This window comes from Aequorivita todarodis, from assembly GCF_028561335.1.
GTDB lineage: Bacteria > Bacteroidota > Bacteroidia > Flavobacteriales > Flavobacteriaceae > Aequorivita > Aequorivita todarodis.
In genome coordinates this window covers 1-57,671 of record NZ_JAQQTG010000018.1, presented here as the reverse complement: position 1 = coordinate 57,671, position 57,671 = coordinate 1, and the positions used below count along the sequence as shown (strand labels likewise).

54 protein-coding genes and 1 tRNA gene are annotated in these 57,671 nt (G+C 41.6%); 27 read left to right on the top strand and 28 right to left on the bottom strand.

Annotated elements, in window-relative coordinates:
• Positions 1 to 93 precede the first annotated feature (93 nt).
• The 6 genes from POV26_RS07835 to POV26_RS07810 all read left to right on the top strand — a co-directional run bounded on the left by POV26_RS07835 (position 94) and on the right by POV26_RS07810 (position 5,282).
• Complete coding sequence (locus POV26_RS07835) at positions 94 to 1,389, top strand: Glu/Leu/Phe/Val family dehydrogenase (RefSeq protein WP_272855919.1); 1,296 nt, start codon at positions 94 to 96, stop codon at positions 1,387 to 1,389.
• A gap of 92 nt (positions 1,390 to 1,481) precedes the next feature.
• Positions 1,482 to 1,898, top strand: coding sequence for a GreA/GreB family elongation factor (locus POV26_RS07830; RefSeq protein ID WP_272855918.1), 417 nt, complete (start codon positions 1,482 to 1,484; stop codon positions 1,896 to 1,898).
• 26 nt (positions 1,899 to 1,924) lie between these two features.
• Positions 1,925 to 2,305 carry a hypothetical protein gene (locus tag POV26_RS07825; protein ID WP_272855917.1) on the top strand — a complete coding sequence of 127 codons (381 nt, stop codon included), beginning with the start codon at positions 1,925 to 1,927 and terminating at the stop codon, positions 2,303 to 2,305.
• Positions 2,306 to 2,336: 31 nt separating this feature from the next.
• Complete coding sequence (locus POV26_RS07820) at positions 2,337 to 3,470, top strand: NAD(P) transhydrogenase subunit alpha (protein ID WP_272855916.1); 1,134 nt, start codon at positions 2,337 to 2,339, stop codon at positions 3,468 to 3,470.
• 3 nt (positions 3,471 to 3,473) lie between these two features.
• On the top strand, positions 3,474 to 3,776 hold the full coding sequence (locus POV26_RS07815) for an NAD(P) transhydrogenase subunit alpha part 2 (RefSeq protein WP_272855915.1): 303 nt from the start codon (positions 3,474 to 3,476) through the stop codon (positions 3,774 to 3,776).
• A 117-nt stretch (positions 3,777 to 3,893) separates the two neighbouring features.
• A complete protein-coding gene (locus POV26_RS07810; protein WP_272855914.1) occupies positions 3,894 to 5,282 on the top strand; it encodes an NAD(P)(+) transhydrogenase (Re/Si-specific) subunit beta in 1,389 nt (462 codons plus the stop codon).
• Positions 5,283 to 5,310: 28 nt separating this feature from the next.
• Here the strand turns inward: POV26_RS07810 and POV26_RS07805 are convergent, their stop codons facing one another.
• Entirely contained in the window at positions 5,311 to 5,937 is a 627-nt protein-coding gene (locus POV26_RS07805; protein WP_272855913.1) for a hypothetical protein, read from the bottom strand.
• A 104-nt stretch (positions 5,938 to 6,041) separates the two neighbouring features.
• Here POV26_RS07805 and POV26_RS07800 point away from each other — a divergent pair, with 104 nt between their 5' ends.
• Complete coding sequence (locus tag POV26_RS07800) at positions 6,042 to 7,610, top strand: serine hydrolase (protein ID WP_272855912.1); 1,569 nt, start codon at positions 6,042 to 6,044, stop codon at positions 7,608 to 7,610.
• A 166-nt stretch (positions 7,611 to 7,776) separates the two neighbouring features.
• On the opposite strand, the gene POV26_RS07795 is transcribed toward POV26_RS07800, so the two are convergent.
• Together POV26_RS07795 and parS are read right to left on the bottom strand one after the other, a co-directional pair.
• On the bottom strand, positions 7,777 to 8,250 hold the full coding sequence (locus tag POV26_RS07795) for an RES family NAD+ phosphorylase (protein ID WP_272855911.1): 474 nt from the start codon (positions 8,248 to 8,250) through the stop codon (positions 7,777 to 7,779).
• Entirely contained in the window at positions 8,250 to 8,762 is a 513-nt protein-coding gene (parS, locus tag POV26_RS07790) for a type II RES/Xre toxin-antitoxin system antitoxin (RefSeq protein WP_272855910.1), read from the bottom strand. The genes POV26_RS07795 and parS overlap by 1 nt, the downstream gene beginning before the upstream one ends.
• Before the next feature lie 245 nt (positions 8,763 to 9,007).
• Between parS and POV26_RS07785 the strand changes: the two genes are divergently transcribed.
• On the top strand, positions 9,008 to 9,460 hold the full coding sequence (locus POV26_RS07785) for a Na(+)-translocating NADH-quinone reductase subunit F (protein WP_272855909.1): 453 nt from the start codon (positions 9,008 to 9,010) through the stop codon (positions 9,458 to 9,460).
• A 28-nt stretch (positions 9,461 to 9,488) separates the two neighbouring features.
• On the top strand, positions 9,489 to 10,067 hold the full coding sequence (locus tag POV26_RS07780) for a GNAT family N-acetyltransferase (RefSeq protein WP_272855908.1): 579 nt from the start codon (positions 9,489 to 9,491) through the stop codon (positions 10,065 to 10,067).
• A 10-nt stretch (positions 10,068 to 10,077) separates the two neighbouring features.
• Here the strand turns inward: POV26_RS07780 and POV26_RS07775 are convergent, their stop codons facing one another.
• The 4 genes from POV26_RS07775 to gdhA all read right to left on the bottom strand — a co-directional run bounded on the left by POV26_RS07775 (position 10,078) and on the right by gdhA (position 15,313).
• Entirely contained in the window at positions 10,078 to 10,629 is a 552-nt protein-coding gene (locus tag POV26_RS07775) for a ferritin (protein WP_272855907.1), read from the bottom strand.
• Between the two features lie 93 nt (positions 10,630 to 10,722).
• Positions 10,723 to 11,442 (bottom strand): DNA repair protein RecO, encoded by a 720-nt coding sequence (recO, locus tag POV26_RS07770; protein ID WP_272855906.1) that lies wholly within the window; start codon positions 11,440 to 11,442, stop codon positions 10,723 to 10,725.
• Entirely contained in the window at positions 11,442 to 13,754 is a 2,313-nt protein-coding gene (gene porZ / locus POV26_RS07765; RefSeq protein ID WP_272855905.1) for a type IX secretion system anionic LPS delivery protein PorZ, read from the bottom strand. Before porZ ends, recO begins: the two co-directional genes overlap by 1 nt.
• 215 nt (positions 13,755 to 13,969) lie before the next feature.
• Entirely contained in the window at positions 13,970 to 15,313 is a 1,344-nt protein-coding gene (gene gdhA / locus POV26_RS07760) for an NADP-specific glutamate dehydrogenase (RefSeq protein ID WP_272855904.1), read from the bottom strand.
• Between the two features lie 256 nt (positions 15,314 to 15,569).
• Between gdhA and POV26_RS07755 the strand changes: the two genes are divergently transcribed.
• Positions 15,570 to 16,370, top strand: coding sequence for a THC0290_0291 family protein (locus POV26_RS07755; RefSeq protein ID WP_272855903.1), 801 nt, complete (start codon positions 15,570 to 15,572; stop codon positions 16,368 to 16,370).
• 75 nt (positions 16,371 to 16,445) lie between these two features.
• On the opposite strand, the gene POV26_RS07750 is transcribed toward POV26_RS07755, so the two are convergent.
• The gene (locus POV26_RS07750) at positions 16,446 to 17,588 is read right to left on the bottom strand and encodes a cystathionine gamma-synthase (protein ID WP_272855902.1); all 1,143 of its coding nucleotides are present in this window, start codon (positions 17,586 to 17,588) and stop codon (positions 16,446 to 16,448) included.
• Between the two features lie 366 nt (positions 17,589 to 17,954).
• Here POV26_RS07750 and POV26_RS07745 point away from each other — a divergent pair, with 366 nt between their 5' ends.
• From POV26_RS07745 to POV26_RS07735, 3 genes are read left to right on the top strand one after another with little or no spacing between them, the layout of a single operon-like run.
• Positions 17,955 to 18,713, top strand: a complete 759-nt coding sequence (locus POV26_RS07745) for a DUF3298 and DUF4163 domain-containing protein (RefSeq protein ID WP_272855901.1) — start codon at positions 17,955 to 17,957, stop codon at positions 18,711 to 18,713.
• Between the two features lie 9 nt (positions 18,714 to 18,722).
• Complete coding sequence (locus POV26_RS07740; protein ID WP_272855900.1) at positions 18,723 to 19,079, top strand: arsenate reductase family protein; 357 nt, start codon at positions 18,723 to 18,725, stop codon at positions 19,077 to 19,079.
• Entirely contained in the window at positions 19,079 to 19,981 is a 903-nt protein-coding gene (locus POV26_RS07735; protein WP_272855899.1) for a DMT family transporter, read from the top strand. Before POV26_RS07740 ends, POV26_RS07735 begins: the two co-directional genes overlap by 1 nt.
• An 11-nt stretch (positions 19,982 to 19,992) precedes the next feature.
• Here the strand turns inward: POV26_RS07735 and POV26_RS07730 are convergent, their stop codons facing one another.
• A complete protein-coding gene (locus tag POV26_RS07730; RefSeq protein WP_272855898.1) occupies positions 19,993 to 20,466 on the bottom strand; it encodes an acyl-CoA thioesterase in 474 nt (157 codons plus the stop codon).
• 88 nt (positions 20,467 to 20,554) lie between these two features.
• Here POV26_RS07730 and POV26_RS07725 point away from each other — a divergent pair, with 88 nt between their 5' ends.
• The 5 genes from POV26_RS07725 to POV26_RS07705 all read left to right on the top strand — a co-directional run bounded on the left by POV26_RS07725 (position 20,555) and on the right by POV26_RS07705 (position 25,055).
• The gene (locus POV26_RS07725) at positions 20,555 to 21,511 is read left to right on the top strand and encodes a YheT family hydrolase (protein ID WP_272855897.1); all 957 of its coding nucleotides are present in this window, start codon (positions 20,555 to 20,557) and stop codon (positions 21,509 to 21,511) included.
• An 81-nt stretch (positions 21,512 to 21,592) separates the two neighbouring features.
• Entirely contained in the window at positions 21,593 to 22,450 is an 858-nt protein-coding gene (locus POV26_RS07720; RefSeq protein ID WP_272855896.1) for a YicC/YloC family endoribonuclease, read from the top strand.
• A 100-nt stretch (positions 22,451 to 22,550) separates the two neighbouring features.
• Complete coding sequence (gene gmk, locus POV26_RS07715; RefSeq protein ID WP_272855895.1) at positions 22,551 to 23,132, top strand: guanylate kinase; 582 nt, start codon at positions 22,551 to 22,553, stop codon at positions 23,130 to 23,132.
• Between the two features lie 46 nt (positions 23,133 to 23,178).
• Positions 23,179 to 23,793 (top strand): nicotinate (nicotinamide) nucleotide adenylyltransferase, encoded by a 615-nt coding sequence (gene nadD, locus POV26_RS07710; RefSeq protein ID WP_272855894.1) that lies wholly within the window; start codon positions 23,179 to 23,181, stop codon positions 23,791 to 23,793.
• A 257-nt stretch (positions 23,794 to 24,050) separates the two neighbouring features.
• Positions 24,051 to 25,055, top strand: a complete 1,005-nt coding sequence (locus POV26_RS07705) for an NAD(P)H-dependent glycerol-3-phosphate dehydrogenase (RefSeq protein WP_272855893.1) — start codon at positions 24,051 to 24,053, stop codon at positions 25,053 to 25,055.
• Between the two features lie 216 nt (positions 25,056 to 25,271).
• Here POV26_RS07705 and POV26_RS07700 read toward each other — a convergent pair whose 3' ends face one another.
• The 4 genes from POV26_RS07700 to mscL all read right to left on the bottom strand — a co-directional run bounded on the left by POV26_RS07700 (position 25,272) and on the right by mscL (position 29,635).
• The gene (locus POV26_RS07700) at positions 25,272 to 27,422 is read right to left on the bottom strand and encodes a prolyl oligopeptidase family serine peptidase (protein ID WP_272855892.1); all 2,151 of its coding nucleotides are present in this window, start codon (positions 27,420 to 27,422) and stop codon (positions 25,272 to 25,274) included.
• Between the two features lie 116 nt (positions 27,423 to 27,538).
• The gene (locus tag POV26_RS07695; RefSeq protein ID WP_272855891.1) at positions 27,539 to 27,919 is read right to left on the bottom strand and encodes a DoxX protein; all 381 of its coding nucleotides are present in this window, start codon (positions 27,917 to 27,919) and stop codon (positions 27,539 to 27,541) included.
• A 119-nt stretch (positions 27,920 to 28,038) separates the two neighbouring features.
• The gene (locus POV26_RS07690) at positions 28,039 to 29,028 is read right to left on the bottom strand and encodes an aspartate-semialdehyde dehydrogenase (RefSeq protein ID WP_272855890.1); all 990 of its coding nucleotides are present in this window, start codon (positions 29,026 to 29,028) and stop codon (positions 28,039 to 28,041) included.
• 196 nt (positions 29,029 to 29,224) lie between these two features.
• Positions 29,225 to 29,635, bottom strand: a complete 411-nt coding sequence (mscL, locus tag POV26_RS07685; RefSeq protein ID WP_272855889.1) for a large conductance mechanosensitive channel protein MscL — start codon at positions 29,633 to 29,635, stop codon at positions 29,225 to 29,227.
• Positions 29,636 to 29,781: 146 nt separating this feature from the next.
• Here mscL and POV26_RS07680 point away from each other — a divergent pair, with 146 nt between their 5' ends.
• Positions 29,782 to 30,363 (top strand): TetR/AcrR family transcriptional regulator, encoded by a 582-nt coding sequence (locus POV26_RS07680; protein WP_272855888.1) that lies wholly within the window; start codon positions 29,782 to 29,784, stop codon positions 30,361 to 30,363.
• A gap of 97 nt (positions 30,364 to 30,460) precedes the next feature.
• Here the strand turns inward: POV26_RS07680 and alr are convergent, their stop codons facing one another.
• Together alr and POV26_RS07670 are read right to left on the bottom strand one after the other, a co-directional pair.
• Positions 30,461 to 31,570, bottom strand: a complete 1,110-nt coding sequence (alr, locus tag POV26_RS07675) for an alanine racemase (RefSeq protein ID WP_272855978.1) — start codon at positions 31,568 to 31,570, stop codon at positions 30,461 to 30,463.
• A 1-nt stretch (position 31,571) separates the two neighbouring features.
• The gene (locus POV26_RS07670) at positions 31,572 to 32,231 is read right to left on the bottom strand and encodes a thymidine kinase (protein WP_272855887.1); all 660 of its coding nucleotides are present in this window, start codon (positions 32,229 to 32,231) and stop codon (positions 31,572 to 31,574) included.
• A gap of 185 nt (positions 32,232 to 32,416) precedes the next feature.
• On the opposite strand from POV26_RS07670, the gene POV26_RS07665 reads away from it, so the two are divergent.
• The 4 genes from POV26_RS07665 to POV26_RS07650 all read left to right on the top strand — a co-directional run bounded on the left by POV26_RS07665 (position 32,417) and on the right by POV26_RS07650 (position 35,545).
• Positions 32,417 to 33,208: a hypothetical protein gene (locus POV26_RS07665; RefSeq protein WP_272855886.1), complete on the top strand. Its 792-nt coding sequence runs from the start codon at positions 32,417 to 32,419 to the stop codon at positions 33,206 to 33,208.
• A gap of 11 nt (positions 33,209 to 33,219) precedes the next feature.
• Positions 33,220 to 33,576: a DoxX family protein gene (locus POV26_RS07660; RefSeq protein WP_272855885.1), complete on the top strand. Its 357-nt coding sequence runs from the start codon at positions 33,220 to 33,222 to the stop codon at positions 33,574 to 33,576.
• A gap of 3 nt (positions 33,577 to 33,579) precedes the next feature.
• Positions 33,580 to 34,254, top strand: coding sequence for a 16S rRNA (cytidine(1402)-2'-O)-methyltransferase (gene rsmI, locus POV26_RS07655; RefSeq protein ID WP_272855884.1), 675 nt, complete (start codon positions 33,580 to 33,582; stop codon positions 34,252 to 34,254).
• 94 nt (positions 34,255 to 34,348) lie between these two features.
• Positions 34,349 to 35,545: an ATP-binding protein gene (locus POV26_RS07650; RefSeq protein WP_272855883.1), complete on the top strand. Its 1,197-nt coding sequence runs from the start codon at positions 34,349 to 34,351 to the stop codon at positions 35,543 to 35,545.
• A gap of 213 nt (positions 35,546 to 35,758) precedes the next feature.
• On the opposite strand, the gene POV26_RS07645 is transcribed toward POV26_RS07650, so the two are convergent.
• The 3 genes from POV26_RS07645 to POV26_RS07635 form a co-directional block, all read right to left on the bottom strand.
• A complete protein-coding gene (locus tag POV26_RS07645; protein ID WP_272855882.1) occupies positions 35,759 to 36,349 on the bottom strand; it encodes a carboxymuconolactone decarboxylase family protein in 591 nt (196 codons plus the stop codon).
• Between the two features lie 94 nt (positions 36,350 to 36,443).
• Positions 36,444 to 37,937 (bottom strand): T9SS type A sorting domain-containing protein, encoded by a 1,494-nt coding sequence (locus tag POV26_RS07640; RefSeq protein WP_272855881.1) that lies wholly within the window; start codon positions 37,935 to 37,937, stop codon positions 36,444 to 36,446.
• 50 nt (positions 37,938 to 37,987) lie between these two features.
• Complete coding sequence (locus POV26_RS07635) at positions 37,988 to 39,436, bottom strand: T9SS type A sorting domain-containing protein (RefSeq protein ID WP_272855880.1); 1,449 nt, start codon at positions 39,434 to 39,436, stop codon at positions 37,988 to 37,990.
• A 197-nt stretch (positions 39,437 to 39,633) separates the two neighbouring features.
• On the opposite strand from POV26_RS07635, the gene recJ reads away from it, so the two are divergent.
• Positions 39,634 to 41,325 (top strand): single-stranded-DNA-specific exonuclease RecJ, encoded by a 1,692-nt coding sequence (gene recJ / locus POV26_RS07630; protein ID WP_272855977.1) that lies wholly within the window; start codon positions 39,634 to 39,636, stop codon positions 41,323 to 41,325.
• A 3-nt stretch (positions 41,326 to 41,328) separates the two neighbouring features.
• Here recJ and POV26_RS07625 read toward each other — a convergent pair whose 3' ends face one another.
• Positions 41,329 to 42,090, bottom strand: coding sequence for a UDP-2,3-diacylglucosamine diphosphatase (locus POV26_RS07625; protein ID WP_272855879.1), 762 nt, complete (start codon positions 42,088 to 42,090; stop codon positions 41,329 to 41,331).
• 161 nt (positions 42,091 to 42,251) lie between these two features.
• Positions 42,252 to 42,701, bottom strand: a complete 450-nt coding sequence (locus POV26_RS07620; protein WP_272855878.1) for a 6-pyruvoyl trahydropterin synthase family protein — start codon at positions 42,699 to 42,701, stop codon at positions 42,252 to 42,254.
• A 105-nt stretch (positions 42,702 to 42,806) separates the two neighbouring features.
• Between POV26_RS07620 and POV26_RS07615 the strand changes: the two genes are divergently transcribed.
• Positions 42,807 to 43,442: a 2OG-Fe(II) oxygenase gene (locus POV26_RS07615; protein WP_272855877.1), complete on the top strand. Its 636-nt coding sequence runs from the start codon at positions 42,807 to 42,809 to the stop codon at positions 43,440 to 43,442.
• A gap of 115 nt (positions 43,443 to 43,557) precedes the next feature.
• Here the strand turns inward: POV26_RS07615 and POV26_RS07610 are convergent, their stop codons facing one another.
• On the bottom strand, positions 43,558 to 43,869 hold the full coding sequence (locus POV26_RS07610; RefSeq protein WP_272855876.1) for a hypothetical protein: 312 nt from the start codon (positions 43,867 to 43,869) through the stop codon (positions 43,558 to 43,560).
• 257 nt (positions 43,870 to 44,126) lie between these two features.
• A complete protein-coding gene (locus POV26_RS07605; RefSeq protein WP_272855875.1) occupies positions 44,127 to 45,461 on the bottom strand; it encodes an MATE family efflux transporter in 1,335 nt (444 codons plus the stop codon).
• 132 nt (positions 45,462 to 45,593) lie between these two features.
• Between POV26_RS07605 and POV26_RS07600 the strand changes: the two genes are divergently transcribed.
• Positions 45,594 to 46,406, top strand: a complete 813-nt coding sequence (locus tag POV26_RS07600; RefSeq protein WP_272855874.1) for a universal stress protein — start codon at positions 45,594 to 45,596, stop codon at positions 46,404 to 46,406.
• A gap of 234 nt (positions 46,407 to 46,640) precedes the next feature.
• On the opposite strand, the gene POV26_RS07595 is transcribed toward POV26_RS07600, so the two are convergent.
• The 6 genes from POV26_RS07595 to POV26_RS07570 form a co-directional block, all read right to left on the bottom strand.
• Positions 46,641 to 46,714 (bottom strand) — tRNA-Ala (locus POV26_RS07595).
• A 47-nt stretch (positions 46,715 to 46,761) separates the two neighbouring features.
• Complete coding sequence (locus POV26_RS07590; RefSeq protein ID WP_272855976.1) at positions 46,762 to 47,601, bottom strand: alpha/beta hydrolase family protein; 840 nt, start codon at positions 47,599 to 47,601, stop codon at positions 46,762 to 46,764.
• Positions 47,601 to 50,330, bottom strand: coding sequence for a PD-(D/E)XK nuclease family protein (locus tag POV26_RS07585; RefSeq protein ID WP_272855873.1), 2,730 nt, complete (start codon positions 50,328 to 50,330; stop codon positions 47,601 to 47,603). Before POV26_RS07585 ends, POV26_RS07590 begins: the two co-directional genes overlap by 1 nt.
• 76 nt (positions 50,331 to 50,406) lie before the next feature.
• The gene (locus tag POV26_RS07580) at positions 50,407 to 51,798 is read right to left on the bottom strand and encodes an OmpA family protein (protein ID WP_272855872.1); all 1,392 of its coding nucleotides are present in this window, start codon (positions 51,796 to 51,798) and stop codon (positions 50,407 to 50,409) included.
• Positions 51,799 to 51,923: 125 nt separating this feature from the next.
• Positions 51,924 to 53,120 (bottom strand): glycine C-acetyltransferase, encoded by a 1,197-nt coding sequence (gene kbl / locus POV26_RS07575; RefSeq protein ID WP_272855871.1) that lies wholly within the window; start codon positions 53,118 to 53,120, stop codon positions 51,924 to 51,926.
• A 23-nt stretch (positions 53,121 to 53,143) separates the two neighbouring features.
• Positions 53,144 to 56,284: a UvrD-helicase domain-containing protein gene (locus tag POV26_RS07570; RefSeq protein ID WP_272855870.1), complete on the bottom strand. Its 3,141-nt coding sequence runs from the start codon at positions 56,282 to 56,284 to the stop codon at positions 53,144 to 53,146.
• Positions 56,285 to 56,443: 159 nt separating this feature from the next.
• Between POV26_RS07570 and POV26_RS07565 the strand changes: the two genes are divergently transcribed.
• On the top strand, positions 56,444 to 57,052 hold the full coding sequence (locus tag POV26_RS07565; RefSeq protein WP_272855869.1) for a superoxide dismutase: 609 nt from the start codon (positions 56,444 to 56,446) through the stop codon (positions 57,050 to 57,052).
• The last annotated feature ends 619 nt before the right edge of the window (positions 57,053 to 57,671 follow it).

Genomic DNA, 57,671 nt, shown 5'->3' with positions numbered 1-57,671 from the left:
GTTTGACGAACTGCAACACCGCGCCCCAGAGCCTTTACTGAAAATAACCCAAAGAAAGCCTGAAATGGCGACTATTTAAAAACAACTATTAAAATGATAAACACACAAACAGTGGAAAAACCGCAACCTGTAAAAAGAGGAATGTTGGACAACGTGTTGGAGCAATTCAACAGTGCTGCAGACAAAATTGATCTGAACCCAAACGTTCGCAAAATTCTTAGCATCACAAATACTGAAATCATTATTCACTTCCCGGTCCGTATGGACAATGGCGAGGTGGAAATATTCACCGGGTACCGTGTGCAGCACAACAACGCACTCGGCCCTTACAAAGGTGGTCTTCGCTATCACCCAACGGTAGATATTGACGCTGCCCGTGCTTTAGCCATGTGGATGACCTGGAAAACATCGCTGGCAGGTTTGCCCTACGGAGGTGCAAAAGGAGGAATCCAGATTGACCCTTCAAAATATTCAAAAGGAGAATTGGAGCGCATTACCCGAAGATTTACCTATGCGTTGGGTGAAAATATTGGTCCAGAGCACGACATTCCCGCGCCAGACGTAAACACCAACGACCAGACCATGGCGTGGATTGCAGATACGTATATGAGTACCAAGAGTACCAGCGAGCGTTCCAAAAACCAACACGTAGTTACAGGAAAGCCTGTGGGCAGTGGCGGTTTGGAAGGTCGTGACCGGGCAACGGGCTACGGGGTATTCTTGACCATTAAATTTTGGGCTGAAAAGAACAACGAGAGCCTAAAAGGCAAAACATTTATCGTACAAGGTTTCGGAAACGTAGGCTATTGGGCTGCGCATTTCTTGGAAAACGAAGGTGCAAAAATGGTAGGTGTGCAAGATGCTTTTGGAAGTCTTCAAAACAAAGAAGGCATTACGGTTGAGGATCTTTTCAACTACGGCAAGGCCAACAATGGCAGCATCGTAGGTTTCCCCGAAGCTGACGCGATGGACGGGAAGGAATTCTTCGGCTTGGATTGCGACATCTGTATTCCAGCAGCTTTGGGCAACCAGATTACCAAAGAAAACGCACACACAATAAAAGCTACTCTAATTGCTGAAGGTGCCAACGGCCCGACCGATGTGGAAGGCGAAAAAATATTGTTGGAGCGTGGTATCACCATCATTCCAGATATTATGTGCAACTCCGGTGGCGTAATCGGAAGTTATTTTGAATGGCTTCAAAACCGTAACGGAGAGCTTTGGCAGATGGACGAGATTTTGGAAAAACTGGAGAAAAAACTTCGTTCCACTTTCAAAAAAGTTACGGCCTATTCCGAAGAAAAAGGAATTGATATGCGCACCGCTGCATTCAGCATCGCTATTGAAAGAATTGAAAAAGCCTATGTGCTTAGAGGGATTTTCCCATAATTAATTTGAATCCATAAAGATGGAGCGTCCCTCCTCAAATTGTCTCGATTGACAATTGATGCTCCATCTTTTATAATACAGAGAAAGAAACCATGAAATATGGAAATTTGATATTAGAGAAGAAAGAATACGTTTTTTTAAAGCGTTTACTCAACGTTACCGGTTATTACAAAGATGAGAACACCAAGGTTTCCCTTAAAAAATTAAGCGGAGAAATGACCAGTGCCATCATTTATGACCACGAAGAAATGCCGGCTGACGTAATTCGCTTTAACAGCGTAGTTACAGTAGAATCCGGAACCTGGAAAACGGAATTTCAATTGGTAATTCCTACTGAACGCGATATTGCGGCAAACAAGATTTCCATTCTGGCGCCCATGGGCTCTGCCGTAATGGGCTATGCCGAGGGCGATTCCGTAATCTGGAATTTTCCCAATGGCACCAAAGAACTTAAAATTACCAGCGTAAAGCAGGCCGAAAGACCAATTGATATAGACGTATTGTCATAGTTTTTATCATTTAAAAATTTTACATCATGCAGATTTACAATCACGACACCCCCGAAGCAATAGCATTTAAGAATAATTCCATAGAGTTGGACAATTGGATAGAACATCTCAACTATATCGAAAAGGAGATTGTCAACCTGTTGAACCTTGGAAATACGGAACTTTCAAAGGTGTTTGAATCCAAGAACGTAATTGAGAAACTGGCTCGTGAAAAAGAAACAAACGCAGCAGCCATTGACGCCTTTTTAAAATATAAAGAAGGTTTGCCAAAGGCAGCCGAATGTGAAGATGTGGATTGCGATATGTTTTATGTAACCGAGCATGAAAAGTTTAGAAAAACCTATTTGGCGCACCTAAAAAAGTACAGGGAAGTAAAGGAAGAATACTTCAGCGTGCTAAGTAAATAATAGAGAAAAAGAAAAATTTCAATATGAACTTATGAGCGAACAGCCACAGTCCAAAACTATAGGAATCCTAAAAACCCCAAACGATCCGCGGGTTTGTTTGTTGCCCAAGGAAGTAAAACGTCTTACCGGGGAGTTGAAGCTCAACATCCTTTTTGAGCCGGGACTGGGCAGTTCGCTACAAATTGAAGATGCCGAGTATGTGCAGGCGGGAGCTATCAGTCAATCTCACGAGTCAATTTTTAAGAATTCGGATACCATCGTATCCATAAACCATACTTTTAGCGAAGTGGAAATGAAGGGGGGTTGTTGCTTCATTGGTATTTTCAACCCCCTCTTTCATGATTCCAAACTCGCTATTTACCAAAAAAACGCAGCTTCCGTTTATAGTTTGGACTTACTGCCACGTACCACCTTGGCGCAGTCCATGGACGTGCTTTCCTCCATGGCCTCCCTGGCTGGATATAGGGCCGTCATAAAAGCTGCGGAACTATATAATGGTGTTTTCCCAATGTTCACCACCGCTGCGGGAACGCTGACGCCCGTAAAAATTTTAGTGCTCGGCGCTGGGGTAGCAGGTTTGCAGGCCATCGCCACTGCCCGTCGTCTGGGCGCAGTAGTAGAAGCTTTTGACGTGCGCAAATCTGCAGGGGAAGAAGTGCGGAGCCTGGGCGCAACCTTTATTGAAGTGGAAGGTTATACCGAATCTTCAAATGCAGGGGGGTATGCGGTGGAACAAAGCGAAGCATACCAAAAAAAGCAGAAAGAATTGATACACAATCATATTTTAACGGCAAACATCGTGATAAGCACCGCCAACATTCCCGGAAGAAAAGCGCCGTTGCTCATAGAAACGCGTTCCGTGGAAGCCATGCAGCCCGGTAGCGTAATCATAGACCTGGCGGCCGAACAGGGCGGAAACTGCGAACTTTCAAAAAACAAGGAAACAATAAATCACAACGGAGTTACCATTTTAGGGAACTCGAGCCTTTCTGCTGAAATACCCGTTGCAGCTTCAAAACTGCTTTCCAATAACTATTTCTCCTTTTTAAAGTACAAGCAAAAGGCAGAAAGCCAAACCGACGACCCATTGCTGACCGCCTGTAAGATTATGGAAGAAGGCGAATGGACACACCCACATTTCACCAAACAACTACAACCCGCCTAAATTATGGACTTCATAAATCAACACATCCAAGAGATTTATTTCGTAATCTTCTGCGTCTTCATAGGCATAGAGGTTATAAGCAATGTTCCCGCCATTCTGCACACGCCGCTCATGAGCGGGGCAAACGCCATTAGCGGTGTTATCCTGGTTGGGGCTATCATTGTAATGCTTCGGGTGCCGGGCGACGATTACCTCAACCTCACTTTGGGGGGGTTCGCCGTTTTTCTCGGCACCCTTAACATATCCGGCGGATTTTTCGTTACGGGGCGCATGCTCAAAATGTTCAGCCCCAAAAAATTGACATAAGACTGAATGAAGTAGGACATAAGACGGTTTCGTCAACAAAAAGTCCTACGTCTTATGCTTGCCCGCCGCAGGAGGGTCTTTTCGTCTTATGTCTTTCACAAATAATTTTAGAAGAAAATGTACGCAATCATCGAAGTAGGCTATTTAGTGGCCACCCTTTCCTTTTTGGGAGGTTTGAAATTTATGAGTTCCCCAAAAAGAGCAAAAACCGGAAACCTGATAGCGGCAACGGGAATGGTCCTTGCCGTGGTGCTCACCTTTGTGGCCGCAATTACAGCCACGGTTCCCTATACCAATTTAATAATTATGCTTTTGGCCGTTGCCGTTGGAACCCTCATTGGCAAACGACTTTCAGATAAAGTTGAAATGACCGGCATGCCCCAACTGGTCTCGTTGTTCAACGCAACGGGCGGTGGCTGCGCCATGCTTTTGGGATTGATGGAAGCCAATCAAATGGATCCGGCCACCACCATTCTGGGCAATCAAATTCTTCTCATAGCCGGTTTGATAACGGGGGCGGTAGCCTTAACGGGAAGTGTTATCGCAGAGCGAAAATTGGCCGGAAAAGTAAAAGATAGACGCGGCAAGATCGTCATCTTTTCCGCAAGGATCCTTTTGGGATTGATGCTAATATTGCCCGTGCTTTACTTCATAGGTTTCATTCCAATTGGCTTTACCGCTTTTATGTATGTTTTGGCAACGCTCGCAATGGTTTATGGCGTTCTTTTCGTGCTGCCCATCGGCGGGGCAGATATGCCGGTGGTAATTTCACTATTAAACAGTATCACTGGTATAGCAACGGCTTTCGCAGGTTTCGTTTACGCCAACAAAGCGATGATTGCGGGCGGTATTTTTGTGGGTGCCGCGGGAATTCTACTTACGCTTTTAATGTGTAAGGCGATGAACCGTTCCCTGTTAAAAGTACTTGCAGGAACGTTTAAAAAGAGTAAAAATGGTGCCGTTGAAGAAGCGCAGGATATAAAGGAAATTAGCGTTTCCGAAACTGCCTTATCGCTTTCCTTTGCACAAAAAGTGGCAATCGTTCCCGGTTACGGGCTTGCCGTGGCACAGGCGCAGCACGTTTGCGGCCAACTGCAGCATTTGTTGGAAAAACGCAATGTGGAAGTGGATTACATCATCCACCCCGTGGCTGGCCGTATGCCTGGGCATATGAACGTATTGCTTGCCGAGGCAAACGTGGAGTATTCCCGTTTAAAGGAAATGGACGAAGGCAACGAAAACATGGAACAATATGATACTGTTTTGGTTTTGGGCGCAAACGACGTGGTAAACCCTGCCGCGGAAAACAACCCAGACAGCCCCGTTTACGGTATGCCGATCATCCGTGTTTATGAAAGCAAGCAGGTAATTGTAATTAAGCGAAGTATGAACAAAGGATACGCCGGCGTGCAGAACGATCTTTTTGGACTGGACAATTGCAGTATTCTTTTTGGCGATGCGAAGGCTTCCTTGCAGGAAATTGTGAACCAGTTGAAATTGATTTAGCAGTATTTGTCCCAAGCAATTCTTTAATCTATCCGAAAAGATTCAAGGAGACTTCCAATAAATCCAAATCGAAAAAAACTTTTTCGGGAGTGGCAACGTGGGTAAAGTAAAGCATATTTACTTTTTCAGCTACAAAGCATTCTCCCCAAAGTTCCTCAAAAATAGTTATAAACGCATCTTCTAAATCTTCATCTCCAATTTCAGAAAGATTTAAAGGGAGAAGAAGCAATAGGTCAAAAATACCCTTTTCCTTATCCCAACCGTCAATCGCAATTTGGATATCCTTCGGCCTTATACTGAACTCTACAAAATCGAAAGGTTCTGATAAAATTTTTGGGTCCGTGTTAATTTTACCCTCAACCAAAGCTCTGATCTCCCAATGTTTTATCTTGGGAGCTGCATCCAACAAACGGTTCACATATAGCAGCAAATCCCTATCTCCGCCACACGAAATTCTAAGAATAGTGTCTTCGTACTTGGCTTCTTCAAAATCGGGGCCAATAAGTTTTGCAAACACTCCGGGGCAATACGTTTCCATCCGCTCACATAAATAGCAAAATGTTTCAAAATATTTTTGTTTATTTTCATAAAATGAACTGGCCCGAAGATCCTCCTCGTAGGTTCTAAAATCTTCCCAAAATTCCTTTGCTGTCATAACTAACAATTTTTAGGGCTGCAATCTTTACAGGGGAACGATTGGCCATCCTAAATTTAAGAAAAAGATTCAATACCTTTAAACTCTAATTATAAATTCTGTATATGAGATCTTTTATTGCCAAAACGCTACTGCTTTCCTTTGTAATCCTATCCTCCAATTTTACAGTAAAAGCCCAGGCTTTGAGCGGTCCACAGATTGACAGTTTGGTGCAAAAAACAATGAAAACCTTTGACGTGCCCGGAATGGCGGTTGCGGTTTTGAAAGATGGCAAGGTTTACCATAAAAACACCTACGGCGTGCGTTCCATAAAAACAAATGCGCCGGTGAACGAGAACACCCTTTTTGGCGTGGCCTCAAACACCAAAGCTTTTACCACGGCTGCTTTGGGGCAACTTATTGACCAAGGGAAGCTAAATTGGGACACAAAAGTGACAGACATAATTCCAGAATTTCAACTTTCCGATCCTTATGTAACGCGCGAATTCACCGTTCGCGATCTGGTAACCCACCGCAGCGGACTGGGTCTGGGCGCGGGCGATTTGATGGTCTTTCCAGCAGGAAATACAACCACAAAGGCCGAAATGATCCACAACCTTCGGTATCTGAAACCCGTTTCCTCCTTCCGAAGTAAGTTTGATTATGATAACTTGCTGTATATAGTTGCAGGCGAAGTTGTTTCAAGGATTTCCGGAAAATCTTTTGACGATTACATTTCAGAAAACTTCTTTAAACCTTTGGGAATGGACCGTTCCTTTCTTTCCATTCCAAAAATAAAAGCCGACGATAATAGAATTGACGGCCACGCCCCCGTAAATGGCAAACTGGAATTGACCGGAGATACTTTTACCCAAATCGCCACGCCGGCGGGTGGAATCTTTGCTTCCATAAACGATATGAGCACTTGGGTACGGGCGCAACTGAACGATGGAAAGTATGGCGAAAAAGGAAAGGACAGCCTTTTCAGTGAAAAAGTGCACAACGAAATGTGGACGCCCCAAACCATTATAAGAAGTGGAAAAGGACCCTACAATACGCACTTTTCGGCTTATGGTTTGGGTTGGTTTTTAAGTGATGTGAATGGTTATTTCCAGGTTACCCATACGGGGGGACTGAATGGCATTGTTAGTCAAGTGACGCTTCTCCCAGAAATGGATTTGGGAATTATTGTGCTTACCAACCAACAAAGTGGTGCCGCTTTTAGCGCCATTACAAATTCCATAAAAGATGGGTATTTCGGAATAAAAGGCGAAGACAGGATTAAACAATACAACGACCGAAGATTGGCAGGCGAAAAGGAAGAAGACAGCATTGTTTCCGCAGTGGAAAAAACCATTGCCGCGCAACTAAAAAGCAAAGCGCCAAAACCGAATCCGGCGGATTACACAGGAACTTATAACGATGTTTGGTTTGGCAATGTTGCAATAACCGACCAAAACGGAAGCCTTTATTTTAAAGCCGAAAAATCGCCAGATTTAACGGGAACGATGACTTTTTATAAAGGAACTACATACGTGGTACGATGGAATGATGCTTCATTGAAGGCAGATGCCTTTGTAAATTTTAGCTTGGATACCGAAGGAAAAGCAGATGGTTTTAAAATGAGCCCCATCTCGCCCTTGACCGATTTTAGTTATGATTTTCAGGATTTGGAGTTTGGGAGAGTGGAATAGTTGCCCAGCCATTTTTTCAATTTCTCCTTTTTGTCCAATAATAAAATACAATATAGAACCGGAAAAAGGAGGCAATAAAACAACGAATATCTGGATTAAGTTACACACTTTCTAAGATAGTCCCTTTTATACATTCCTCTGTCAACTCTTTTTATTGTAAATATCTTTATTTTACCTGTTTAAACCTTTTATCAAAAATTAATTTTTCTTTTGAAACTACAGTAATCCTGCTCGCGTCAGGATGGTTGGGGTTAATTAAGTAATTGTATTCAGGGGGAACAATACTGCTTAGCACTTTTAGAACTGCTGCTTCATTATCTTTTACAAAATCATCACCTATGTATTGTGTTTCAAGAGATGGAGGCTGTATGTTCCAATTATCTGGCAAGTCTTCGTTCCTTAATTCTAAAATTTCAACGGCATCAGGGATGTCAATCTCGACATAATATCTGTCTGTAGGCAAATCTTCACTTAAATCTAAATGGATAGCAACTTCTAAAGTTGCAAGCGCCCGCGATTCAGCTGTATAAACTAAATATGTATTGAGACTATTCCATCTATACCCTTCTGTTAGCGATGCCCTCACTCCTTTTAATGTGGTTTCTAAATATTTCTCTCTTTCAATTCTATATACTCTCATCAGGCCATATTTCCATATTCAAGTCTATTCAGGCTATTCCTAACCTCTTGAATACCAGTCAATGAGTCGAATAGACTTTGTGGTGTGGCACCTCCAAGAGAAATATTTGGTTTTTTTAGCCAGCGTTGAAATTTCTCCTTTTCATTATTGAAAACCTCCAATCCAAAATCGAGTAATTCGGTAAGAACTAGCACTACTTCACTATCCCTACCCGTTAGTAAATCTTTATCTCTCTTCTTTTTATTATATGTGGTCTGAGCTACCCCGAGTATATTTAAAACTTGTTTTACAGGTAAATTTGTTCTATTGCTTATTACTTCAATTGATTCGTATGGCAATCCCCTTCTAATAATGTTTACCCGCTCCATTTTTGTGGTCCAAGTATATTTGTCTGCTGCCACGACAATGCTCCATTTAGGGTTTTCAGTCCCTCTATTTCTTGCTCTATGGATACTCTTTTTCGGATCTATTGCTTTTGTCTTAGAAGGAGTATTTTTCTTTTTTATGCTCATAACAGTATATTTACTGTAAATGTACAGTAATTTTGCTGTAAATACAAAATTTTGATTAACCAAGTGCTAGCCTGTTTATAATCACTCTCTTTTTACCTATTTGTCACGCTATACATTGCATAGGCAGGTGTGAAATTAAATAATCATTCGTGTCGGTCTTTTTTACAAAAAGCCAAAAAAACCAAAAAACAATATGTGTTCTTCTCCATATTTATTAATTTCATAGATGTAAAAAAACAGTTCCTATGAAAACCACAAACAGACTGGATGCCGCATTGGAAAAACTGTACACGGCTTTCCACAACAATACTTTAAATCCAGAGTGCTGCAACCATTGTGCGGTGGGCAATATTTGCAACAATACTGATAGCTGGAAGCACCTCAGCGATGACCACGGTTCGTTGCGATTAAACTATGTTGGGCTTGTGCATGAAAATTTGGGCCGCAGGTTTCACGGGTATTCCCCTTCGGAACTTCTAAAGATTGAAGCTTCATTTTTAAAAGGCTGTGGCTACACGCTGCCCTTGAACCACAGAAATGCGAAACCAGAAAACCCTACTTCCAAAGAGACACTTTTTAATGGCTTATGCGCCGCCGTAGCACTTTTATGCTCCTTAGATGGAATAAAAAATGTAATGGATTTTTATCCGCTGTTTCAAAAAGACACCGAACCGTTGGAGTTGGAAGTAATGGCGTAAAATATCCCAACCTTTTCTTTTTTGTTGAATGAATTCTATCTTAAAACCAAACATCCGCCCCGCCCGTCCCGAAGATTTCAAACAAGTTGCGCCCTTGATTATTCAGGCAATGGAAGATTTGGCATGCACTTTTGCCAATACCAAAAATCCTGCTGATGCCATTCCACTTTTTGAATACTTTTTTCAGCAAAGGAAAAACCAGTACAGTTTTGAAAACAGTTTGGTTTGGGAAGAAAATGGAGAAATCGCCGGTTCCGTAATAGCTTATGACGGGGCGTTGCTGCCTATTTACCGCGAACCATTTTTGGAATATATTGCCAAAAACTACAACGTAAAGGATTTGATAATCGAAAACGAAACCTTAACAGGGGAGCTTTATATTGACACATTAAGCGTTTTTCCGAAGCACCAAGGAAAGGGAATCGGCAGCAAATTACTGCTCGCCATAAATTCAAAAGCGAAAGAGGAAGGCCATAAAAAAATCGGCCTTTTGGTAGATTTTAAAAACCCCAGCGCCAAAAAACTGTATTCGGCATTGGGGTTTGTAACTGTGGGCAAAAAACAACTTGGCAACAGTGTTTATGAACACTTGCAGTTGCAGCTTTAAATTTCGGGGTTTATGGATTGTCAACCTCGGCATCTCTTGCCAGATCGGCATCGTCCTCTTGGTCCCCAATTTTGCTGTCTAAATAGAGCAACGATTCGCTGCTTGCTTTTGGGCCACCGGCAAGTTTAAGTTTATCCAAAAGATCCAATACCAAGGTTTCTTCCTCGATCTGTTCTTTTACGAACCATTGGCCAAAATTCCACGTTGCCCAGTCTTTTTCTTCTTGTGAAAGGTTTACGATTTCATAGATTGCAGTGGTGTTGTCCACTTCGTGCTGAAATATTTTCTCGAAACATTCCTGAAGGTTTTTTGGGTCTTTTGGCGGAGCCGACAAAGCCGAAATCTTGGCTTTTCCACCGCGTTCCTGAATATATTCTATCACCTTCATCATATGGTTGCGCTCTTCCCCAGAATGCCTGAAAAGGAGGTTTGCAATGCCCGCATAACCCTGGCTGTCTGCCCAAACGGCATAGGAAAGGTAAATCTGTGCCGCATTGGCTTCTTTTGTTACTTGTTCGTTTAAAACGTCCTCGATTGCTTTTGAAAGTCTGTTGGTATTCATAATATTAGTTTTCCCCTAAATTACTCAATGCCGTGAAAACGGTTTATTGCCTTAACATTACGTTAGTGCAATTTTATATTAAATGAAGGATTTTTATGAAAACAACTGCATCAGCACCGCCAACGATTTTGGCTTTTGATAGCCTTGCACGTGAAAACTGTAATAGGCCAAGATGAGTTCCAATAGGTTTTGACGGGCTTTTTTGGAAAGTTTTACAGTGTGTAATGTTTCTATATTTACGGTGAAGAACTTTTTAAAATTTTCTATCTGCGGACCTTCCAAACAATAGTTGCTTGTGCTTAAGGCCTGAAAATTGCCTTCCACAATGTTGAAATATGCTTCGTCAATGTTTGAAGCATCGGGATAAAACCCCAAGTGCATACTTAATTGCAACAAGAAGAAAATATGAAAATTGGCAACTTCATCAGTTTGGTCAAGCCACTGAAAAGCGTGTTCCAAAAAACCATAAAGCTCCTCATTGGCCTCTTCTTCGCGGATGCAGTTTTTCAGCATTTCGGATAAAAACATGACCAAGCCGGTTTTTACGATATCCGTATGCAGGGTTTGGAAGGGATAGCAAACTTTTGCTTCCTTTATATACTCAAGTGTTCCTTTATTTTTGTGCTCTGCAATAAGTTCCAGTTGGGTGAGCGGCTGAAAGTAGGATGCTTTCACTTTTCCTTTTTTAGATTTAAGAATGCCGCGCAATAAGTAACTTTTTATTCCTGAAACCGCTGTGTAACAACATACAATTAAATCTGCTTCGGAATATTTTAGGGCGGAAAAAACAATGGCTCTGGTAGCGACAACCATTAGCGGATAATCATTATTTTGGAGACTTTGGTTTCCAAATTATCATCTGTGGTAACGAGCACTAAATAAACGCCCGATCTAACTTTGTATTTCCCAAAAGCTGTGGTATCCCACAAAACGCTTCCTCCTTGTGAAGTTTCCTCAAAAACAAGGCTTCCGTTAATGTCGGTTATCTTTACGTTTGCCCGAGCCGTAAGTCCATCTATAGTTACGTTTCCATGAAAACCGGGACGAACGGGGTTGGGGAACGCATGCACATTGTCAAGATTATCGCCGGGTGCGGTGGCGGTTCCTCTGTAAGCTACAAGACCTTGCGTAGTGGCGAAATACACAACCCCCGTGAAAGGGTCAATGGATATATCCTGTACGTTGTTCGTTGGCAATGGCGAGTTGTCTTTTGTGAAGCGAAGCAGGGTTTCCTGCCCATTGTTGGTCAAATAAAATACTCCAGAAGTTGCCGTGGCTATCCATACATTATTGGAGCCATCCACTTCAATATCTGTGATGGATTGTTCATACAAAAGTTCTTGGGGCACCCCGTTTTCAACTATAATAATGGATCTTGATTCGGGTGTTTCACCTTGCTCAAAAAAACTGCCGGGGCTATAAAGTACGCGAAGTCCGCGGAGGGTACCAATCCAAAGTTTGTTTTGGGCATCAAAAGCCAGTGCCCTAACCACGCTGGAAGGCAAATTTCCAGCTCCCGCTCCTTTTCCGAGCCTATTGAAAGAATCTGTCCGAGGGTTATACCCTACTACGCCGTTGCTATAGGTTCCGAAAAAGATACTGCCTTCACGACTTATGGCCAATTTGGTCAATGCCAACTCACTTACAGGAGTTATTATGTTTGAAATATCAACCTTTTGAAACTGTCCGCCCGGCGTTAATTTAATAAGGCCTTCGTCCAGCTTGCTCTGCACAAACCACAGGTTGCCCTGTCCGTCAAATTGGGACCCATAGATTCGTATGCCGGCATCGGCGGGATTTCCATTTGGCAATGTGAGCGTTACCCTTTCTAATGGACTATTGGTTTCGTCGTAAAGAATAGTGGGCGTTTCTTCCACAATTTTAAGGAGTCCTTTTTGGAACGAACTCATAAAAACTTCATTGGGTTCTTGGGGATTAGTGGTCACTTTTACCAAATCTGTTGGCTCGCCGCCCACTGCTGCACTTAAATCCTCGTAGTGAATATTGTTCCAGAGGGTGTCTTTTAGGTGGCTAATACCATAACGGGACAGCGGATAAGGGTTAAAGTCACTATCTACTTCCCCAAAGCTTACCCAAAGTTGACCGGGCGAAGCATCCAGCGCAAAAGGACTGTTTTTTATGGGACCGTTCGGAAGTATTTGTGTGGGTTGTGTGCTGCCAAAAGGAACAATCAACAGCCCATCTTCCAAAGTCCCCAGATAGAAATTATTTCCGAAGCTATACCCTGAAAGAAGATCGAGCTGAAAACCTGAAACATTCGTTACCGAAGATTGTTCTACAAAGCCTTCAGAATAGGCGTGGATTGAATTTTTTGTGGTAATAGTCAATAGATTAGCCGCAAGTCTGAATTTTTGTACTTGTGAATTGAAAGTTCGAACCACCGTTGTATTACCCTGCGGTGTAAAACGTAAAATCGTATTTGATCTATTGGAGGCATAAAGCTCATTGCCCAACTTTTCCATCGCCCTGTACCCTCCGCCCATAATGGTTGTCCAGTTTTGGTAATCAATCAAATTATCATCTGCCACCATGGCCCTTCGCATACCGTTGTTGGCACTGGCCGCAAAAATGTAGGGTTCCTGCACAGTGGTCTGCACAATATCTATCTGGCTTCCGCCATCACCTATAAAATAGGTATCGCCAAACTCCAAGGCCGAAAGATCATAGACCGAGATGCCGTATTTTGTTGAAATATAAAGCTTGTTATTGTATTCGTTGAAATTGTTGATGCGTTTTCTATCTGGTGGAATGGTTTGTTTTTCCAAAATATCAACCACTTTCAAGATGTTTTCTTCGCCGTCCTTCACAATCTCCATCAGCCCATTTTCATAACCAATAATCAACAATTTAAAAGCTTCACTGTAATGAACTGTAGTAATGAATTCGCCCGAAAGCCCATTAACGGTAGATAAGGTTTTGATCTGCTGCGTGGAAAGATCATAAGTAAACACAGCATTTTCAGCGCCCACAAAAATTTTATTATCACCTTGGGAAATGTCTTTTACAGAAACATAGGAGAAATAGCCCGTCCAACGGTCCTCGAAATTCTGGGCGCTTGCCAGAAACGGAATTAGTAGAAGAAAAGCAATGATCCACCGCCTCATATATAACTGGTTTTGTTTATTAACACGCTAAAATACTATTTATTGCGGGATGTGAACGAAAAATGACGCAAGACAAAAAGACGTAAGACATAGGACTGTTGCTTCTATGCGTTTAAAAAAAATATAAAATTCTTTAAAAAAAACAGATTCTTTGGTCTTATGTCTTACGTCAAAAAGTCTTACGACAATCTTTATTGAAAGTACTATACTACGTTCTATACTACGCCTTGGGCAAGCATTGCATCAGCCACTTTTACAAAGCCTGCAATATTTGCTCCTTTTACGTAGTCCACATAACCGTCACCTTCTCTTCCGTATTGTACGCAAGCCGCGTGAATGTCGTTCATAATACTGTGAAGTTTTTCATCAACCTCTGCGGCGGTCCAGCTTAAACGCAAGGAATTTTGCGACATCTCCAAGCCTGAGGTCGCAACTCCGCCAGCATTGGAAGCTTTGCCGGGGGAGAACAAAATCTTCGCTTTTTGAAATGCCTCAATAGCTTCTGGCGTGCAGGGCATATTGGCGCCTTCGCCTACGCAAATACAACCATTATTTAAAAGTATTTGGGCTTCTTCGCCATTCAGCTCGTTTTGTGTGGCACAAGGAAGGGCAATATCGCATTTCACTTCCCAAGGACGTTTTCCCTCAACGTATATTGCACCGGTATATATTTTTGTGTATTCTGAAATCCGGCCACGCCTTTCGTTTTTCAAATCCATTACGAATGCAAGTTTCTCTGCATCGATGCCTTCGGAATCATAAATATACCCTGAAGAATCAGAGAATGTAACCACTTTTCCACCAAACTCCATTGCCTTTTCGGCAGCATATTGCGCAACGTTTCCGGAACCAGAAATAACGACTGTTTTTCCTTTGAAGCTTTCGCCTCGGGTTGCAAGCATGTTTTTTGCGAAATACACGTTTCCGTAGCCTGTTGCCTCAGGGCGGATAAGCGATCCGCCGTAGGAGCGTCCCTTTCCGGTCAACACTCCCGTAAATTCGTTGCGAATGCGTTTGTACTGGCCAAACATAAAGCCAATTTCACGGCCTCCAACTCCAATATCTCCCGCGGGCACGTCGGTATCCGGACCAATATGTTTTGAAAGTTCCGTCATAAAACTTTGGCAGAAACGCATCACTTCGTTGTCGCTCTTTCCTTTTGGGTCAAAGTTGGAACCCCCTTTACCACCTCCCATTGGAAGGGTAGTCAAGCTGTTTTTAAACGTTTGCTCAAATCCTAAAAATTTCAATATACTAAGGTTTACGGAAGGGTGGAAACGCAAGCCTCCCTTGTAGGGCCCAATGGCCGAGTTGAATTGAACTCTGTAGCCTTTGTTTACGTGAATTTCACCTTTGTCATCCGTCCAAGGAACTCTAAAAAGTATGGTGCGCTCGGGCTCTACCATACGCTCCAACAGTTTTTTGTTGGCATATTTTTCATTTTTTTCAATAAATGGGATTACTGTTTCGGCAACCTCGGTTACCGCCTGTAGAAATTCAGGTTCATTGGGATTGAGTTTTTCGACTTCAGAAATGAAATCCTTTATACTTTGCTTCATTGGTTATAATTTTATTTTACTTTTAGCGAATCTCCTTAGTGTCTGTTTGTTATAATGTATTTTTTGAATGCTTTTTATGGAAGATTCTAAAAAATACCTATTAAAATGACCAATTGCATAAGGAAGGCACAAATATAAGCGTTATGATAAAAACAGTGTGCAAATTTTTACAAATAAGCTAAATAGTATTATTAAATTTCGCTGTTAAACATGTTTTTATATATTTGTTGTGTCTCAATCTAAACCCATTTTTATAATGAATACCAGAATTTTGCTATTGGTATTTTTCTTGTTGGCATTCGCAAAGCAAGAAGTTTACAGTCAGCTTGGCTTTTCTCACGAAGTGGGTTTAATTACCGGGCCCGTAGTTTTCTATTCAGATTTTGGACAGCGGAATAATTTTGAAACCAATGCTAAAAACGTGGGTTTTGGGGTTGGCCTTATCCATTATCTCAATTTTTCCTATCGCGCAGATTGTAATTGCTATACCCGTGATAAATATTTCAACGACCACTTTAAGATCCGCAACGAAATAGATTACCACAAAACCAATCTGGAGCATTTTGGACGTTGGGTGGAACCAGACCAAACTTCGTTGTTTGCGGATCAACTTCGCGCTATGAGTGGCTCTACTTCTGTTTTTGAAATCGGTTCGCAACTTGAGTATTTCCCGCTGAGCATCCGCGATTATGCTGCAGGTGCCTATAAAATTGCCCCTTTTATTAGTTTTGGGGTGCATTGGGTAAGTTACAATTCTGAGGTTGAATCTTCATTGGGTCCTTTAAACACGCCTATATCTACACCAGACAAATATTTTAATTCCTTTCAACAGGGCTCTGCTTCCACTTGGGCCATGGTCGGTAGCGTTGGCATTCGCTACAAGCTATCCCCATTGAGCGATTTGATGTTGGACAGCCGCTGGGAATATTATTTTACCGATTATTTGGATGGCCTAAACCCAAGTCTTGAAAACAACGGAACAACACCCGTTCCCGAAAACAAGGCCAACGAGTGGATTTATTGGTTGAATATTGGGTATATCTATTATATAGATTAAAGAATTTATTTCACATAAAAAAGGGTCGGATTTCCATAAATCCGACCCTTTTTTTTATTCAATGAAATGGTTGAATTATCCGATGGCCTGTTTCAAATCTGCAATCAAATCATCGGCATCCTCTATTCCCACGGAAAGGCGGATCAGCGAATCCACAACTCCGGTCTTTTCACGCTCCTCCTTCGGGATGCTGGCGTGGGTCATACTCGCAGGATGCCCCGCAAGGCTTTCAACCCCGCCCAAGCTTTCTGCCAAGGTGAATATTTTTAGGTTTTCAACTATTTTGATGGCTTCTTCATAATTGTTCCCTTTGGTTACGAAGGAAATCATTCCGCCAAAATCCTTCATTTGCTCCTTTGCAATCGCGTGGTTCGGATGGCTTTCAAAACCCGGCCAATATACCTTTTCAATTTTTGGATGTTTTGCCAAATATTCCGCAACGGCCTTTCCGTTTTCGCAATGGCGCTGCATACGGATGTGAAGAGTTTTCAAGCCCCGCAAAACAAGGAAACTGTCTTGGGGCCCACAAACGGCACCACTTGCGTTTTGTATGAAATAAAGCTTTTCTGCAAGGTCTTTGTCCTTTACGACCAACGCTCCCATAACTACGTCGCTGTGTCCGCCCAGATATTTTGTGGCGCTGTGCATCACAATATCGGCGCCCATTTCCAACGGTTGTTGCAAATAGGGTGTGGCAAAGGTATTGTCAACCGCCAGCAAAATGCTGTGCTTTTTCGCAATGGAAGCCGCTTTTTTAATATCGATAACGTTCATCATTGGGTTGGTTGGCGTTTCTACCCAAATGAGCTTGGTTTTGTCGTTCACGTACGCCTCAATTTTATCGGCATTTTCCATTCCAATAAAATGGAATTTGATTCCAAAGCCTTCAAAAATCTTGGTAAACAAACGATAGGTTCCTCCGTAAAGGTCGTTGGTTGAAATTACCTCATCGCCGGGTTTCAAAAGTTTCATTACCGCATCAATTGCTGCGAGACCACTTCCGAAGGCAAGTCCGAACTCGCCGCTTTCAATGCTCGCAAAAGCGCGTTCCAAAGCCGCACGCGTCGGATTTCCGCTTCGCGAATATTCAAAACCTTTATGGCCGCCCGGAGTGGTTTGCGAATAGGTTGAAGTTTGATAAATTGGAGGCATTACCGAACCATAAGCGGGATCTACGTTGTGCTGCCCGCCGTGTATTGTTTTTGTGTTGAATTTCATAAGAATGTTTAAAATTATAATTTTTTTGCCCCCCGCCCTAAAGGGAGCCTTTGTCATTAAAGCCAACAAGCTTTTGCCCAATGGGCACCCTTTAGGGTTGGGGTTAGCTGTATTTACCCCCCGCCCTAAAGGGAGCCTTTGTCATTAAAGCCAACAAGCTTTTGCCCAATGGGCACCCTTTAGGGTTGGGGTTAGCTATTGACCCCCGCCCCATAGGGAGCTTGATGCTCAATTTTTGGCACCCTTTGGGGCCGGGATCAACTATTTAATATAACTTTCACAATAGCTGATTTTAAAGTTATTACTTTTGAAATGCAAATGTAAGAGTTTCGTTTGTGATAGCTAACCATCTATTCCTTTTAACGTATGAATAACAAAATTACGGTCGTGGCATTGATTGCGCTCATAACCATGGGCTGCGACCAAGAAAAAAATATTGAGATTTCCTCGGAAAGTTTTACCGAAAAGGAGCTTCCCATCTGCAAAAACAGCAAATGTCCCGAAGTTACCATCAATTATGTGGAAGTTTTTGGCGATGCCAAAGTTTCCGAAAAAATAAACAAGAAGATTAAAAACTTCATTTTCGCATCGCTTTTAATGGGTGAAGACTGCATTCCCACCGCTAAGACCATACAGGAAGCGGCAACCGGATTTATTGAGGCCTACAATGCGGACAAAGCGCAATTTCCCGATATGGCCGGGGAATATTTTGCGGAAATCTCGGTAAATGAAATCTACACTTCCAAAGCGCATCTGTGCTTTGAAATGCGCCAATACCTCTTCACCGGCGGCGCCCATGGCTATGGCACCACTTCATTTTTGAATATTGACCCAAAAACTGGGGAAGAACTTACTTCAAAAGAACTTTTCAAAAACAGTACGGAATTTACCGCTTTCGCAGAGAAGAAGTTTCGCGCACAACAAAAAATAGCAAAAGACCAATCCATAAATGACAACGGATTTTGGTTTGAAAACGATAGATTCTATCTGCCGGAAAGTGTTGGTTTTACGCAGGATAGCTTAATATTCGTGTACAACCAATACGATATTGCGAGTTATGCCGACGGCCCGATTGAGCTGAAAATAGCGATGAAAGAGGCGGAGCCTTTCCTCAGTATTGATTAATTTTGGACTATGCAAAAAGTATATTATCTATCAAGTTGTGATACCTGCAAACGGGTAATGGATGAAATAAAAATTCCTTCGTCATTCATAAAACAGGACATAAAAGTACAGGGTATTACCGAAAAAGAACTGGACGAACTTTTTAATCTTACGGATAGCTATGAAGATCTTTTCAGCCGAAGGGCAAAACTTTACCAAGAACGAAATTTAAAGGATGAAGCGCTTTTGGAGGAGGATTATAAAAGGCTCATTTTGGAACACTACACGTTTTTGAAACGCCCAGTAATCGTAAATAACGACAAAATTTTTATTGGCAGCAGCCCAAAAACCGTTGCCGCCGCCAAAAAATCCATTCACCCCCATTGATGGACAAACGTTTAATTGCCATACTTGCGGCAACAGCAACCGAGACCATTTATGGCATTAACCACACCGTGGCCAAAGGCCTGATGCCGCACGTAATCCAGCCCTTTGGGTTTATTGTTTTACGCGTGGGCGGGGCCGCTATTCTTTTTTGGATATTAAGCTTGTTTACAAAATCGGAAAAAATAGCCCCCCGGGACTGGTGGCGCATTTTAGCCTGCGCCGTTTTTGGAATGGTACTCAATATGTTGATGTTTTTTAAAGGGTTAAGTCTTTCTACCCCTATAAATAGTGCGGTGTCTATGACCATCACTCCTGTTTTGCTTTTACTTCTCACCGCGGTCATTTTGCGGGAACGCATTACCTGGATCAAAACCTTGGGGATTATTTTTGGGCTTTCCGGCGCCTTGGTGCTCATTCTCTTTCAGGAAAAGACCCAGACCAACGCACCCAATATACCTTTGGGGAATCTGTTGTTTGTGCTGAACGCCATTTCCTATTCCTTTTATCTGATCTTGGTGAAACCCCTGGTCGCCAAATACAAGGCGATCACGCTATTGAAATTTTTCTTCCTCATCGCCTTCTGTATCAACCTGCCTTTCGGGTTTTCCGAAGTGTTGCAGGTGGAATGGGCGCAATTAGGCTTTTCAGAAATAGGACAAATAATATTCGTGGTTGTTGCCACTACATTTTTAACCTATCTGTTTAATATTTTTGCATTAAAACAGCTAAGCCCATCAACAGTAGGGGTTTTTATTTACCTTCAACCGGTAGTGGCAACAATTTTTGCGATTTTGGCTGGGGCAGATACCTTAAATGCAATCAGAATTGGGGCGGCTTGTTTAATTTTTATGGGCGTTTTTCTTTCAACCCGAAAACCGAAAAACCCCGCTATACGCCCTTAAGATTGTTTCAGTTATAAATCCTTAGGCCGCTGGCTGTACTTTCGGGTGTTTTCCTTTGTGAGAATCCTGAAATCGTCCGTCCTTTCCAAGGCATTGAATATTTCGTAAAATTTCTTCGGAAGGCCTACCAGCTTTCTTTCCGTAAGATCAATCCACGCCCCCATCATTTCGCAGCGGGCATAGTTTTTCCCGTTTTCATCATAAAAGTTGTGGAGAAATTCAAAATACATCCCATCTTCCGAAAGGCCTTTCAACTGCAATGAAACCGTAACAGGCTTTCCGGGAAAAAACTCACGGAAATAATACACGTGCTCATAAAATGCCACGGGACCCAAATTGTATTCCGCCAAATGCCGCTGGTCCATGCCGTTCTCCAGCATAAAGCTCATTCGGGTGTGGCTCATGTAGTCAATATAGGCACTGTTGCGCAGGTGGCGGTTGGCATCCACGTCGCTCCAGCGTATTTCAAATTGTTTTGTGTACATCGTTTCCAATTTTTATACAAATTTAAAGTAACTTTGTTATGCAAGCATAGTAAATATGTTTAGTTTCTGTTAAAACTTTTCTAAAGAAATGCCGCTCGTAAAAAGCAATTACAAACCAAATTTTCCTTTTAAAAATGCACACTTCGCTACAATTTATTCCGCGAAGCTCCGTCCGTCGCCAAAATTGATCCAACAACGCGAACGTCTGCAATTGCCCGATGGCGATTTTATGGATGTTGATTGGTCCTTTTCCGAAAAAAATTCACGGAAAGTTGCAATCCTGCTCCACGGTTTGGAAGGCAACGCGCAACGCACCTATATGAAAGGGCAGGCAAAAATCCTGAACCAAAACGGGTGGGACGTAGCGGCCGTAAATTTTCGTGGTTGCAGCGGGGAGGCAAATCTTTCGTATCAATCGTACAACGCAGGGAAGACGGACGATCTGGAAGCGGTACTGAATTTTATTCTGAAAAAGGACAAGTACAATGAAATAGCGCTCGTAGGTTTCAGTTTGGGCGGAAATCTGCTTTTGAAATATTTGGGCGAGCGCGAATCATTTCCCAAGGAAATAAAAAAAGCCGTTGCCATTTCCACGCCATTGAGTTTAAAAGGTTCTTTGGAATCTTTGAATGCTTTTTCAAACTGGGTTTACCGCAACTCCTTTTTGATAAACCTTCGGAAAAAGTACAAAACGAAAATGAAGGATTTTCCCGAAAAAATGACGGTTTCCGATTACAAAAAGATCACTTCGCTGTTGGAATTCGACAACGTTTATACCGCCCCGGCCCACGGCTTTAAGGATGCGTTTGATTATTACGAAAAGAACAGCAGCCTGCAATTTCTTCCGAAAATTCAAATTCCGGTACTTGTTTTAAATGCCGAAAACGACAGCTTCCTTTCTGCAGAATGTTACCCCAAAGATTTGGCTTCAAAAAAGAAAAACCTTTTTCTCGAAACGCCAAAATACGGCGGACACGTAGGTTTTCACCAAACCAATAAATTGTATTATAGTGAAAAACGCACCATGCAATTCTTGAATGAATAATTGGGTTTGAAAACCCTCACACCTCAGACCCACAACCTACCACCTAATTTTATTACCTTTGCCCTTCATTAAAACAGGAATATGATCCAATCCATGACGGGCTACGGCAAAGAAGTTGTTCAGTTGACTTCCAAAACCATTACCATCGAAATCAAATCTTTAAACAGCAAAGGGCTCGACCTCAACACGCGCGTGCCTTCGGCTTACCGTGAAAAGGAGCTTGAAATCCGCGATCTGCTCGCAAAATCATTGCAACGCGGAAAAGTGGACTTTTCACTTTATATTGAAGTGACGGGCGAGGAGGTAACCACGCAGCTGAATGAAGGCGTTGTAAAGAAATATATAAAGCAATTGGCAAACGTGGTAAACGGCGACCCCGTGGAACTTTTAAAAATGGCAGTGCGCATGCCCGATGCCTTGAAAACCGAACGCGAGGAAATTGACGAGAAGGAATATAAAGCTATTTTAAAAGGAATTGACAAAGCGCTGGAAGCCATAAACGAATACAGGACCGATGAAGGTTTGGTTTTGGAAAACGACTTTTTGGAGCGTTCCAAAACTATTTCAAAATTGTTGGAAGAAGTGATTGCCTTGGATCCCGAAAGAATTGACGGCGTAAAGGAAAGATTGCGCAAGGCGGTTGCGGATTTAAAGGAAAAAGTGGACGAAAACCGCTTTGAGCAGGAATTAATATATTACCTTGAAAAATACGACATCACCGAGGAAAAAGTTCGCCTTAAAAACCATTTGGAATATTTTGAGGAATCCTTAAAATCGCACGATTCCAACGGAAAAAAATTGGGTTTCATTACACAGGAAATTGGTCGTGAAATCAACACCATTGGCAGCAAGGCAAATTATGCGCCTATGCAGCAAGTGGTGGTGCAAATGAAGGACGAGCTTGAAAAAATTAAGGAACAAGCGCTAAACGTTTTATAGAGGGTAGTGGGTTGTGGGTAGTAGGTGGTAGATGGTTTTCCATTAAAGAATGGCCGTACTACGTCTTATTTCCTTCAGTCTTAAGTCAAATTTTTAAAAAATGGATTCAAAAAAAGGAGGGAAATTGATTGTGTTTTCGGCACCATCGGGAAGTGGAAAAACAACCATCGTTCAGCATTTGCTGAAACAGGAAGACCTCAACTTGGAATTTTCGGTTTCGTGTACTTCGCGCGAGCCCCGTGGCGATGAAAAGCACGGCGAGAATTATTATTTCATCTCGTTGAAGGAATTTAAGCAGCACATTAAAAACGGCGATTTTTTGGAGTGGGAAGAAGTGTATCGCGATAATTTTTACGGCACGCTGAAAAGTGAAGTGGAACGCATTTGGAGCCACGGAAAAAACGTGATTTTTGATATTGACGTGGTTGGCGGACTTCGGATTAAAAAGAAATATCCCGAAAAAACACTGGCAGTTTTCGTAAAACCGCCGAGCATCGACGAGCTGAAAATTCGTCTTAAAAAACGCAAGACCGAGAGCGACGAACGCATCAATATGCGCATTGCAAAAGCTTCGGTGGAATTGGCGACCGCGCCGCAATTCGATAAAATCATAAAAAACCACGATTTGGAAACCGCTTTAAAGGAAGCGCATGATTTGGTGGAAAATTTTATAAAATCATAAAAATAATCCCGTACAGACGCACGGCCGTGCGTCTCTACAGATAAAAATGGCAAAAAAAACAGGACTCTACTTCGGCACTTTCAACCCCATTCACGTGGGGCATTTGATCATTGCCAACCACATGGTGGAGTTCAGCGATTTGGATGAGGTCTGGTTTGTGGTTACGCCACACAATCCGCATAAAAAGAAAAAAACGCTTTTGGAAGACCATCATCGGTTAGCGATGGTGCGGATTGCCGTGGAAGACTACCCAAAGCTGCAGGCCAGTAATGTGGAGTTTGACCTGCCACAGCCCAATTATACGGTAAATACCTTGGCGCATTTGGAAGAGAAGTACCCAAAAAATCATTTCTGTTTGATCATGGGCGAAGACAATTTGAAAAGTCTTCACAAGTGGAAAAATTATGAAGTTATCTTAGCGCGGTATTCAATTTACGTTTATCCGAGAATTTCCGAAGCCGTGCCTGCCGGCAGGCAGGGAAACACCCCCCTGCCCTCCTCAAGGGGGGAAAAACTCCCGCAAATTAAAATAGTTGATGCACCTATTATTGAGCTTTCTTCAACATTTATTCGCAAGGGCATAAAAGCTGGGAAAAATATTCGCCCGATGCTTTCGGCGGAAGTTTGGAAGTATTTGGATGAGATGAATTTTTATAGGTAAAGCTAATTATATTCATAAGATTCCTGCATTCGCAGGAATGAAAACCGCCCCACCAAACTAACACTTGGGGAGCGGCCTCAACTAAATAACCAACCAAAATCATTGAAACCTTTTTTGAAGCTAAAATCAATTTCAATAATCAAACCCAATAACGCATAGCTATAGGGAAACATTGTACGGCCATTCTTAAGCTACTGTTAAATGTTTCGGTACGGTAAGGTAAGAATTATGTACTTTTGAAATAAGAAATCAAACCAATGTCTGAAAAACCAAAATTTGCAGTCTTTGGCGGCGGAAGCTGGGCCACGGCAATCGTAAAGATGCTTTGCGAAAACCTTGACGAAGTGGGTTGGTATATGCGCAGCAAATCTTCCGTGGATTTTATTAAAAAACAGGGGCACAATCCCAATTATTTGAGTTCGGTGGAATTCAATTTGAAGCAGCTCAAACTCAGCAACGATATAAATGAAACCGTCTCGAATGCGGACTGCCTTATTTTCGTAATTCCTTCGGCCTTCCTTCATCAAGAACTTGAAAAATTGACGGTTTCCTTGGAAGACAAAATTGTTTTTTCAGCCATTAAAGGAATTGTTCCCGAAACCAGTTTGATTGTCGGCGACCATTTCAACACACATTACAAAGTTCCTTTCAACAACATCGGCGTTATCTCCGGGCCCTGCCACGCAGAGGAAGTTGCTTTGGAAAGGCTTTCCTATCTAACCATCGCCAGCGCAGATGCTGAAAAGGCAAAACTGATTGCAGATGTTTTAAGCAGCGATTATATTAAATGTACCATTAGCGACGACGTTTTGGGAACTGAATATGCCGCAATGCTCAAAAATATTTACGCCGTGGCCGCAGGAATTGCGCACGGACTTGGCTACGGGGATAATTTTCAAAGCGTGCTGATGAGCAACGCCATCCGCGAGATGAAAAAGTATGTGAAAAAGGTTCACAAAATGAAGCGCGACATCAACGATTCTGCTTATTTGGGAGATTTATTGGTTACGGGCTATTCGGTTTTTAGCCGAAATAGATTGTTCGGAACAATGATTGGGAAAGGCTACACCGTTAAAAGCGCCCAACTGGAAATGAGCATGATTGCGGAAGGGTATTACGCTACCAAAAGCGCCTACCATCTAAACCAGCAAAAGGGAAAGAAAAAAGCCAAAACCCCAATAATTGACAGTGTTTACGAAATTCTTTACGAGAATAAGGATCCCAAAAAGATATTTAAGAAACTAACCGAAAAGTTGGATTGATTTTTTGAAATTACGATCATTTTATCCTTCCGAAGAAGGAGGAAATCGAAAATTTCAACGTAATTAATCGCATCCCGCTGGGGCCGTCAACTTTTATCCAATAGCCAGAAAGCGCACTCCTATGGGATTCCTCCTTCGTCGGAATGACAAAAGAAAGCTGAACTTGTCATTCCGACGAAGGAGGAAAATCGAAGATTCAACGGAGTAAACGGGAATTTACTTAGTATTCTTTTCCGGCAATTCCTCAAACCCCATATTGAAAAGGGTAAACCCAAAAATATCGGCATATTGTGCAATGGTCTTGCTTACGGGCGTTCCGGCGCCGTGACCGGCATCGGTTTCAATCCGTATTAAAATAGGATTGTTTCCGGTTTGTTTTGCTTGAAGTTCCGCTGCAAATTTGAAACTGTGCGCAGGCACCACCCTATCATCGTGGTCGCCCGTTGTGATCAGCGTTGCTGGATATTCCACGCCTTCCTTCACATTGTGCAATGGCGAATACCCTTTTAAATATTCAAACATTTCCTTGCTGTCCTCTGCTGTTCCGTAGTCGTACGCCCAACCTGCCCCCGCGGTAAAGGTGTGGTAACGAAGCATATCCAAAACCCCAACGGCGGGAAGTGCAACTTTCATCAAATCGGGCCGTTGCGTCATTGTGGCACCCACCAACAAACCTCCGTTGGAACCTCCGCGAATGGCGAGATAATCGCTGGAAGTATAGTTGTTTTTGATTAAATATTCCGCGGCAGCGATAAAATCGTCAAATACGTTTTGCTTCTTCATTTTCGTTCCGGCGTTGTGCCATTTTTCGCCATATTCGCCTCCCCCGCGCAAATTTGGCACTGCATAAATGCCGCCCTGCTCCATCCATACTGCGTTGGTAATACTAAAACTTGGGGTCAGGCTAATATTAAACCCACCGTAACCATAAAGCATCGTGGGATTTTTGCCGTCCATTTTCAACCCTTTTTTGTGGGTGATAATCATCGGGATTTTTGTCCCGTCTTTTGAAGTATAGAAAACTTGGTGGCTTTCGTAGTTTTCTGGGTTGAAATCTATTTCGGGTTTTATGTATAATTCTGAACTGCCGCTTGCAATGTCATATTTGTAAATGCTTCCCGGCGTTATGTAATTTGTAAACGAATAATAAAGCACCTTTTCTTCCTTTTTTGTTCCGAAACCTCCTGCGGAACCCACGCCAGGAAGCTTTATTTCGCGGATCAACTTTCCGTCGTAATCATACTGCATTACTTTTGAAACCGCATCGACCATATAATTGGCAAAAATATTTCCGCCACCGGTACTGGCCGAAAGCACATTTTCGGTTTCGGGAAGAAAATCCTTCCAATGCTCCGGGGTTGGGTTTGCGGCATCTACCGTCACAATTTTTCGGTTCGGCGCGTTTCTGTTGGTAACTATATAGAGTTTGGATCCTACATTTTCTAAAATATAGGTATCTGAATCGGTATCATTTAAAATGGTGACAAATTTCGAGTCTGGCTTGGTCAAATCCTTTATAAAAAGCTTATTTCCTGTCGTGGAAGTACTTGCGCGGATTATTAAATAATGGTTGTCTTCAGTAACGGAAGCGTTTATATACCGATGTTTCTGCTCCGGGGTGGCGCCAAAAATCACTTTGTCGTCACGTTGCGGAGTTCCCAATTTGTGATAATACACTTTGTGCTGATCGGTTTTGGCCGAAAGTTGGCTGCCTTCTGGTTTGTCGTAACTGGAATAGTAAAATCCATCTTCCGCTTTCCACGAAAGTCCGCTGAATTTGATGTCCTTTAAGGTATCGCCTATCAATTCCTTCGTTTCGGTATTCATTATCAGCACTTTGCGCCAGTCGCTTCCGCCTTCGGAAATGCTGTATGCCAATTTACTGCCGTCCTTGGAGAAACTGGTTTCGCCCAAAGAGATTGTTCCGTCTTCCTTGAAAGTGTTGGGATCTATAAATACTTCGGCTGTTGATGGATCTTCTTCTGTTTTGTACCGGTACAGCACATATTGGTTTTGCAGGCCGTCATTTTTATAGAAATAGGTAAAGTTTCCTTCGTGGAAAGGGGGGCCAACTTTTTCATAGTTCCAAATTTCGGAAAGACGGTTTTTTAGCGCTTCCCGGAAAGGTATTCTGTTTAAATAATCAAAAGTTACTTTGTTTTCAGCCTTTACCCACGCTGCGGTTTCTTCGCTACGGTCGTCTTCCAACCAACGGTATGGGTCTTTCACTTCAACACCAAAATAGGTGTCCACGGTATCTACTTTTTTTGTCTGCGGATAAGTCACGGAGATTACTTCTTTTTTGGGTTCTTCTTTGCAGCCAACGATGGCAAGGATTAAAATTGCGGGAACGATTGAAAATTTCATAAGCTCTTATTTTTTTTCGAAATGTAAATGTACTGCTTTTAAGTGAAATGAATATCTTCTGAAAATCACAAAGGCCTCCATTTAGGAAGCCTTTGTTGTAACAAAACCGTTCGGTTTCATAAAAATAATGGTCTGTAAACCTTCCAATGCTTGTAAATTAAAATAGCATTCAGCACGATAACCACCAAGGCCAAAACAAGGCCGGGGGTGTCCATAAATAAATGGAAGAGAAATATATTCACAGAAATGGGCGCTAACAAAATTAAAGCGAATGACACCCATTTGTTAAAAACCAAGAGCAGGCCTATCAGGACTTCAAAAGTTCCAATTACTTTTAGAATATAGCCGGTATTACTGAGCGAATCAATGAAGATAGCGGCATCTCCCGTATAGATATGCGTTGGCATAAAGTTGAAGTTAACCAACTTGCTCATTCCAAAAAAGAGTAATCCCAAGCCTAAAATGATTCTTAGGATTTTAGTAAAAGTTGAATTCATAGGCTTTAAAGTTTAAGGGTTAATCCTTAAAGATACTGAAAAATAAAAAACGCACCTTTAAAAAAAGTGCATTTTTTTAACAAAATTTTAAAATTCTCTTTATGGATTATCTTAAAAACCTATACCAATTCGTTAGCTACCAAATATTCTGCAATTTGAACGGCATTGGTTGCAGCACCTTTCCGAAGGTTATCGCTCACGATCCACATGTTCAGGGTATTGGGTTGCGTTTCATCGCGACGGATGCGACCTACGAAAACTTCATCTTTGCCGTGGGCGTACATTGGCATGGGATAGGTGTTGGTATCTGGGTTGTCCTGAAGGGTGATGCCTAAAGTTTGGTGCAGAATTTTACGGATGTCCCCCAATTCAAAGTCCTTTTCAAACTGAACATTCACGGCTTCACTGTGGCCTCCGGCGGTAGGAATGCGAACAGCCGTCGCTGTTACTGAAAAAGTACGGTCGTCCAATATTTTTTGTGGCTCGCGCGCCAGTTTCATTTCCTCTTTGGTATAGCCATTAGGCTCAAAAACATCGCAATGTGGAAGTGCATTTTTGTGGATCGGGTAGGGATAGGCCATCTCGCCTTTTATTCCGGCCATTTCATTCTCCATTTGTTTTACTGCTTTCAGACCAGTGCCGGAAACAGACTGATAGGTAGAAACCACGACCCTTTTCATCTTATATTTTTTGTGGAGCGGTGCCAAAGCCATCACCAGTTGGATGGTGGAGCAATTAGGATTGGCTATTATTTTATCGGTTTTGGTCAACAAATGGGCATTGATTTCGGGAACGATGAGTTTTTTATCGGGTTCCATGCGCCATGCCGAGGAATTATCGATTACCGTCGTGCCAACCGCTGCAAATTTGGGCGCCCATTCCAAAGAAGTGCTTCCGCCGGCAGAAAAAATGGCGATGTTCGGTTTTGCGGCAACGGCTTCCTCTAAACCGATTACTTTATGGTTTTTTCCTTTAAAGGAAATTTCCTTTCCCACAGATTTTTCAGAAGCTACCAAAAGCAGTTCGTCAATGGGGAAATTGCGTTCGTGCAACACTTTTAACATTACTTCGCCAACCATTCCGGTGGCACCGACCAAAGCTAATTTCATATTTCGGGATTTGTTGATTTGCGATTTGTGAAAACTAACCACAAAGGTCGCAAAGTTTTTCACAAAGGACACGAAGTGATTGTGGCAAAATTAGGCTTTGCTATGCGAATATTTCCGAATAAAAAGCAAAAAAAGAACCCTCTCCATTTTGAAGAGGGTTTAAGGTTAGAATATGTAATGTAGCGGTGGGCGTAAATTACTTTTTTCTTAGTTCGTCGCGGATTTCTTTCAACAAATCCACTTCAGATGGACCTGGATCCGGTGCGGGAGCGGCTTCCTCCTTCTTGCGGACTTTTCCGTATGCTTTAACTATCACGAACAAAACAAAACCAACAATAAGCAGGTTGATGAGGGTATTGATCCATTTTCCCCACATTATTGCATTTTCGGGCTTGGTTACTGTGCCGTCAGCGCCAACAACAGCTGGGTCAAGCACATATTTCATGTCGGCAAAATCAATTCCACCCGTAAAATGACCTACGAGCGGCATAATCATATCATTGGTGAATCCTGTAACAACAAGCCCCACGGCGCCTGCCAATATTACAGCAACGGCAAGGTCCACCACATTGCCGGTCATTATAAAATCCCTGAATTCTTTTAACATGTTGATTGGTTTTTAGCAGTTAATAAAAACGAAGATACTAAAAAAAATAATTGCCAACTCGCAAACATTTAGATGGTTGCAAAATAGCATCACAATTTTTAATGAAACAATCATTTCACTATATTTATAAAATTAAATTTTCCATTATGCCCAAGACGACCACTTTTACCAAAGAAAAAGTACTTGCCCAAGCCATAAGCTGCTTTTATAAAAAAGGGTATCATGGCACTTCCATGCAGGACTTGGTAGATACTACCGAGCTAAACCGGAGCAGTATCTATAATTCATTTGGAAGTAAGATGGACCTGTACCAAGCAGCGCTCCGTTTTCATCAAAAGCAACGGTTTGCAGTCTTGCAAAAAATATTGATGAAAGCCGGAAACCCACGCGAAGCGTTACAGTTTATTTTTAATGAAATTATCACCCAAATCGTTGAAAGTAATGATGATAAAGGGCCTTTTGAAATCAATTGTCTATCAGAAATGGCAACCCAAAACAAGGCGGTAAAACAGTTGCTTTTGCAATCGCAGGAGCATCAGCTCAATTTTTTTGAAAACGTAATAAAAGAGGGGCAAAAGAGGGGATTGATTAATGAAAGGCAAACCGCAGTGGAATATGGGCATTTAATATTTAGTGCATATCAAGGCATTCAAGTTATGGGAATATTGATAAAGGATAAACACATTTTAGAGATTACCGCACAAAACACCCTTCGTACTTTAATGTGAAGCAAACTGTTTTTTTGGAACGAACGATTTAAATAAAAAGGCAAGTAACATAGCATTATCTCGAAAATGGAAACCTTTTTTCCATAAAACCACACTGCTATTTTCTGCAAATAACCCTTTTTACCCTTTGGGAAACTGCAGTAATCAATTCATAGGAAATAGAGTTTATGGCGGCCGATAATTCCTCGGCGGTTGAAGAGGGCCCAAAGACAATGGCCTCATCCCCCTCGTGGCAGTCAATATCGGTAACATCTACCATTATCATATCCATACAAACATTGCCGAGAATATGGGCTTTTTTCCCCTTTATCGTCACCCATCCCTTGCCTTTTCCGTAGGAACGCGGAATTCCGTCCGCATGACCAATGGGAAGCGTTGCCGAACGTGTAGTTTTCCCCGCAACAAAGCCACGGTTGTAGCCTATGCTTTCATCCTTTTGCACGGTATGTATTTGTGAAATAACCGTTTTCAGCGTGCCTACGGGTTTTAAATGTTTGTTTTCCGCCGGGTCATTGCCATAGCCATAAAGACCTATTCCCGTGCGTACCATGTCAAAATGGGCTTGGGGATAGTTGATGATGCCCGAAGTGTTTGCGCAATGCAACAAAGGTTTATATTCCAATTTTGCGATAAGTTCTTCTGAAATTTTTCTGAAATCCTCAATCTGCCCTGTTGTAAATTCCTTCAGCTTTAAATCTTCACTTGCCGCAAGATGCGAAAAGGCCGATTTTACCTTCACACTTTGGGTTTTTGAAAGTGTTTCCACGATAAAATCCAAATCCTTTTCCACGAAACCCAAGCGGTTCAAGCCCGTATTGAATTTTAGGTGAATTGGATACTCCTTCTGCTTTTTCCCTTCCGCGAAAACGATAAATTCCTCCAGCATTTTTCGGGAATAGATACTGGGTTCCAAACAACGGTCCACAATGATTTCAAAATTTACCGGAAGCGGGTGCAACACCAAAATGGGGGTTTCAATGGAAGCATTCCGTAGCGTTTCGCCCTCATTGGCATAGGCCACGGCAAAATAATCAGTGCCCAAAGCGGCAAGTTCCTTGGCAATTACAACGGAGTCACTTCCGTAGCCAAACGCCTTTACAACTGCCAAAACTTTGGTTTCGGGCTTTAATTTTGAAGTAAGATATTTATAGTTAGTGTCGAGCGCATTGAGGTCAATCTCCAACAAGGTTTCGGTGGCTTTGGGCATATTAGGCTTGTTTTCCAGGTTTTTCAGGAGCTTTTTGTCCACTGAGGTCTTCGGCATCCTTCACTTCCAGTTTTACTACTTTGTCCCGAAGCTGTGCTTTAAAAAATGCTGCACGGCTCAAAGGCTCATATTCTTCGGTTTCGCCAAGTAAAACCAGGGCTTCACTTTTTGTTTTTCGGTAGCTGTAATGGGCAAGATTTCCCGTTCGGGTACAGATGGCGTGTACTTTGGTAACATATTCGGCCGTTGCCATTAAGGCGGGCATGGGGCCAAAGGGGTTGCCTTTGTAATCCATATCCAAGCCTGCAACTATCACGCGCACGCCGCGATTGGCGAGGTCGTTACAAACTTTTACGATTTCGTCATCAAAAAACTGGGCTTCGTCAATGCCTACCACATCGCAATTATCTGCCAAGATTGGAATGTTTGCCGCAGCGGGCACGGGCGTGGAGCGAATTTGATTGCTGTCGTGGCTGGTCACCGCATCCTCGGCATAGCGCGTGTCTATGGAAGGGGTAAAAATCTCTACCTTTTGGCGGGCAAACTGGGCGCGTTTCAACCTTCGGATAAGCTCTTCGGTCTTTCCTGAAAACATGGAACCGCAGATTACCTCAATCCAGCCAAATTGTTCTTTCTGATTTACGGTATTTTCAAGAAACATAATTTAATTTTACGCGAAACATTGGGTACTCATTAAATTTCCAAACGATTTGTCCAACTTGAAGATTGTTTGAAATCTCCATAAAATGGTAGATTTGAACAAGAAAACAAAAATAGTTGACGTTTACATAAAGGATGCGTAAATTTATAAAAACAAAATAGAAATTCCGGTTAATTTAAAAAGATATGAAGAAGAAACTCCGCGAGCAAATAACAGGGCTCGCAAAGCAACTGATTGAAGAGGAAAAAACGTTTAATGCCGCTTCGCTAAAGGGATTGGCAGGTAAGTTATATGAAAAACTGACCGTGCTTGAATATCTTGAAAATCAAATTGGGGAGCCTTCCGAAGAACCCCTCACAGAATCACTGGATTCCAAAAGTTTCCGGGAGGAAAACTGGTTTACCGAGCCCGAGCCCGTGCCGCAGCCAGAGCACAAGGAAGACCTCATTGAACCATTGATGGAAAAAATAAAGGACATCGTGGCGCAAATGCCGGAAGAAAGCGAACGTATTGATGAACTGCTGGATGAAATGCTACCGAAAAGCCACGAACCCGAAGCTGCCGAAGCACAGGAAAAGCCAACGGTAAAGCACGTTAAAAATGATTTGGAGGAATTTGCTTCAAACTATCAGCAAATGCCAGAGTTTGAAAGAAAAAATACAGCGCTTTTCCCAAAATCCGTTGAAGGAACACCGGCCAGCAAAACGATGACCGAATCGCGCTCGAAATCTTTGAACGATACTGTAAACAAAGGTTTGAACATCGGCCTGAACGATCGTTTGGCCTTCATAAAACACCTTTTTGAGGGGCAGGCCGAAGATTATACCCGTGTGCTTTCGCAAATAAACACGATGGAAAATTATGAAGAGGCCAAAAGTTTCATCAAAGGCAGGGTAAAACCAGATTATAACTACTGGCTAAACAAAGAAGAATATTCCGAACGGTTTATGAATATAATTGAAAAAAGTTTTAACTAAACTCCAACTTTATGACAGCCCAAAAAGCCATCTATTGGGTCGCCACAGGGCTGCTCAGCGCACTTTTTCTCTATTCCGCTTTCGTGTTTTTAACCGATACGCTCGTTATCCAAGGCCATTATCAGGATTATCAATACCCTTCCTATTTGGTCGTGCCCATGGCCATTGCGAAAATCTTGGCAATTGTTTTTATCCTGCTACGAAAGCCGAAATGGGTTATGGAATGGGCGTATGCCGGTCTATTCTTCGACCTTGTATTGGCCTCCTTTGCGCATTATCGCTTGGGCGACCCAAACCTTACCTTAACCCTGTTGGGAATTGTGTTCTTATTGGTTTCCTATTTCTTCGGAAAAATTGTACGTCCATAAATTATGTCGGGAAAACTTTACTTAGTGCCCACGCCCATCGGCAATTTAAAAGATATGACCTTGCGCGCCATTGAAGTGCTGAAGGAAGTAGATTTGATTTTAGCCGAAGATACTCGCAACAGTGGAAAACTGCTGAAACATTTTGAAATCGACACCCAGATGCACTCCCACCACATGCACAACGAGCACAAAACGGTGGAAGGCATTGTAAGGCGAATTCAAGGCGGTGAAAACATTGCGCTCATTAGCGATGCCGGCACCCCCGCCATTAGCGACCCCGGATTTTTATTGACCCGTGCGTGCGTGGAAGCTGGCATTGAAGTGGATTGTCTGCCCGGTGCCAACGCTTTCGTTCCGGCGCTTGTAAATAGCGGCTTCCCGAACGACCGGTTTGTTTTTGAAGGTTTCCTTCCGGTGAAAAAAGGAAGGCAAACCCGGCTCGAACTTTTGGCCGAAGAACCCAGAACCATCATTTTTTACGAGTCGCCGCACAAACTGCTGAAAACCCTTGCACAGTTTGTGGAATATTTCGGTGCCGAAAGACAAGTTTCCGTTTCACGGGAACTCACAAAACTACACGAAGAAACCGTTCGCGGCACTGCCGAAGAAGTTTTAAAGCACTTTGAAAACAAGCCGCCTAAGGGGGAGATTGTGGTGGTGGTTTCGGGGAAGAAATGATTGATAAATTTGTTTTTATTCAAAAACAATTATTGACATTTTTGTTTTTCAATAAAAACAATTTTTAATATATTTGTTTTTATTCGACAACAATATGAAAGAGCTGGCTGTTTTAAGTGAACGCATACTGAGCGATATGAATATCCGCCAGGAGCGGTATCTATTAGCGCAGATTGATTGGTCGCAGCGGCTTATTGGCGTAAAGGGTGCGCGTGGGTCGGGAAAGACCACGCTACTGCTGCAACAAATAAAATATCACCTTTCCGAAGCAACAAAACCGCTTTATACCTCTCTGGACAATCTGCATTTTATGGACCACACTTTAATCGGTCTCGCGGAGGAATTTGCGGTGCAAGGAGGAACACATCTGTTTTTGGACGAAGTTCACAAATACCCAAATTGGTCGCGCGAATTAAAACTCATTTACGACCAATTGCCCTCCCTGAACGTAATATTCACCTCTTCCTCCATCCTCGAAATAAACAAGGGTGAATCCGATTTAAGTCGGCGCGCGGTGAAATATATTTTAAAGGAAATGTCGTTCCGGGAATATTTGAACATAAAACACAACCTGGACATACCTTCCTTCGATTTTGAATATATTCTGAAAAATCAAAAGGAAGTGGCATTAGAGCTTAAAAACCACGTGGAATTTCCCGTTGCGGAATTTAAGGAATATTTGAAATACGGTTGCTACCCCTATAGTTTTGAAGGGATTGATAATTACTATCCCAAACTTTTGGACACCATCAACCTCATGTTGGAAATAGATGTGAGTTCGGTAGAAAACATTCCGTATCAGGAAAGCCGGAAAATAAAAAAGCTGCTCGTGGCCATTGCGCAGAGTGCCCCGTTTACGCCCAACGTTTCAAAACTCAGCGAACGTTTGGGGTTTTCCAGAAATTTTCTGTTGAATTCCCTGAAGATATTGGATCGGGCCGAGCTTATCCACGAATTTTTCACGCCTTCAAAAGGCATTGGCGCATTTACCAAACCCGAAAAATTGTACCTCAACAATACAAATTTAATTTATGCACTCGCCCAAAGTCAATTGGAGCAAGGCACCCTGCGCGAAACATTTTTTGCCAATCAATTGAAGCATCTTTATGAAATCCACCTTGCCAAAAAAGGCGATTTTATAGTAAACCGAAAATATACCGTGGAAATAGGTGGAAAAAATAAAACCACGCATCAGATTGATGGAGTGAAGGATGCTTTTATACTAAAGGATGATATTGAAATTGGGGCCTTGAACATTATTCCGCTACACCTTTTTGGGCTAATGTATTGACGAATCAATTGTTAAGGGTTAAGCGTTAAGTGTTAAGTGTTAAGTGTTAATCTAAAAATCAACCATGCTTTCCCTTATGCCACCCACGCTTGCCGAGATACTGCTCACCGCTTTCCACAGCGCCTTCTATTGGACAACGCTACGGAAAGTTTAAAAAAATCAAGAAGAAAAAAGTTCTTGATTTTTTCAAACAACCACCATAAACCACGGAAACTAAACATGCTTTCCTTTATTCCATCCGTGTTTTCCAAGATACCGCTCACCGCTCTCCACAGCGCCTTCTTCAATGGAAGTTCCCATGGAATCATTCCAACGGTTTAGGTAGCCAAATAGTGAAATTACGCCGAGCATTTCCACAATCTCGCCTTCGTTCCAGTATTTGTAAAGTCTTTCTTTAATTTCCTCATCAACCGCATTTGGTACTTGGCTGGCAGCCAAAGAAAAGTCGAGCGCTGCACGTTCCGCTTCCGAAAAGGCGGGATGGGTTCGGTATTCCCAAATATTATCGAGTTGCTCCTGTTCGGCCCCGTAACGTTCAGCTGCGCGGATGGCGTGGGCTTGGCAATAGCGGCAGCCCGTGGCGTTGCTGCTTACCCAGGCGATCATCCGTTTTAAGGCCGAAGTAACGCGTCCCTCATTCGCCATTACGGCCTTGTTAAGATTGATAAACGCTTTGCTGATCGCCGGACGGTGCTGCATGGTAAGCACGCTATTTGGGCAAAAGCCGAGTGTTTCGTTGAAAAATTCGGCCAATTGTTTTGTTTCGGCGTCGTGGTTTGGGGAAAGGGGAGTGACTAATGGCATAGCTTAAAATTCGTTTGAAATCCGAAAATACAAAATGCGGGCAGCAAATTACAAATTACAAGCTCCAATTCCGATAGCTCTCGGAACCAAAAAATCAATTCTTCAGTAATCTGAACACCCCGTTTGAGGTTTTCAGAAAATAAATTCCTGTTTGGGCAGCTGAAAGATCTATTTGGCTTTGCTTATCATTCAATTCGCCACTAGCGATAATTTTTCCTGTAATATCTGTGATTTGATAAACTTCTTTTTCAAAATAGAATTCGCGCTCTACGGTGAAAATCCCGCTTGATGGGTTTGGGTAAACGGTTGTTTTTTGGTTTTGGAATTCGGTAATATTTAAGGGATTATTAAAATATCGTTTCATTATGATATCTTCATTTCCCACATACCATGGTGTCGTCATTAAACATACAATCTTTCCATCTTGCTGTAATATCATATCGGCTTGGTAATATAATGCGGGAGAACTTTCAAAGATAAAAGTAGAATCAAGGCTTCCTCCCAATTTGTATCGATTCATAAATGAGGGCCCTCCGCCTTCTTGAAAATCAGCAATAAGAGTTCCATAAGTTAATAACCTTTGGTTATCTTGAGCTAAAATTTTTACAATTACCATATTATCAATATCCGGGTTTATGTAGCCACTATCCCCAAAAGATATATCTAAGTCACCGTTAGAAAGATACCGCGAAATAAGTGTGTGTGCCTCATATGACTGATAATCAATATAACCGCTATGAACTGCTATTTTGCCATCATTATATATAGCCATACCTATCGACCGATATTTTTGGTCAATTGTTATGGCTGCTATTCCATCTGTTCCAAAACTATTATCATAAGACCCGTTGTTATTGAAGCGCAATAAAACCTTTGTAGAATTACCTGTATTATAATAATTAGCAAGTACTACTATCTTTTCATTATCCGTAAGCCCAATTTTGGTATCTAGCATTGAAGAAATAACACCATCACCTATAACGGCGCCATTATCTCCAAAATTAATATCCAAAGTGCCGTTAGGTAAAAAACGCTTCAAAACAAAGTTAAATAAGCCATTTTCAAAAGAAGAACATACAACCAATAGGGATCCATCACTTTGTAAAATCATATCTCCTTGGGTTACCCATTCTGAGGAAACTATAATTTCACCATTAGCTCCATAATCTGTATCTATTGACCCATCTGAAAGATAACGATGTGCTGCATAAATATTTTCAGAATTATGGTAAAAAGCAGCACCGGCTATTATTTTTCCATCATTTTGAGAAAGTATTTTTTCATAATATTGATTCTCATATTCAGGATTGTCGTAAACCACTAATCCATTATCTCCAAAGGTTGTATCTATACTTCCGTCTGGAAGGTACCGAACAATTGATGGAAATCTATGACCTTCATTAGTGAAGCTTCCCGCCACTACCAAATTCTCATCAGCTTGTTGGACCAATGAGGTTGGAAAATCATAATCCCCATCTATATCCGTTCTTACAATGCCATTATCCCCAAAAGATGTATCCAAGCTACCATCCTGCGCATAAGTAACTGCGGAGATAATTCCTATAATAAAAAGTAGCAATGTTTTCATAATTTTCATGTTTTGGTGCTTCCGGAGAAACACTACGAAATTTTTTTTATTCAATTTTTCAGCAATCGAAAAATGCCGTTCTGGGTTTTCAGAAAATAAATTCCGCTTTGGGCCGAGGCAAGATCTATCTGTGATTGCTTTTCTGTCAGTTCGCCCGAAGCAATGGTTTTTCCGGTAATATCGGTTATTGTGAAAGGTGTTCTTTCAGAAAACAGTTCGCGTTCAATCGTGAAAATTCCGGTTGAGGGGTTTGGGTAAATGGTTGTTTTTTGGATATTAAAATCCGCAATGGATAGCGGCGTATTGTTAAATCTTTGAAGAACAATATTGATGGGAGGACCATTGTACCAAATATCAGTGCCGATGATTAAAAATTTTCCACTGTTTAAAGCGAGAAATCCCGCGCTACCTAATTCCGCATAATTTGAATTAAATTGAAAACTATTATCTGGAATGCCACCTGGAAAGAATCTTGAGTAATAGGGAGTAATTCCGCCTTCAAAATCATAATAGTCCCTATTGAGAAGTATCCTTCCATTTTCCTGAACATAACTTCCGGCATAGCCTTCGATTGCGCCAGCATTTCCAAAATTTTGATCGAGCATAGCGTTGGGAAATAGTTTTATTGTTTTTCTTACAAACACATCATTTAAAAAATCATAATAATAACAGCCAACTAAAAAACTTCCATCCTGTAAGAGCGAAAAACTGGTGTTGTATTCTGGTTCCACAGGAATTGTAGCCATTCCGTTATCACCAAAAGCAGTGTCCAATTCACCATTCTCCAAAAATTTCAATATATGACTGGAATAGATGTTATTTACTTTGTATCTAACCCCAATAAAAATCGTATTCTCTTTTAACACAAATGCATTAGTCCTTAATTCGACAATATTTCCTAAGGAATGTGAAACTGTTCCATCAATCCCAAAATCTGTATCCAGCATACCATTTATGTCAAATTTTCTAATAATAATACTGGAATAGGAAGGATCAACTCCCAAAACCAGCATATTGTTTGCCGAATCCAAAATCATACTATTCCCATATCCGTAAGAGAATAGTGGTTGAATCTGACCATTGTTTCCAAAGGCTGTGTCAATTAACCCATTTGGTAAAAGTCTTTTAATAGTATAATGATCTCCTATATAGCTTTTCAGCAACATGTTTTCATTTGGTAGAATGCGAATGCCTCTATAATCTTCGTCAGTGCCGTCCGTCCAAAGTATTCCATTGTTTCCGAAAGAAGTATCAATAGAGCCGTCTTCAAAATAAGCTAAAATGAAATTAGTTTCTTCCCCTAGAGCAAAATTATAGTTCTTCCCTATTACAATAACTCTATCATTTAAGCTTTGGTCATAACCATTCACAAAGTTGTCGCCTGGACCAATTTCGGTTAAGACAAAACCATAATCCCCAAAGGATAAATCTGGACTACCATCCTGCCCAAAAGCCACAAATGACAGTACCCCTACCAAAAAAAGTAAAAGTGTTTTCATAATTCCAAAATTTAAAGGTTAGTTGGGGAGAATATTCCCACAAGATACTAAATTTTCAAATGCAAAAATCACCTTTTCCATTGCCTTAATTTTGTAATTTTACACCTCTCCCCTTTGTTCAATAATCAAAATCAATCCATTTTGGTTCCGATAGCTATCGGAATTGGAATTTTAAAAACTTGGAATTTACAAAGTATATGCGCTGGACCCTAAAACCAAAACCCGAACAAGAAAAAGTAGATTCGCTTTCAGAAGCCTTGAAGGTGGACCCCATTATCGCCTCCCTTTTGGTACAGCGTGGCGTGGAAACTTTTGAGGATGCCGAAAAATTTTTCCGCCCAAGTTTGGAAGATCTGCACGATCCTTTTCTGATGAAGGATATGGACAAAGCCGTTTCACGAATTGAAAAAGCAATCGAAAACGAGGAGAACATTTTAATCTACGGCGATTATGACGTGGACGGCACCACCAGCGTCGCCCTGCTTGCTTCCTATTTAAAAAGTTATTACCCAAACATTTCAACTTACATTCCCGATCGATATGACGAAGGTTACGGTGTTTCGTATAAAGGAATCGACTATGCTGAGGACAACGGCTTTTCGCTGATTATTGCTTTGGACTGCGGTATAAAAGCCATTGATAAAGTGGCGTATGCTACTGAAAAAAATATCGATTTCATCATCTGCGACCACCACCGCCCGGGGAAGGAAATACCCAAAGCCGTTGCCGTGCTCGACCCAAAACGGGAGGATTGCGAATATCCGTATAAAGAACTTTGCGGGTGTGGCGTTGGCTTCAAATTGATACAGGCTTTGGCTGAAAGGAGGGGTTTGCGGATTGAAGATTTGTTGCTGTATTTAGATTTGGTCGCAACCGCAATTGCGGCAGATATTGTCCCAATCACTGGCGAAAACAGAATTCTCGCACATTATGGGTTGAAAGTAATAAACAGCAATCCGAGGACGGGGATGCAGGCGATTTTAAAACAGGTAAAAAAGAAAACCCTCACAATCACAGATGTAGTCTTTATCATCGCCCCACGTATCAACGCTGCCGGAAGAATGAAACACGGAAACCACGCAGTAACACTGCTTACCGAAACAGATTTGGAAAAAGCCGAAGCATATGCCGCCGAAATTGAACAATTCAACACAGACCGAAGGGATGCCGACAAATTGATTACCGAGGAAGCGCTTCAGCAAATAATCCAAAATAAAGAAGAGAAACGAAAAACTACCGTTGTGTATCAAGAAAATTGGCACAAAGGCGTCATTGGTATCGTGGCTTCCCGATTGACGGAAACGTATTACCGGCCCACGTTAGTCTTTACCAAAAGTGGTGAAAGGCTCGCCGCCTCTGCCCGTTCCGTTAAAGGGTTTGATGTTTATAACGCTTTGGAAAGCTGTGCGGAACACATTGAACAGTTCGGCGGGCATATGTATGCCGCTGGTTTAACGCTCTTCGAGAAAGATTTTGAAAATTTCAAAAATGAATTTGAACGCGTGGTTTCCGAAACCATCGACCCCCAGCTTTTGACGCCCGAGATAAAGATTGATGCCGAAATAAATCTGGAGGACATCACCCCAAAATTCTATAGAATTTTAAAACAGTTCGCCCCTTTCGGCCCCGGAAATATGACACCGGTTTTTATGACCCAAAATTTAACGGATACCGGCTGGGGCAAATGTGTGGGCGAAGACAAAACGCATCTGCGCGTTGTGGTGAAACAGGGAAATTCAAATCAATTTACGGGAATAGGTTTTGGGCTGGCGGGAAAAAGCGCTATTGCCTGCAACGGAAAACCATTCAAAGCTGCCTATTGCATAGATGAAAACGAATGGCAGGGGAATGTTAGTTTGCAACTGCGGTTAAAGGACATTCGGGAATAATTTTTATTTTGTTTTGAATTGTTTTAATTCAAAATTTTCGCCATCAAAAACGCCGTAGGTATAATGATTTATCCAATCGCCAAGATTATAATAGGTTGAATTTTCGCCAACCTTAATTTCCATCGGCAAATGGCGGTGGCCAAAAATGAAGTAATCAAAATGTTTGTTTTCCAGTTTTCGTTTTGAATATTGGGCAAGCCATTCTTTTTCCTCGCCCAAAAACTCTTTGTCCTCATCACCAGAAATCAATTTGTTTTTTACCGAAAGATGTTGCGCCACGCGAACACCAATATCTGGGTGCAACCATCGAAATAGCCATTTTGAAAACGGATTAATAAAAACCTTTTTCATCCGCTTATAGCCTTTGTCGCCCGGACCTTTTCCGTCGCCGTGACCGATAAAGAAATGTTTATTATTGAAAATAAATTCTTTCGGGTCGTGATATACTGGAATGTTCAATTCCTTTTCAAAATAATCGTGCATCCACAGATCGTGATTCCCAACAAAAAAGTGGATTTGGATGCCGCTATCGCGAAGCTCGGCCAGTTTTCCCAAAACACGTACAAATCCTTTCGGCACTACAGTTTTATATTCAAACCAAAAATCGAAAAGATCGCCAAGTAGGAAGATTGCTTCGGCATCATGTTTTATGGTGTCGAGCCATTTCACAAAAATCCTTTCGCGCGGCAAGCTTTCGGCCTGTGTGGGCGCGCCAAGATGGTTGTCGCTGGAAAAGTATATTTTTTTGCCCTGTGGGATTTGCATTGGGCAAAGATAGTGAAAAGGGGTATTAATCATTTAAGGAAAATCCCGAAGGGCTCTTTTAAAAAAGGCGTGGAATTTTCATCCGTAAAAGATATAGAAAAAGACTCTTCGAATAAGTTTATGTTGAGCAATGTCGAAATGCCCAGAGTAACTTAATGAGTTTAATTATCCCCCGCAAACCATTCCGCATAACTGCTGTCGGTTTCCTGCAATTTTAAGGAGTGGAGCGTTATGTTTTTAGGAAGACGTTTCTTTATTTTTTCAGAAAAATCAATTACCATCATTTCGCTGGTGGGCTGGTAATCCACCAAAAGTACGCTGTGGCCGCGATCGCTCAGTTCCTTTGCCAATTCAACGTGTGGCGTGTTTTTATTGAAAACAGTGGCATGGTCAAAAACATCCACGATTTCTTCCTTTACTATTTTTTTCAGATCGCCAAAATCAATCACCATCCCGAATTTTACGTTATCGTTGTCTGAAATTGGAGTGCCGATCACGGTTACCGAAAGCTTGTAACTGTGCCCATGCACGTTTCTGCATTTGCCGTCGTAGCCGTAAAGGGCGTGGCCGGTTTCAAAAGAAAAAATCTTGGTAATCCGTATTGTTTGCATCGCTTTTCTTTAGGCTTCAAAGATACTGCTTTTGAAAGGAAAAATATTTTCTGAAAACGTATAGATTTCTACACTATATTTGCCCACTTTTTTAAAGAGCCGAAAATGACCGAAGAGCTTTTTGAGCAACTGGAATTTGTTGAAAATCCGCTGTTTGAAATTATTATTGACGACTTGCTGCAACAGCAATACAGTATTGTGGACCACTTTTTTTCTTCGGAAGAAGTGGAGGTTTTGCGCAATTCGTTGCTCGCAAAATACGAAGCGGACCGTTTCAAAAAATCCGCCATCGGCAACCGTACCCATGAAGAAATTGACAAAACCATCCGCGGCGATTTTATTCTTTGGATGGACGAAAAAAATGCCAATGAAGCCGAAGGGGTTTTCTTCAAAAAAATAAATGAGTTGGTAAATTACCTAAACAAGACCTGCTTTTTGGGGATTCTTCAAAAGGAATTCCACTACGCCGTTTATCCAACCGGAACTTTTTATAAAAGGCATTTAGACACCTTTCAGAATGACGACCGAAGGAAACTTTCTATAGTTTGTTATTTGAATGAGGACAATTGGCTGCGCGAAAACGGCGGCGAGCTTACCATTTACACCGAAAATGACGAACTGGACATTTTACCACTTCCGGGGCGTGTGGTCATTTTCGAAAGCCAAATTTTGGAACACGAAGTAAAAGTGGTAAAAGCCTCGGAACGCTTGAGCATCACAGGCTGGCTGAAGACGCGATAGTTTCGTTTTTCTTTACCCCGGCCCTAAAGGATGCCGTCCCGATTCTTAAGAAAGTCTAAGTTATTGCTCCATCACTATTCTCCCCTTTTGCGGTTGGGCGAAAAAACCTAACTGATTATAAATAAATCTTATGGTCGCGGCAATAGTCGGCTATATAATTCTGAAGATTTTCCACTGCAGTTTTAAAATTTACGCGTTCGCTTTCGCCAAAACGTTCGGCTTCCAGATCGCGGTTTAGTTCCATTGCAATACTCTCGCGGATTTCGCGCAGGAGAATTTTCAGGTATTTCTCTTTGTTCATTTCTGAAATCTGCTGCAAATCTATCAAGGCATCGCAGACTTCTTCATATTCGGAAACAAGTTCCTTCACCAAATCATTTTCAAGCAATTCGGGATTGTTTTTAAATATTTCGGAAGGGGTCTTCAATTCAAAATAATTATTTATTCCTTACTTTTTTATAGACAACCGCGGCAATTACCAATACTGCCAATATCAAAAAAAGCCCGGGGCCGCCTAAAAATTTTAACCAATCCATAATTCAGTGTTAAGTGTTAAGTGTTAAGTGTTAAGTGTTAAGTGTTAAGTGTTAAGTGTTAAGTGTTAAGTGTTAAGTGTTAAGTGTTAAGTGTTAAGTGTTAAGTGTTAAGTGTTAAGTGTTAAGTGTTAAGTGTTAAGTAAAAGTATTAATTTTCTATCAGCGGAATATATTTTCTTCGGAATTTAACCATCAAGGCCACAGCCCGATAAGCTACCCAAACGATGAGCGCGGCCCATATTCCTATCAACCCCCAGTGCATATATTTTGAAAAATAAAGCACGGGAATGAAGCCGAAAATGGTTGCGCCGAGCAGTACATTCCGCAGATAGCCCATTTCGCCCAGGCCTTTAAAAATGGAATCGAGCGTGAATGCCAAGGCGTTGAATGGCAAACAGATGAGCACCATAAAAAACATGCCGTAAAAGATGGAAAGCACCTTTTCGTCTTTGTTGAAGAGAAGGCCGAGCGGTTCGTAAAGCAGCAGCCCAATAAAAACGAGCATTGCCGCGACCCCTAAATTATAAAGGTTTACTTTTTTGGTCAGCTTCCAAAGGGAGCTATAATTTCGCTCGCCCAAAAGTTTACCGCCGAGTATATTTCCTGCAGCGCCGTAACCATCAATAAAAAATGCCGTGAAAATCCAAATGTTGAAGGCAATGGTGTGGGCGGCAATGTATTCCTTCCCCAAATCGGCAGCTTCGCGGGTTGCCAGTATCAATGCGGTGTTCAAGGCTACCGAACGCAAAAAAAGATTGAAACTCATGTTGACCAATCGTTTAATTTCGGGATGCAACGGGAAATATAATTTCAGGGAAATTTCCGTTTTTTTCAAAAGAAAAATTAGTGCCATAATCGCCATTACGGCTTGCGAAATAAGGCTGGCCCAAGCGGCGCCTTTTATTCCCATCGGCAAAATATAGCCGTCAATTCCATAAACCAAAGCAAAGTCCAGCCCAATGTTTAATGCTGCACCAATGGCAGCGATAATCATCGGCCAAAAGGTGTTTTGAAGTCCACGGAAAAGCCCAAACACCGCAAAAGTGAAAAGTGTAAGCGGAAAGCCCCAAACGCGGATGTTGTAATAATCGATGCTGAAGGAAAGAATCATTCCTTCGGCATTGAGCAGTTTGAAGATTTCTTCAACAAAAAAATATGTGGAAAAAAGTACGATAATGCTCAACGCAATGTTGAAATAGATGGCCTGTGCGGGAAAATTGTGCAAATCCTTCAACTTTCCAGCGCCCAAATTCTGCGATACGATTGCAGAAATGGCGCTTCGGGTCTGTCCCAAAATCCAAATAAGTGCCGAAAGAAACGAACCAACAATGCCCACCGCCGCCAGCGATTCAATGCCAAATTCCTTAATATTCCCCACAACGGCAGCATCGGTGGCAGACAGTACCGGCTCTGCAATTCCCGAGATAATGGCGGGAATGGCGAGCTGCTGGATGCGTTTGAATGAAATGTCGGTTTTTATCATTTTTGAAAGCGCAAAACTAAGGAAAATGCCGAAAGGCACTGGGTTGGTCTGTCCCTAAATATTTAAAATTTAAGTGAAATGTTAAAGATTTGTGGATTGATTGATATTTAAGGTTAATTTTGCAGTCAATTAATGAAGAAGTTTCAGTCTATGAAAAATATTTTGGTACCCGTTGGGTCTTCGGAAAACGCTGCAAGTAACCTACAGTATGCCATTGATTTGGCCTTGGAAATAAATGCCAATGTATATATGGTCTCCGTTTTTCAGGAACTTTCAAAAGCTGGGGGGCTTTCCAAATTGAGCACCATTTTGAAGGAAGACACCGAACACCGTTTGGAGGAAGTGCTCTCACAGGTTGATAAAAAAGGCGCAAACGTAATTGCACATACCATAAAAGGTGAGGTTTTGGACGGAATCAATCGTTTCAGCAAGCAAGTGCCGATAGATTTAATGATTTTGGCCCCACGGAGCAATTCCATAAAAGAAGAAGTATATCTCGGGAAGACTTCGGGGAAACTGCTGAAGCATACCAATATTCCAATGCTTATCGTTCCGGAAGGCGCAAAATTCCAACCGCCAAAAACGATGCTGATGGCTTTCAAAAATGGAACTTTTGAGCATGATGGTTTATTGGAAGCCGTTAGACAATTCAAACAGAGTTTCGGCACCGAAGTGAACGTACTTCACGTTGAAACCCCCGAAACTACGGCGGAAATGATGGAAGTGACCGAGAATCTAAAAACAATACAGACTTCATACTCACGGGTTGAAGCCGCTACTACTTTTCAAGCGGTAATAGAATATTTTCAGCATTTTAACCCAGATATGCTGTGCGTAATCCGAAGGAAACGCGGTTTCTTTAAAAAACTTTGGGAAAAGAACGAGATCCACAAACGGGAGTTTCATACCAGCAAACCTTTATTGGTGCTTCCGGTACAGGAGTAATTCAGTGGTCAGTTAAAAAAAATGGCGGCATTCACTTAAGGGCTTTAGTGTTTGCTGAATACCTACAAACGCATATTTTAGTTGTGGAGAATACCGCCCCAAAGCCTCGGGGGAACCGATAGCTCGTGCCCAGTTAACTTCGGCAATTCTTCCGAAAGCCTTCGGAACGCCGCAGCCACACGGCCTATTGGAAATGCTCAAACAAAAAAACCACCATTTTCACGGTGGTTTTTGTGGAGAATATCGGAGTCGAACCGATGACCTCTTGCATGCCATGCAAGCGCTCTAGCCAGCTGAGCTAATCCCCCAAATGCTGTTTAGGTTGGCAAAAATAGTAAATTTTTCAATACAAGCTTCATTTTAAAAACGCAATTGTTTTTTCGACCGCTTTTTTTAAATCGTTTGGCAACGTATTTTCCCCAAAAGGATGTTTTGCGCCAAAAACGTGGTCTGCGCCATCAATGATAGCCAATTCACTTTGTGGATTCCAGGAATGGATGGCCTTTGCTTCAGTTACGGAAACTGTTGGATCCTCGCTTCCATGGACAATAAGCTGCGGGATTTTTAAATTTTTAACGGCGCGACTGATGGTCAATCGCTTTTCATTGGCCTTAAAATCTTCATAAAACTGAAACTTGTTTGGCATCCTTTGTTTGGTACGGCCATTTTCAACATAAGTAACGCCAGTTTCTTTCCAAGATTCAAATGCAGCCGTTCCTTCTTGAAATCTGGCTTTAAAATCGCAAACGCTGGCCCAGGTTACAACTTTGCTTATGCGTGCATCTTCTTCGGCTTTAATTAATACAATTCCGCCACCTCGGCTATGGCCTATCAGGGAAATGGTTGAAATTTGCTTCGGAAAATTTTCGCCTCCACCTTCAATTTCCTTTAAAACCCTATCCAAATCATCCAGTTCCAAGCTGAAATTATTTTCGGCAAAAGCCTCCAAATCGGGAAAATCTATGGGTTGCTCCACCGTGCCGCCGTTGTGCGAAAAATTGAATTTCACAAAACAAAAACCCGCATTGGCAAAGGCTTCGGCTACCAAATGCCAAGCGCCCCAATCCTTGAAACCTTTGTAGCCGTGGCAGAAAATTACAACTGGCTGCGGGTTTTCGGTTTCGTTGCAATACACATCGTAAAGGATGGGTTTTTTGTTTTCGGAAGGAAGTATTTTATTCTTTTTAAGAATCATCAATCTATTTCTTTTTCAATGAACGGAATGTTCGGATCACAAATTTCCAAGATTAATTTCTTCAGTTCAACGGTAAAATGCTCCAAAGTTTCATTTGTAACCAATTGTGATTTGTTGCGGCTTCCCGACTTTTCCTTTACGCCAAATTTTAAAAATCCGCCGCCAAGGTTTTTAAAGGAAATAATTCCGGCTTCGGCATTGTCCATTGGGATTTGCTTATTCATCATCAAGGCATAAGTCAAAACTTGAAAGGCCTTGCTGAATTTATAATCTTGGTTTAAGTCTTCCCAATTGATTATCTCTACATCGCCTTGATTTACAGCGCCCGTCTTGTAATCTATGATTCTGAGCTGTCCGTTATACGCATCAACGCGATCTACTTTCCCCCGGATTTTCACGGGAAATGCAAGTTCTGGGATTGGGATTTCCAATGTGAGATCAGTTTCAATCTGAAGGATTTTTATGGTATTTCCAGCTTGGATTTCCGCTATTTCCCTATCCAGAAAATTTGAAATGTAGCGTTTAGCGACTTCAAAAATGATGAGATTCTTTCCTTTGTTGAAAGTTCCCCCCCTAAAAGTTTTCTTGAACTGAATGGTAACCTCTTCATGAATGCGATCTTTCATATCCAAAAGGTTTTGGGCAGTTAATTCGGTTCCTTCCAAGGGTTGAAAGAATGTCTCCAAAGTATCGTGAACAATGGTGCCCAGGGTGTTTGCCGCCACAGTTTCTTCCACCTCTTCAAATTCGTTCAGCTTTAATATTTTCTGAAAATAAAAATCGAGGGGATTGCGAATATAGCTTGTAAGTGCCGATGGTGAAAACCCTTTTTCGGAAATTTCGCGGAGCCGTTCCATAACTGCTTCAGTCTTACTGATTTGCCTTAAAGACTTTTGTTTTAATTGAACTTTTGGTGAAAGTATTCGTTTTTCAATCGTATGGTTTTCTTGTTTCTCTATTTCCAATTGCCTGATAAAACGGCTCTTTTCACCCGTATTAATACCTTCGGAATGGTTGTTATAGAGCAATGTCACATTTTTAGCGCGCTGCAACAATCTGTAAAAATGATAGGTGTAAATGGCATCCTTTTCAGTATAAAGTGGCAGGTGGAACTGTTGCTTTAGATCGTAGGTAATAAAGGAAGCATTCGATTTTCCGGAAGGGAAAATCCCTTCGTTTACCGAAGTGATTATTACGTTTTCGAAATCCAAAGCACGGGTTTCCAAAACGCCCATAAGCTGAAGGCCCCCATATGCATCGCCTTCAAAATCCAATGATGTGGTTGAGGTCAATTCCGAAAAAAGCATCAGCACACTTTTTATTGATTTGAGATGTGGATACTTTTGGTTCAAGGCTTCAATTTTTTTAAAAACGGCCATTAGTTGAAGCAAAACCAACTGTTCAATAGTATGGAGCGTATGTTTTGTTTGAAGTTCATCAGCAATTTGTATCGCTCGCTGTATAGCGGTTTGGCTGTCGTCCTTCCAATCTTCAAAAAGTAGTTGTAAAATTCCGTTTTCAGCACTGTTTGAAAGTTCAATCAGGCTAGGTATGGAAATATGGGTAATGTTTTCACGAGTCAACTTTTTCGCAATATCCTTCGCATCGGGCACCAAAAGATTTCCCAAGGGATGATTCAGTATTGAAAGAATCTCCTTGTAATATATGGTTTCCGACGTTCGAAGATGCATGCTGAAAAGTATTTCAAAGAAAACAACCGCGGGAAAATTCTTTAAGGAAACACCCATGGTAACGTTCAAATTTTTCACGTTTTTGGGTAATGAATAAAGCAAAGGGACCAATAAGTTTTCATCACCCAGTACAATGGCTGTTTTATTGATTTCATCTTCGGAAAGGCTTGAAAGCAGCTCGCCCACATATTTTGCTTGGCCAATATTTTTTTGAACCTCCACGAATTGGAGGCTTTTTGGTTTCCCAAAATTGCTGCCAATAAGTTTGGGAGGTCTCTCTTGAAAATGTTTCCACTCTTGTATGTATTTTCTAATGAAATAGGAAGCGCTGTGTTTTGGATCTTCGTAGAAAGTTTGATCTGTGTCCCAATATACTTCCGCGTTTCCGGTTTCAAGCAGTTCCTGGACAATGTTCTGCTCTGCGGTATTTAGTGCATTAAACCCTATAAAAATGTGCTTTTTGTCGCTATTGCTATTTATGTAATGTTCAATATTTAAAGCCGCCTCTCGATAAACCATTCCTTGATACCCCAAATTTTCCTTCAAAAGAAGCGACTGAAGGTTTTCATAGAAATGCGGCAGGCCTGACCAAAACTGTAGATAACTATTTATGAGTTCTGTTTTTTCTTGATCTACGCCCCATCGTTCCAATGTTTTGATACTGGACAAATAACTGAAAAAAGGTTTCGGTTCTACTAAATAACGATCCATTTCATTAAAATCGTTAAGCAATGTCATTGCCCAAGATGCGTAAGTTTCGAAATCCTCCTTTTCCGTAATTATTTTGGTGGAGAGATAAGCTTGATAGCTTTTAAAGAGCAATTCGGTATTGTCTATGATTTTTAGATTGGATAAATTTTCAATAAACTCTTCGATACTGAGAATTTTAGGAGAAAACGCAGTTTGTGCTGCCGTGTTTTTTAGAATGTTTTTTAAGAATCCTCCCGCTCTTTTGCTTGGGAGGATTAAAGTGAAATCGGAGATATCTCCGTTGCTGCTTTTAATGGTTGCGACTACTTCTTCAAGAAAGCTTATCATATGCCTAAAAATAGAAAAAGCCCTCCAAAATGGAAGGCTTTTTCAAAATTATTTAATGAATTTAATCCTATCGTTTTTAGTTTCTAGGAATTAAATTGATTTCAGTTCTACGGTTAGTAGCACGTCCTTCTTTAGTCGTATTAGGAGCTATTGGCTTAGATTCACCAAAACCTCTAGCGACAAGACGGTTTGAAGGAATACCATGCTCAATTAAGTAATTTACAACTGAAGCGGCTCTACCTTCTGATAGTTTTTGGTTATTGGCCTCACTACCTACACTGTCAGTGTGTCCATCAATGTGGAATCTGGAGTTAGGATATTCCTTAAGAATAGCTACTACGTTATCCAATACTTTCAATGAAGAAGGTTTTAGAGTTGTTTTACCAGTGTCAAACAAAATTGTTTTAGCATAGTCGCTCAACGCTTTTATAACCTCAACCGATAATTCTGGACAACCGTTGTTAGCTACAGTACCGGCAACATCTGGGCACTGATCGTCTTTGTCGATAACACCGTCACCGTCTCTATCTGGCCAAGGGCAACCGTTGTTTTCTTTTGGACCCGCTTCGTTTGGACAAGCATCGTCTTTATCAGCGATACCATCACCGTCAGCATCCGGACATCCGTTAAGTGCAGCTAAACCAGCAACAGTAGGACACTCATCCTGAGGATCAGGGATGCCATCACCGTCAGTATCAGGGCAACCGTTGAATTCAGCAAGACCTGGAGTGTTTGGACAAGCGTCGTTTCTATCTTCGATGCCATCACCGTCAGTATCAGGACAACCGTTGAATTCAGCTAAACCTGGAGTTTCTGGACACTCGTCATCTTTATCGTAGATTCCATCACCATCAGTATCTTTTCCACCAAATTGGAATACAATACCTGCAGAATGTTGGAAGTGAGTGATTCCGTAAGTATCCTCAAATGCATTCTTGTACGTTGATTGTAGATTAAGTGCTAAATAGTCGTTAAACCAAAATTTAACGCCAGCAATTGCGTTGGCAGTACCAAACCCGATATCATCTACCCAAGTATAACCACCACCAATACCAAGAGATGGGTCAAACCAGCTATCGCCTAAAACTTTTTTAAAGCTGTATTTAATTTCACCGTCTGCACCGTAGTAACTCAAGTCATCTACAGCAATATCTCCCAATTTGTCAATTCTATTGATTGTACCCGCAGCAGTAAATACAAAACCACTTCCAATATATCTGCTAATTGCAACTTTGGAAACTGAAGGAAGAATGTTCCAGTGGTCATTTGCGTTAAAATACTCGTCAAAGATATCCCCTCTTGCAGCAGCTGGGATACGTACTTGATCCTCATTGAGTCCAGCTGGATAAACGTCAACAGCGTTCATACCAACCTCAACAGCCCAAGGATTGTTTTCGTCTTGTGCGTTCGCCACCCCAATTCCTATGAATAGGATAGCAGCAACTAATAATCTGTTAAGATGTTTCATATTCGATTGTTTAATTTTTAAGTGTTAATTAAGAGCAAAAGTAAGTTGTTAAATATTATAAACAAAAGCAAATCTAATAAAATTTTCCTAAAGTCGGTGCTATTGATACGCAAATAAAGGATTTACTAGTTAATAACCTTTAATTTTTTTCCAATCTTAATAAAGGCATTTATGGCTTTGTCCAAATGTGCCTTAGTGTGCGCCGCAGAAAGCTGGACGCGAATCCTTGCCTTGCCTTTGGGCACAACCGGAAAAAAGAAGCCAATAACGTATATTCCCTCTTCCAATAACATATCGGCCATTTGCTGGGAGAGCTTGGCATCATATAGCATAACGGGAACTATTGCAGACTCTCCGTCAATAATATCAAATCCCGCTGTTTTCATTCCCTTTTTGAAATAAGCCGTGTTTTCCGCAAGTTTTTCGCGCAACGAGGAATCTTCAGAAAGCATTTCGAACACCTTAATAGATGCACCTACAATTGCGGGTGCCAAAGAATTCGAAAACAAGTATGGCCTTGAGCGCTGGCGAAGCATGTCAATAATCTCCTTTTTGCCCGTGGTGTAACCGCCCATGGCGCCCCCAAGCGCTTTTCCGAGTGTCCCCGTAATAATGTCTATTCTACCCATTACGCCTTTCTCTTCCAAAGTGCCACGACCCGTTTCGCCGATGAAACCTGTGGCGTGACATTCGTCTATCATTACCAGGGCATCATATTTATCAGCCAAATCGCAGATTTTGTCCAAAGGAGCTACCAAACCGTCCATGGAAAATACGCCATCGGTAACGATAAGTTTAAAGCGGGCCCCTTTTTCATTAGCGGCAATAAGCTGCTTTTCCAAATCTTCCATATTGCTGTTTTCATAGCGGTAACGCGCCGCTTTACACAGGCGCACTCCGTCTATAATGGAGGCGTGGTTCAGCGAATCTGAAATAATAGCATCTTCTTCCCCCAGCAGCGGTTCAAAAACACCGCCGTTGGCATCAAAGCACGCGGCGTAAAGTATCGTATCCTCCGTTCTGTAAAAATCGGCTATTTTTTTCTCCAGTTCTTTATGGATATCCTGCGTTCCGCAAATAAAACGAACGGAAGACATCCCAAACCCGTGTGTGTCCATCGCATCTTTGGCAGCCTGTATAACTTCCTTGTTGGAAGAAAGCCCTAAATAGTTATTGGCACAAAAATTTATGACCTTTTCCCCAGTAGAAATAGTGATTTCAGCATCTTGGGGCGAAGTGATGATTCGCTCTCTTTTATATAGACCGTTGTCCTTTATTTCTTCCAGTTCTTTCTGTAGATGTTCTTTAATTTTTCCGTACATATTTTATGTTTTAAATTTCAAAATTACGCTTTATTTATAACTATTTTATCGTCCTTACTATATATAAGTATTTTATGGAGGACCGCAAAGCCCATATCCCCTAAAGCGTTTGCATAGTCATTCAATTGGTCGTTGTGCCGGATTTTTGGGCTTCCAGTTTTATAATCCACGACAATCGCGGTGTTTTCTGGACGTATGTTTATTCTATCCGGCCGAAGGACCAAACCATCTTTTGTAATTATGCTCCGTTCGTTATAAACTTTATCGGTTCCTTCAAAGAGTTTTTTTAACTCGGGATGTTGAATGATTTGATAGACCGTTTTCCGTAAATGTTCTAATTCTTCCGTTGGGACAATCGCTCGTTCCCTCAACTCCATCAAAACCCTTTCCGCATCTGCTGTTGTGCGTATTTGAGCCATGGTGTCGTGGAGTATATTTCCCGCAGAAATAGCGGCAGCCGTTTCTTCTTCCAAATAAATTTCTTCGGAAGAAACTATTTTCAGGCCATGCGCTTTCGGGTTACTGGAAAGATACCGCGGCTCCATTTGGGCAATACCTTCTTTTGCTTTTGAAATTTTTTCCAGATCCCTTCCGAACTCATAAATCATTTGGTCGCTATTCCACATTCCCTTTTGTTTCAGAAATTCCATAAAAAGATGGTTGTAGGTTGAAGGAATTCCGTCTTTCGGCGCAGTGGGCATTTCTGCAAAAACGAAGAGTTTTTCAATAGGGCGCGTTAAGGTAACGTAGAGCAGATTAATATTGTCCAACTCCAACTGGCTTCTGTGCTCGTTGTACATGTGTTCGCCAAGTTCGCCGTAATTTGCTATTTCAGCTTTATAATTTATTTGTGCTTCCTTAAAATTAAAATCGTCATTTTCCAAAGGATACCAGAGTTTATCATACTTTCCGTCGTACAACTGAATGTCCGCAAACGGAAAAATAATCACGGGGAATTCCAACCCTTTTGCTTTGTGAATGGTCATCAATTGCACAGCATTCGTGCCTTCACTGGCGGCAATGGAAGCACGCTCCCTTTTTGACTCCCAATGGTCCAAAAATGAAATTTTATCTGCCAGCGGTTGCTGCTCGAATTCATAAACCAAATCCATAAAACCGAAAAGATAGGCATCCGCGGCATCCGCAATGTTGAATTTTTCAATACAGTATTCAAATGCTTCGTAAAGCGAAACGGCGCGCATTTTGGCAAAAGTGAAATCAATGTTATAATCTTTGAGGTTTTCGGTGAATTTTTCTTCCGAAATATTTAAAAATTCAGTAAAAAAAGTATGTTTCTCTTTCGGAATATTTAAGTGATCGTGCAGCAAATCCAGTAATTGGATTTTGGCTTCGTCATTATTTGGATACAGGCAAAGCTGTAACGCAAAAACCAGCATTTGCACCAAAGCCGAAGATTGCAGCAGCAGCGTTTCCGAAGAAATAACCGGCACGCCCTGCTCCATTAAAAAGGCGCCGAGCGCGATTCCATCCGCTTTTTTTCGGGTCAAGATACAGATATCGCTTTCCGAAAAACCGTTGGCTTTTACATTAGCAATCGTTTCCAAAACAAGGTTTGAATAGGCTTCGTTTTTTTCCGCTTTATTTTGTTTCTCGATAAATTCAAACTTTACATAGCCATCCTTTTTTGTGTTGGTTTCCTGCTTATTGCCCTCGTGGTACAATGTTCCGTGGCCCGCATTTGCAAAATAGGAAGCGGCAAAAGTGAAAAACTCGTTATTGAATTTTACGATCTCGGCACAACTTCTAAAATTAGTGCCCAAGGAAAGCACTTCTTTTTCACGCTGAAACGGATTCGTTTTTCCGTACAAATCCATAAACTGTTCGGGCAGCCCCCCGCGCCAGCGATAGATGGATTGTTTGGCATCGCCCACCAACAAAAGGCTGCCGGAGTTCGGCTCCAATTGTTGCGACAGGGCATTATCAATTAGCGGAATTAAATTTTCCCATTGCAATTTTGAAGTATCCTGAAATTCATCAATAAAAAAATGCCGGTATTTTTCGCCCAAACGTTCGTAAATAAACGGTGCGGGTTGGTTTTTAATTTCCTGGTTTATAAGCGAATTGAATTCTGAAATGGGCAGGATGTTCTTTTCTTCCTTTATGGTTTCAATTTCTTGGTTAACCAAATTGATTACCGAAAGCGGGGTAACGTTTTTCAGTATATTTTCAACCAAAAACAATTTGAAGACCAACTGCTTTGACTGCTGAAAATTTGTAATGAAATTTGGCGTCAATTCATCGATTATAGCTTTGATCTCTTCGGAAACCCTGCCGGGATACAATGGTTTCTCGCCCATGGATTCCTGCCATTTTGCCCCAAAATTCAGATCATATCTTCCGGTTGCAAGATTTTGAAAATGTTTCGGCAAGTAACTGCTGCTGAAATCGTCGAACTGCAGGCCGCTTTCTTCAATAAGTTGAAGTGTCTGCGATGCGATGGCTTCAATTGCTTCGGAATATTGCTTCTTTTTTTGAATCAACTGTTTTTTGAATTCAAGAAAATCTTCCAGCGTTTTCTGTTTCAAAATGGAAACGTGGGCCGAATCGTTTTCATCGTAAAGCAATTTGGCGGCATTGGCAATATCCCGAGAGATGTCCCACGATTTGTCATCGTCGGTTTTTTCCAACGCAAAATCGAGCAGTACTTTTGTTATTTCTCTGTTTTCGCCCGCCTTGCTCAACAATAGGTCCACAGCTTCCGCCAAGAGTTCATCGGTGTCGAGGGTTACTTCAAAATTGGTTGCCAGCTTTAAATCGCGTGCGAATGTTCGGATAAGCCTATGGTTAAATCTGTCGATAGTTTCAACGCTGAAGGCTGCATAATTATGAAGCAGGTTTCTGAGGATTTTTCGGGACCGGTTCTGAATTTCTTCAACGTTCATCCCGGTTTCCTCGGCAATTTTAAGCATCATCGGCAATGGTTCCGCAATGCTTTTTTCTTCGCTGAAATTTACCAAAGTCTCCACGATGCGCTGTTTCATCTCAGCCACCGCTTTATTGGTAAACGTAATTGCCAAAAGATGTTTGAAATAATCGTCCTGTTTTGATGACAGAATTTGTTTCAAATATTCTTTTACAAGGGTAAACGTTTTTCCACTGCCAGCTGCAGCGTTGTAAATTGAAAAGGAGGATTGTTTTTCCAAGACATAGACATTTTGCACTAAATTACTGTTTTTATGCCGTTAGAATCAAATAAATCTATGATTGAATAGAAATCTTATAAAAGCTATAACAGTTTTAAATTGTGAGATTGGTTAAATTTGGGGGAATTTAGTAATAACCAATAAAAAAACGATATAATTATGTCTTTCGAATTACCAAAATTACCGTATGCATTTGATGCTTTGGAACCAAACATCGATGCCAAAACGATGGAAATACACCACGGAAAACACCACCAAGGTTACACCAACAATCTTAATGCGGCCATAGAAGGCACCGATATGGAAGGGAAATCCATCGAGAATATTTTGACGAATCTTGATATGGAGAACAAAGCGGTCCGCAACAACGGTGGCGGATTTTACAACCATAGTCTTTTTTGGAAGGTAATGTCGCCCAAGGGCGGAGGAAAACCTTCAGGCGATTTGGCCAAAGCCATTGATGCTGCCTTTGGAAGTTTTGATGCTTTTAAGGAAAAATTTTCAACTGCTGCAAAAACACAATTCGGTTCAGGTTGGGCCTGGCTTTGCGTTCACAAAGGCGGAAAAGTGGAAGTCTGTTCCACTCCAAACCAAGACAACCCGTTAATGCCAAACGTGGGCTGCGGCGGAACTCCTATTTTGGGATTGGACGTTTGGGAGCACGCGTATTATCTGAAATACCAAAACAAGCGTCCCGACTACGTTGGCGCATTTTGGAACGTAATTAACTGGGACGAAGTTGCCGCCAATTACGCAAAGAATAAGTAAAAAATAATTTTTTATAGATTAAAAATAGTGCCCCGCTGAACAAAAGTGTTCAGCGGGGTTTCTTTTTGAACTATGCCTCCTTAAAATTTTTATGCTTTTTATTTTTTATAAGGGTGGAGGAAACATTTTAAACCAAAAAAGGCGAAGCACGAAAAGTTAGTAATATTGCAATATTACATTTCCTCCTTATTTTATAGTAGCTAAGCCCAATATCGGTAAAATTTTAGGCCTTATTTTCTTACTTATTCAATTGAAAATTGGGGATAAAAGACAAAAAACTTATTAGCTGCGGAAAATGGCCGCGACTAATTGCTTCATTAGTATTATTTTGTGAATTGCCATCTTCACTCAATTAAACAGGCAAGTACCATTTGGAAAATAAGAGAAATGTCTTGTTTTAAAGTTTAGTTAAGATGGGATATTGCCGGTTGCTTGCCGTCTTTTAAATTTAGAAACCTAAAACGAATCGTCGGAAAAGGAGGAAACGGCTCGCAAAAAACCTCGGAACATACTATTTAAAAAAGGAACGGCTCGCCACCCCGTTCAGATTTGGGCATAAAAAAAGGCAAACTTGCGTAAAAAGAAAAGGAAAACGGCTCGCAAAAAACCTCGGAACATA

Bases quoted from the DNA above. Each gene is read 5' to 3' on its own strand.
- POV26_RS07835 (WP_272855919.1), top strand. From the start codon at position 94: ATGATAAACACACAAACAGTGGAAAAACCGCAACCTGTAAAAAGAGGA.
- POV26_RS07830 (WP_272855918.1), top strand. From the start codon at position 1,482: ATGAAATATGGAAATTTGATATTAGAGAAGAAAGAATACGTTTTTTTA.
- POV26_RS07825 (WP_272855917.1), top strand. From the start codon at position 1,925: ATGCAGATTTACAATCACGACACCCCCGAAGCAATAGCATTTAAGAAT.
- POV26_RS07820 (WP_272855916.1), top strand. From the start codon at position 2,337: ATGAGCGAACAGCCACAGTCCAAAACTATAGGAATCCTAAAAACCCCA.
- POV26_RS07815 (WP_272855915.1), top strand. From the start codon at position 3,474: ATGGACTTCATAAATCAACACATCCAAGAGATTTATTTCGTAATCTTC.
- POV26_RS07810 (WP_272855914.1), top strand. From the start codon at position 3,894: ATGTACGCAATCATCGAAGTAGGCTATTTAGTGGCCACCCTTTCCTTT.
- POV26_RS07805 (WP_272855913.1), bottom strand. From the start codon at position 5,937: ATGACAGCAAAGGAATTTTGGGAAGATTTTAGAACCTACGAGGAGGAT.
- POV26_RS07800 (WP_272855912.1), top strand. From the start codon at position 6,042: ATGAGATCTTTTATTGCCAAAACGCTACTGCTTTCCTTTGTAATCCTA.
- POV26_RS07795 (WP_272855911.1), bottom strand. From the start codon at position 8,250: ATGAGAGTATATAGAATTGAAAGAGAGAAATATTTAGAAACCACATTA.
- parS (WP_272855910.1), bottom strand. From the start codon at position 8,762: ATGAGCATAAAAAAGAAAAATACTCCTTCTAAGACAAAAGCAATAGAT.
- POV26_RS07785 (WP_272855909.1), top strand. From the start codon at position 9,008: ATGAAAACCACAAACAGACTGGATGCCGCATTGGAAAAACTGTACACG.
- POV26_RS07780 (WP_272855908.1), top strand. From the start codon at position 9,489: ATGAATTCTATCTTAAAACCAAACATCCGCCCCGCCCGTCCCGAAGAT.
- POV26_RS07775 (WP_272855907.1), bottom strand. From the start codon at position 10,629: ATGAATACCAACAGACTTTCAAAAGCAATCGAGGACGTTTTAAACGAA.
- recO (WP_272855906.1), bottom strand. From the start codon at position 11,442: ATGGTTGTCGCTACCAGAGCCATTGTTTTTTCCGCCCTAAAATATTCC.
- porZ (WP_272855905.1), bottom strand. From the start codon at position 13,754: ATGAGGCGGTGGATCATTGCTTTTCTTCTACTAATTCCGTTTCTGGCA.
- gdhA (WP_272855904.1), bottom strand. From the start codon at position 15,313: ATGAAGCAAAGTATAAAGGATTTCATTTCTGAAGTCGAAAAACTCAAT.
- POV26_RS07755 (WP_272855903.1), top strand. From the start codon at position 15,570: ATGAATACCAGAATTTTGCTATTGGTATTTTTCTTGTTGGCATTCGCA.
- POV26_RS07750 (WP_272855902.1), bottom strand. From the start codon at position 17,588: ATGAAATTCAACACAAAAACAATACACGGCGGGCAGCACAACGTAGAT.
- POV26_RS07745 (WP_272855901.1), top strand. From the start codon at position 17,955: ATGAATAACAAAATTACGGTCGTGGCATTGATTGCGCTCATAACCATG.
- POV26_RS07740 (WP_272855900.1), top strand. From the start codon at position 18,723: ATGCAAAAAGTATATTATCTATCAAGTTGTGATACCTGCAAACGGGTA.
- POV26_RS07735 (WP_272855899.1), top strand. From the start codon at position 19,079: ATGGACAAACGTTTAATTGCCATACTTGCGGCAACAGCAACCGAGACC.
- POV26_RS07730 (WP_272855898.1), bottom strand. From the start codon at position 20,466: ATGTACACAAAACAATTTGAAATACGCTGGAGCGACGTGGATGCCAAC.
- POV26_RS07725 (WP_272855897.1), top strand. From the start codon at position 20,555: ATGCCGCTCGTAAAAAGCAATTACAAACCAAATTTTCCTTTTAAAAAT.
- POV26_RS07720 (WP_272855896.1), top strand. From the start codon at position 21,593: ATGATCCAATCCATGACGGGCTACGGCAAAGAAGTTGTTCAGTTGACT.
- gmk (WP_272855895.1), top strand. From the start codon at position 22,551: ATGGATTCAAAAAAAGGAGGGAAATTGATTGTGTTTTCGGCACCATCG.
- nadD (WP_272855894.1), top strand. From the start codon at position 23,179: ATGGCAAAAAAAACAGGACTCTACTTCGGCACTTTCAACCCCATTCAC.
- POV26_RS07705 (WP_272855893.1), top strand. From the start codon at position 24,051: ATGTCTGAAAAACCAAAATTTGCAGTCTTTGGCGGCGGAAGCTGGGCC.
- POV26_RS07700 (WP_272855892.1), bottom strand. From the start codon at position 27,422: ATGAAATTTTCAATCGTTCCCGCAATTTTAATCCTTGCCATCGTTGGC.
- POV26_RS07695 (WP_272855891.1), bottom strand. From the start codon at position 27,919: ATGAATTCAACTTTTACTAAAATCCTAAGAATCATTTTAGGCTTGGGA.
- POV26_RS07690 (WP_272855890.1), bottom strand. From the start codon at position 29,028: ATGAAATTAGCTTTGGTCGGTGCCACCGGAATGGTTGGCGAAGTAATG.
- mscL (WP_272855889.1), bottom strand. From the start codon at position 29,635: ATGTTAAAAGAATTCAGGGATTTTATAATGACCGGCAATGTGGTGGAC.
- POV26_RS07680 (WP_272855888.1), top strand. From the start codon at position 29,782: ATGCCCAAGACGACCACTTTTACCAAAGAAAAAGTACTTGCCCAAGCC.
- alr (WP_272855978.1), bottom strand. From the start codon at position 31,570: ATGCCCAAAGCCACCGAAACCTTGTTGGAGATTGACCTCAATGCGCTC.
- POV26_RS07670 (WP_272855887.1), bottom strand. From the start codon at position 32,231: ATGTTTCTTGAAAATACCGTAAATCAGAAAGAACAATTTGGCTGGATT.
- POV26_RS07665 (WP_272855886.1), top strand. From the start codon at position 32,417: ATGAAGAAGAAACTCCGCGAGCAAATAACAGGGCTCGCAAAGCAACTG.
- POV26_RS07660 (WP_272855885.1), top strand. From the start codon at position 33,220: ATGACAGCCCAAAAAGCCATCTATTGGGTCGCCACAGGGCTGCTCAGC.
- rsmI (WP_272855884.1), top strand. From the start codon at position 33,580: ATGTCGGGAAAACTTTACTTAGTGCCCACGCCCATCGGCAATTTAAAA.
- POV26_RS07650 (WP_272855883.1), top strand. From the start codon at position 34,349: ATGAAAGAGCTGGCTGTTTTAAGTGAACGCATACTGAGCGATATGAAT.
- POV26_RS07645 (WP_272855882.1), bottom strand. From the start codon at position 36,349: ATGCCATTAGTCACTCCCCTTTCCCCAAACCACGACGCCGAAACAAAA.
- POV26_RS07640 (WP_272855881.1), bottom strand. From the start codon at position 37,937: ATGAAAACATTGCTACTTTTTATTATAGGAATTATCTCCGCAGTTACT.
- POV26_RS07635 (WP_272855880.1), bottom strand. From the start codon at position 39,436: ATGAAAACACTTTTACTTTTTTTGGTAGGGGTACTGTCATTTGTGGCT.
- recJ (WP_272855977.1), top strand. From the start codon at position 39,634: ATGCGCTGGACCCTAAAACCAAAACCCGAACAAGAAAAAGTAGATTCG.
- POV26_RS07625 (WP_272855879.1), bottom strand. From the start codon at position 42,090: ATGCAAATCCCACAGGGCAAAAAAATATACTTTTCCAGCGACAACCAT.
- POV26_RS07620 (WP_272855878.1), bottom strand. From the start codon at position 42,701: ATGCAAACAATACGGATTACCAAGATTTTTTCTTTTGAAACCGGCCAC.
- POV26_RS07615 (WP_272855877.1), top strand. From the start codon at position 42,807: ATGACCGAAGAGCTTTTTGAGCAACTGGAATTTGTTGAAAATCCGCTG.
- POV26_RS07605 (WP_272855875.1), bottom strand. From the start codon at position 45,461: ATGATAAAAACCGACATTTCATTCAAACGCATCCAGCAGCTCGCCATT.
- POV26_RS07600 (WP_272855874.1), top strand. From the start codon at position 45,594: ATGAAGAAGTTTCAGTCTATGAAAAATATTTTGGTACCCGTTGGGTCT.
- POV26_RS07590 (WP_272855976.1), bottom strand. From the start codon at position 47,601: ATGATTCTTAAAAAGAATAAAATACTTCCTTCCGAAAACAAAAAACCC.
- POV26_RS07585 (WP_272855873.1), bottom strand. From the start codon at position 50,330: ATGATAAGCTTTCTTGAAGAAGTAGTCGCAACCATTAAAAGCAGCAAC.
- POV26_RS07580 (WP_272855872.1), bottom strand. From the start codon at position 51,798: ATGAAACATCTTAACAGATTATTAGTTGCTGCTATCCTATTCATAGGA.
- kbl (WP_272855871.1), bottom strand. From the start codon at position 53,120: ATGTACGGAAAAATTAAAGAACATCTACAGAAAGAACTGGAAGAAATA.
- POV26_RS07565 (WP_272855869.1), top strand. From the start codon at position 56,444: ATGTCTTTCGAATTACCAAAATTACCGTATGCATTTGATGCTTTGGAA.